The sequence below is a fragment of the Paenirhodobacter enshiensis genome (assembly GCF_000740785.1).
Classification (GTDB): Bacteria; Pseudomonadota; Alphaproteobacteria; order Rhodobacterales; family Rhodobacteraceae; genus Rhodobacter; species Rhodobacter enshiensis.
In genome coordinates, this window is sequence record NZ_JFZB01000014.1 from 57,672 (window position 1) to 113,532 (window position 55,861).

The 55,861-nt window shown below is 68.1% G+C and carries 53 protein-coding genes and 1 riboswitch (2 of these 54 only partly in view); of the genes, 18 read left to right on the top strand and 35 right to left on the bottom strand.

All coding sequences use genetic code 11. The features are described from left to right. A protein-coding gene (pyrH, locus tag CG50_RS08980) for a UMP kinase (protein WP_036637314.1) crosses the window boundary here: on the bottom strand, window positions 1–255 show its 5' end (the start). Its footprint begins 477 nt before the window's first position; the window shows 255 of its 732 coding nt (coding positions 1–255); the start codon lies at window positions 253–255; the stop codon falls past the left edge of the window. Window positions 256–345: 90 nt separating this feature from the next. Here pyrH and miaA point away from each other — a divergent pair, with 90 nt between their 5' ends. Next, window positions 346–1,236: a tRNA (adenosine(37)-N6)-dimethylallyltransferase MiaA gene (gene miaA / locus CG50_RS08985; RefSeq protein WP_036637316.1), complete on the top strand. Its 891-nt coding sequence runs from the start codon at window positions 346–348 to the stop codon at window positions 1,234–1,236. Between the two features lie 194 nt (window positions 1,237–1,430). Next, window positions 1,431–2,192, top strand: a complete 762-nt coding sequence (locus CG50_RS08990) for a helix-turn-helix domain-containing protein (RefSeq protein WP_245615655.1) — start codon at window positions 1,431–1,433, stop codon at window positions 2,190–2,192. A 9-nt stretch (window positions 2,193–2,201) separates the two neighbouring features. Here CG50_RS08990 and CG50_RS08995 read toward each other — a convergent pair whose 3' ends face one another. From CG50_RS08995 to CG50_RS09035, 9 genes are all read right to left on the bottom strand, one after another. After that, on the bottom strand, window positions 2,202–2,570 hold the full coding sequence (locus tag CG50_RS08995; protein ID WP_051909778.1) for a DUF779 domain-containing protein: 369 nt from the start codon (window positions 2,568–2,570) through the stop codon (window positions 2,202–2,204). A 209-nt stretch (window positions 2,571–2,779) separates the two neighbouring features. Further along, a complete protein-coding gene (adh, locus tag CG50_RS09000) occupies window positions 2,780–4,309 on the bottom strand; it encodes an aldehyde dehydrogenase (RefSeq protein WP_051909780.1) in 1,530 nt (509 codons plus the stop codon). A gap of 335 nt (window positions 4,310–4,644) precedes the next feature. After that, window positions 4,645–6,036, bottom strand: a complete 1,392-nt coding sequence (locus CG50_RS09005) for an NAD-dependent succinate-semialdehyde dehydrogenase (protein WP_036637318.1) — start codon at window positions 6,034–6,036, stop codon at window positions 4,645–4,647. Window positions 6,037–6,442: 406 nt separating this feature from the next. Further along, the gene (gene ssuD, locus CG50_RS09010) at window positions 6,443–7,612 is read right to left on the bottom strand and encodes an FMNH2-dependent alkanesulfonate monooxygenase (protein ID WP_036637320.1); all 1,170 of its coding nucleotides are present in this window, start codon (window positions 7,610–7,612) and stop codon (window positions 6,443–6,445) included. 69 nt (window positions 7,613–7,681) lie between these two features. After that, complete coding sequence (locus CG50_RS09015; protein ID WP_036637322.1) at window positions 7,682–8,437, bottom strand: ATP-binding cassette domain-containing protein; 756 nt, start codon at window positions 8,435–8,437, stop codon at window positions 7,682–7,684. After that, complete coding sequence (locus tag CG50_RS09020) at window positions 8,437–9,297, bottom strand: ABC transporter permease subunit (protein ID WP_081880360.1); 861 nt, start codon at window positions 9,295–9,297, stop codon at window positions 8,437–8,439. Before CG50_RS09020 ends, CG50_RS09015 begins: the two co-directional genes overlap by 1 nt. A gap of 11 nt (window positions 9,298–9,308) precedes the next feature. After that, window positions 9,309–10,274: an aliphatic sulfonate ABC transporter substrate-binding protein gene (locus CG50_RS09025; protein WP_036637324.1), complete on the bottom strand. Its 966-nt coding sequence runs from the start codon at window positions 10,272–10,274 to the stop codon at window positions 9,309–9,311. A gap of 250 nt (window positions 10,275–10,524) precedes the next feature. Continuing rightward, the gene (locus CG50_RS09030; protein ID WP_051909781.1) at window positions 10,525–11,253 is read right to left on the bottom strand and encodes a response regulator transcription factor; all 729 of its coding nucleotides are present in this window, start codon (window positions 11,251–11,253) and stop codon (window positions 10,525–10,527) included. Further along, the gene (locus CG50_RS09035; RefSeq protein WP_051909783.1) at window positions 11,250–12,827 is read right to left on the bottom strand and encodes a DUF4118 domain-containing protein; all 1,578 of its coding nucleotides are present in this window, start codon (window positions 12,825–12,827) and stop codon (window positions 11,250–11,252) included. Before CG50_RS09035 ends, CG50_RS09030 begins: the two co-directional genes overlap by 4 nt. A gap of 146 nt (window positions 12,828–12,973) precedes the next feature. Between CG50_RS09035 and CG50_RS09040 the strand changes: the two genes are divergently transcribed. Together CG50_RS09040 and tatA are read left to right on the top strand one after the other, a co-directional pair. Further along, on the top strand, window positions 12,974–14,902 hold the full coding sequence (locus CG50_RS09040; RefSeq protein ID WP_081880361.1) for a potassium transporter Kup: 1,929 nt from the start codon (window positions 12,974–12,976) through the stop codon (window positions 14,900–14,902). A 33-nt stretch (window positions 14,903–14,935) separates the two neighbouring features. Beyond that, window positions 14,936–15,151 (top strand): twin-arginine translocase TatA/TatE family subunit, encoded by a 216-nt coding sequence (tatA, locus tag CG50_RS09045; protein WP_036637326.1) that lies wholly within the window; start codon window positions 14,936–14,938, stop codon window positions 15,149–15,151. Window positions 15,152–15,274: 123 nt separating this feature from the next. Here the strand turns inward: tatA and CG50_RS09050 are convergent, their stop codons facing one another. Then, a complete protein-coding gene (locus CG50_RS09050) occupies window positions 15,275–16,198 on the bottom strand; it encodes a restriction endonuclease (protein ID WP_036637328.1) in 924 nt (307 codons plus the stop codon). Window positions 16,199–16,554: 356 nt separating this feature from the next. Between CG50_RS09050 and CG50_RS09055 the strand changes: the two genes are divergently transcribed. Together CG50_RS09055 and CG50_RS09060 are read left to right on the top strand one after the other, a co-directional pair. Next, window positions 16,555–17,823, top strand: coding sequence for an SfnB family sulfur acquisition oxidoreductase (locus CG50_RS09055; RefSeq protein ID WP_036637330.1), 1,269 nt, complete (start codon window positions 16,555–16,557; stop codon window positions 17,821–17,823). Window positions 17,824–17,997: 174 nt separating this feature from the next. Further along, a complete protein-coding gene (locus CG50_RS09060) occupies window positions 17,998–19,413 on the top strand; it encodes an LLM class flavin-dependent oxidoreductase (RefSeq protein ID WP_036637332.1) in 1,416 nt (471 codons plus the stop codon). Window positions 19,414–19,482: 69 nt separating this feature from the next. On the opposite strand, the gene CG50_RS09065 is transcribed toward CG50_RS09060, so the two are convergent. Then, a complete protein-coding gene (locus CG50_RS09065; protein WP_051909785.1) occupies window positions 19,483–20,883 on the bottom strand; it encodes an FAD/NAD(P)-binding protein in 1,401 nt (466 codons plus the stop codon). A gap of 76 nt (window positions 20,884–20,959) precedes the next feature. Then, window positions 20,960–21,184, bottom strand: a complete 225-nt coding sequence (locus CG50_RS09070; RefSeq protein WP_036637334.1) for a hypothetical protein — start codon at window positions 21,182–21,184, stop codon at window positions 20,960–20,962. Between the two features lie 334 nt (window positions 21,185–21,518). Here CG50_RS09070 and CG50_RS09075 point away from each other — a divergent pair, with 334 nt between their 5' ends. Then, a complete protein-coding gene (locus tag CG50_RS09075; protein WP_275452231.1) occupies window positions 21,519–22,010 on the top strand; it encodes an Lrp/AsnC family transcriptional regulator in 492 nt (163 codons plus the stop codon). A gap of 130 nt (window positions 22,011–22,140) precedes the next feature. Beyond that, window positions 22,141–22,827, top strand: a complete 687-nt coding sequence (locus CG50_RS09080) for an RBBP9/YdeN family alpha/beta hydrolase (protein WP_245615657.1) — start codon at window positions 22,141–22,143, stop codon at window positions 22,825–22,827. A 111-nt stretch (window positions 22,828–22,938) separates the two neighbouring features. Here the strand turns inward: CG50_RS09080 and CG50_RS09085 are convergent, their stop codons facing one another. The 8 genes from CG50_RS09085 to uraH form a co-directional block, all read right to left on the bottom strand. Beyond that, window positions 22,939–24,183: an acyl-CoA dehydrogenase family protein gene (locus CG50_RS09085; protein WP_036637336.1), complete on the bottom strand. Its 1,245-nt coding sequence runs from the start codon at window positions 24,181–24,183 to the stop codon at window positions 22,939–22,941. Between the two features lie 115 nt (window positions 24,184–24,298). Beyond that, on the bottom strand, window positions 24,299–25,768 hold the full coding sequence (locus CG50_RS09090; RefSeq protein WP_036637338.1) for an FAD/NAD(P)-binding protein: 1,470 nt from the start codon (window positions 25,766–25,768) through the stop codon (window positions 24,299–24,301). Next, window positions 25,765–26,430: a 3,4-dihydroxy-2-butanone-4-phosphate synthase gene (gene ribB, locus CG50_RS09095; protein WP_051909789.1), complete on the bottom strand. Its 666-nt coding sequence runs from the start codon at window positions 26,428–26,430 to the stop codon at window positions 25,765–25,767. Before ribB ends, CG50_RS09090 begins: the two co-directional genes overlap by 4 nt. 91 nt (window positions 26,431–26,521) lie before the next feature. Next, window positions 26,522–28,027 carry an LLM class flavin-dependent oxidoreductase gene (locus tag CG50_RS09100; RefSeq protein WP_051909791.1) on the bottom strand — a complete coding sequence of 502 codons (1,506 nt, stop codon included), beginning with the start codon at window positions 28,025–28,027 and terminating at the stop codon, window positions 26,522–26,524. 14 nt (window positions 28,028–28,041) lie between these two features. Next, window positions 28,042–28,599, bottom strand: a complete 558-nt coding sequence (locus CG50_RS09105) for an NAD(P)H-dependent oxidoreductase (protein ID WP_036637340.1) — start codon at window positions 28,597–28,599, stop codon at window positions 28,042–28,044. A gap of 956 nt (window positions 28,600–29,555) precedes the next feature. Further along, complete coding sequence (clpX, locus tag CG50_RS09110; protein WP_036637342.1) at window positions 29,556–30,821, bottom strand: ATP-dependent Clp protease ATP-binding subunit ClpX; 1,266 nt, start codon at window positions 30,819–30,821, stop codon at window positions 29,556–29,558. Between the two features lie 144 nt (window positions 30,822–30,965). Then, window positions 30,966–31,595 carry an ATP-dependent Clp endopeptidase proteolytic subunit ClpP gene (gene clpP / locus CG50_RS09115; RefSeq protein WP_036637344.1) on the bottom strand — a complete coding sequence of 210 codons (630 nt, stop codon included), beginning with the start codon at window positions 31,593–31,595 and terminating at the stop codon, window positions 30,966–30,968. Between the two features lie 101 nt (window positions 31,596–31,696). Beyond that, window positions 31,697–32,053, bottom strand: coding sequence for a hydroxyisourate hydrolase (gene uraH / locus CG50_RS09120; RefSeq protein WP_036637346.1), 357 nt, complete (start codon window positions 32,051–32,053; stop codon window positions 31,697–31,699). A 130-nt stretch (window positions 32,054–32,183) separates the two neighbouring features. On the opposite strand from uraH, the gene puuE reads away from it, so the two are divergent. The 3 genes from puuE to CG50_RS09135 all read left to right on the top strand — a co-directional run bounded on the left by puuE (window position 32,184) and on the right by CG50_RS09135 (window position 35,098). Then, the gene (gene puuE / locus CG50_RS09125) at window positions 32,184–33,599 is read left to right on the top strand and encodes an allantoinase PuuE (RefSeq protein ID WP_036637348.1); all 1,416 of its coding nucleotides are present in this window, start codon (window positions 32,184–32,186) and stop codon (window positions 33,597–33,599) included. Beyond that, complete coding sequence (locus CG50_RS09130; RefSeq protein WP_036637350.1) at window positions 33,596–34,429, top strand: bifunctional allantoicase/(S)-ureidoglycine aminohydrolase; 834 nt, start codon at window positions 33,596–33,598, stop codon at window positions 34,427–34,429. The genes puuE and CG50_RS09130 overlap by 4 nt, the downstream gene beginning before the upstream one ends. A gap of 180 nt (window positions 34,430–34,609) precedes the next feature. Further along, window positions 34,610–35,098, top strand: a complete 489-nt coding sequence (locus CG50_RS09135; protein ID WP_036637351.1) for an ureidoglycolate lyase — start codon at window positions 34,610–34,612, stop codon at window positions 35,096–35,098. Between the two features lie 17 nt (window positions 35,099–35,115). Here the strand turns inward: CG50_RS09135 and CG50_RS09140 are convergent, their stop codons facing one another. After that, a complete protein-coding gene (locus CG50_RS09140) occupies window positions 35,116–35,628 on the bottom strand; it encodes a hypothetical protein (protein WP_036637353.1) in 513 nt (170 codons plus the stop codon). A 237-nt stretch (window positions 35,629–35,865) separates the two neighbouring features. Between CG50_RS09140 and hemB the strand changes: the two genes are divergently transcribed. Together hemB and CG50_RS09150 are read left to right on the top strand one after the other, a co-directional pair. After that, on the top strand, window positions 35,866–36,870 hold the full coding sequence (gene hemB / locus CG50_RS09145; RefSeq protein WP_036637355.1) for a porphobilinogen synthase: 1,005 nt from the start codon (window positions 35,866–35,868) through the stop codon (window positions 36,868–36,870). Window positions 36,871–37,039: 169 nt separating this feature from the next. Further along, window positions 37,040–37,597, top strand: coding sequence for a lipid-binding SYLF domain-containing protein (locus CG50_RS09150; RefSeq protein WP_036637357.1), 558 nt, complete (start codon window positions 37,040–37,042; stop codon window positions 37,595–37,597). 136 nt (window positions 37,598–37,733) lie between these two features. Here the strand turns inward: CG50_RS09150 and CG50_RS09155 are convergent, their stop codons facing one another. The 7 genes from CG50_RS09155 to miaB all read right to left on the bottom strand — a co-directional run bounded on the left by CG50_RS09155 (window position 37,734) and on the right by miaB (window position 45,526). After that, window positions 37,734–38,366 (bottom strand): lytic transglycosylase domain-containing protein, encoded by a 633-nt coding sequence (locus CG50_RS09155; RefSeq protein WP_152559477.1) that lies wholly within the window; start codon window positions 38,364–38,366, stop codon window positions 37,734–37,736. Window positions 38,367–38,552: 186 nt separating this feature from the next. Beyond that, window positions 38,553–39,719, bottom strand: coding sequence for a methionine adenosyltransferase (gene metK / locus CG50_RS09160; RefSeq protein WP_036637359.1), 1,167 nt, complete (start codon window positions 39,717–39,719; stop codon window positions 38,553–38,555). A gap of 8 nt (window positions 39,720–39,727) precedes the next feature. Beyond that, window positions 39,728–39,777: riboswitch (SAM-SAH riboswitch) on the bottom strand. Window positions 39,778–39,786: 9 nt separating this feature from the next. Continuing rightward, window positions 39,787–41,325: an apolipoprotein N-acyltransferase gene (gene lnt, locus CG50_RS09165; protein ID WP_051909793.1), complete on the bottom strand. Its 1,539-nt coding sequence runs from the start codon at window positions 41,323–41,325 to the stop codon at window positions 39,787–39,789. Between the two features lie 67 nt (window positions 41,326–41,392). Next, on the bottom strand, window positions 41,393–42,301 hold the full coding sequence (locus CG50_RS09170) for a hemolysin family protein (RefSeq protein ID WP_036637361.1): 909 nt from the start codon (window positions 42,299–42,301) through the stop codon (window positions 41,393–41,395). A gap of 36 nt (window positions 42,302–42,337) precedes the next feature. After that, window positions 42,338–42,844, bottom strand: coding sequence for an rRNA maturation RNase YbeY (ybeY, locus tag CG50_RS09175; RefSeq protein ID WP_036637499.1), 507 nt, complete (start codon window positions 42,842–42,844; stop codon window positions 42,338–42,340). After that, window positions 42,828–43,844, bottom strand: coding sequence for a PhoH family protein (locus CG50_RS09180; RefSeq protein WP_036637362.1), 1,017 nt, complete (start codon window positions 43,842–43,844; stop codon window positions 42,828–42,830). The genes ybeY and CG50_RS09180 overlap by 17 nt, the downstream gene beginning before the upstream one ends. Window positions 43,845–44,203: 359 nt before the next feature. After that, window positions 44,204–45,526, bottom strand: coding sequence for a tRNA (N6-isopentenyl adenosine(37)-C2)-methylthiotransferase MiaB (gene miaB, locus CG50_RS09185; RefSeq protein ID WP_036637363.1), 1,323 nt, complete (start codon window positions 45,524–45,526; stop codon window positions 44,204–44,206). A gap of 163 nt (window positions 45,527–45,689) precedes the next feature. On the opposite strand from miaB, the gene CG50_RS09190 reads away from it, so the two are divergent. After that, window positions 45,690–46,562 (top strand): glycosyltransferase family 2 protein, encoded by an 873-nt coding sequence (locus CG50_RS09190; protein ID WP_036637365.1) that lies wholly within the window; start codon window positions 45,690–45,692, stop codon window positions 46,560–46,562. Between the two features lie 109 nt (window positions 46,563–46,671). On the opposite strand, the gene CG50_RS09195 is transcribed toward CG50_RS09190, so the two are convergent. Further along, entirely contained in the window at window positions 46,672–47,292 is a 621-nt protein-coding gene (locus CG50_RS09195) for a GNAT family N-acetyltransferase (RefSeq protein ID WP_161785400.1), read from the bottom strand. Between the two features lie 131 nt (window positions 47,293–47,423). Between CG50_RS09195 and CG50_RS09200 the strand changes: the two genes are divergently transcribed. Together CG50_RS09200 and CG50_RS09205 are read left to right on the top strand one after the other, a co-directional pair. Further along, window positions 47,424–48,167: an AzlC family ABC transporter permease gene (locus CG50_RS09200; RefSeq protein ID WP_036637367.1), complete on the top strand. Its 744-nt coding sequence runs from the start codon at window positions 47,424–47,426 to the stop codon at window positions 48,165–48,167. Continuing rightward, window positions 48,164–48,502 (top strand): AzlD domain-containing protein, encoded by a 339-nt coding sequence (locus CG50_RS09205; RefSeq protein ID WP_036637369.1) that lies wholly within the window; start codon window positions 48,164–48,166, stop codon window positions 48,500–48,502. The genes CG50_RS09200 and CG50_RS09205 overlap by 4 nt, the downstream gene beginning before the upstream one ends. 86 nt (window positions 48,503–48,588) lie before the next feature. On the opposite strand, the gene CG50_RS09210 is transcribed toward CG50_RS09205, so the two are convergent. From CG50_RS09210 to CG50_RS09220, 3 genes are all read right to left on the bottom strand, one after another. Next, window positions 48,589–49,221, bottom strand: a complete 633-nt coding sequence (locus tag CG50_RS09210) for a hypothetical protein (protein WP_051909796.1) — start codon at window positions 49,219–49,221, stop codon at window positions 48,589–48,591. 154 nt (window positions 49,222–49,375) lie between these two features. After that, window positions 49,376–50,338, bottom strand: a complete 963-nt coding sequence (locus CG50_RS09215; protein ID WP_245615658.1) for an MBL fold metallo-hydrolase — start codon at window positions 50,336–50,338, stop codon at window positions 49,376–49,378. A 95-nt stretch (window positions 50,339–50,433) separates the two neighbouring features. Next, on the bottom strand, window positions 50,434–52,122 hold the full coding sequence (locus CG50_RS09220) for an acyl-CoA dehydrogenase (RefSeq protein WP_036637373.1): 1,689 nt from the start codon (window positions 52,120–52,122) through the stop codon (window positions 50,434–50,436). 173 nt (window positions 52,123–52,295) lie between these two features. On the opposite strand from CG50_RS09220, the gene CG50_RS09225 reads away from it, so the two are divergent. Further along, entirely contained in the window at window positions 52,296–53,300 is a 1,005-nt protein-coding gene (locus CG50_RS09225; RefSeq protein WP_051909798.1) for an L-threonylcarbamoyladenylate synthase, read from the top strand. Window positions 53,301–53,327: 27 nt separating this feature from the next. On the opposite strand, the gene CG50_RS09230 is transcribed toward CG50_RS09225, so the two are convergent. Continuing rightward, window positions 53,328–53,921, bottom strand: coding sequence for a YqgE/AlgH family protein (locus CG50_RS09230; protein ID WP_036637375.1), 594 nt, complete (start codon window positions 53,919–53,921; stop codon window positions 53,328–53,330). Window positions 53,922–54,117: 196 nt separating this feature from the next. Between CG50_RS09230 and CG50_RS09235 the strand changes: the two genes are divergently transcribed. Next, on the top strand, window positions 54,118–55,020 hold the full coding sequence (locus CG50_RS09235) for a protein-disulfide reductase DsbD domain-containing protein (protein ID WP_051909801.1): 903 nt from the start codon (window positions 54,118–54,120) through the stop codon (window positions 55,018–55,020). A 101-nt stretch (window positions 55,021–55,121) separates the two neighbouring features. On the opposite strand, the gene CG50_RS09240 is transcribed toward CG50_RS09235, so the two are convergent. Continuing rightward, a protein-coding gene (locus CG50_RS09240) for a uracil-DNA glycosylase (RefSeq protein ID WP_036637377.1) crosses the window boundary here: on the bottom strand, window positions 55,122–55,861 show its 3' portion. Its footprint extends 88 nt past the window's final position; only the last 740 of its 828 coding nucleotides appear in the window; its start codon lies off the right edge, out of view — the gene reads right to left on this strand; it ends in the stop codon at window positions 55,122–55,124.

Consider the following 55,861-nt stretch of genomic DNA (forward strand, 5'->3'; position numbering starts at 1 on the left):
CGCCAGCATTCCCATGTAATCGGCGGTGGTGCGCTCCATCCCCTGAGCGGCGCCGGCGAGGCCGCGGAAGATGTTGCCGCCTCCGATCACCATGCAAATCTCGACGCCGAGTTCATGGACCGACTTCACCTCGCGGGCGATGCGCGCGACGGTCGGCGGATGCAGCCCGTAGCCCTGATCGCCCATCAGTGCCTCGCCCGAGATCTTCAGAAGCACACGTTTGTATTTCACAGTCGGCTCGGCCACTGCAGTCATCCCGGGATTCCCATTTGCGGTTGTCATTTCGGCGACAAATGTCGCAAATGGCCGCCGGAATCAACCTCGGCCTTGCACCGGATGGGCGGCATGGACAACTTTGCGCGGATATCCCCCGACCGCCCGGTGCTGATCGCGGGCGCGACCGCCTCGGGCAAGTCGGCGCTGGCGCTGGAAATCGCGCGCGCGCAAGGCGGCGTGGTGGTGAATGCCGATGCCTTGCAGGTCTGGTCGTGCTGGCGGCTGCTGTCGGCCCGCCCCACCCCCGAGGACGAAGCCGCCGCGCCGCATCTGCTTTACGGGCACCGCGCACCGGGCGAGGAATACTCCGTCGGGCACTGGCTGCGCGAGGCGGGCGAGATCCTGAGCGCGTGGAAATCAGGCACCGGCGAGCGGCCGATCTTCGTCGGGGGCACCGGGCTTTACTTCACCGCGCTGACTGCGGGACTGGCCGAGATCCCGCCGACCCCGGCCGGGGTCCGCGCCGAGGCGGACGCCCGGATGCAGGCCGAAGGCCCGGCGGCGCTGCTGGCCGAGATCGACGCCGCGACGCGGGCCCGCATCGACATCCGGAACCCGGTCCGGATCCAGCGCGCCTGGGAGGTGATGCGCGCCACCGGGCGCGGCCTCGCAAGCTGGCAGGACGCGACGCCCGCGCCGCTTCTGGCCCTGAGCGAGGCCGAGGCGCTGGTCCTCGACGCCGACCGCGACTGGCTGGCCAGCCGCATCGACCGCCGGTTCCGGATCATGATGGAGCAAGGCGCGCTCGACGAGGTGCGCGCCGTGGCGCCTTTCTGGCAGCCCGCCGCCCCCTGGGCGAAAGCCATCGGCGCGCCCGAGCTGATGGCGTATCTGCAAGGCGACATCGGTCTTGAATGCGCCATCGCCCGCGCGCAGGCCGCCTCGCGCCAATATGCCAAACGCCAGCGCACCTGGTTTCGCGCCCGGATGCGCGACTGGAACCACCTGCCCCGGCCCTGAGGCCCCGGCAATCCCGACTCCTTTGCGCGCATTCCGCCCACGCAAATTCCGATTGGAAGCCGCGCCCGGCCCTTCTATCTTCGGGCGAGCATTCTTTTCGCTCCCCTCCTGTTCATGGCCCCGTCGTGCCCCCAGCCTGCGCCCACTCTGCCCCGATCCAGCCCGACGCTCCGGCGCCTCGGGAACAGCGCGTCGTGCCGATCGCCCGGCTGGCCCAGGGCGGGCGCTGGCGGGTCGAGGCGCTGCGCGCCCTGCCAGAAGCCTGCCTGTTGTGGTTCACCCGCGGACAGGGCCGGGTGACGCTGGACGGGGTAACCCGCGGCTACGGGCCGCACAACGCGATCTTCGTGCCCGCAGGCGTCATCCACGGCTTCGAGATCGCCCCGCAAACAATTGGCTTTGCGGTATTTTTCGGATTCAACTTACCCGACCCCCTGCCCGGAAAGGCGCTGCACCTGCGGGTGCGTGACGCCGCCCCCCAGGTCGAGCTGTCGGCACTGATCGAGGCCGCCTCGCGCGAGCTGGACGGCGGACGGCCCGGTGCCGCACGCGCGGCGCGGTTTCAGCTCGGACTGATCGGTGTGTGGCTGGAACGTCAGGCCGCGGTGCAGCCGAACGAGGTCGAGGCGAACGATGCCGCACGGCGGCTGGTTGCGCGCTACTCGGCGCTTCTCGAACGCGATTTCCGCACCGGCCAGGGGGTCGGCGACTACGCGGCAAAACTCGGGGTGACGGCGACGCATCTGACGCGTTCGTGCCGGGCCACCTCGGGGCGTGCCGCGCTGGAGATGCTGCACGACCGCCGCCTCTACGAGGCCCGCCGGCTGCTGAGCGAAACCGCCACCCCGGTGCAGGAGATCGCGGCCGGGCTCGGGTTCAGCTCTGCCGCCTATTTCACCCGCGCCTTCCATGCCGCAACCGGGAAAACCCCGTCGGATTTCCGCCGCGCAGGCTGAAACCGGAGATCAGGGTTTCAGACACACCGCGGAGCGGGCGACGAAATGCGCCTCACGCCCGTTGTCGAGGCTGAACACCCCGCCGCCCCGCCCGGGCACCGCATCGAGGGTCAGCCCGCCCTGCCACAGCGGCGCAAGCCCCGCCGGAAGATAGACCGCCGCACCGTCGACCGCACCGATGCGCAGATCGTCCGGTGCCAACAGAAACTCTCCTTCCGGGTAGCACATCGGCGCCGTCCCGTCGCAGCATCCGCCCGACAGGATCAGCAGCACCGGCCCGTGGTCCGCCACGATCGCGGCCAGCAAGGCGCGCGCGGCATCCGTCGCCTCCAGCGCCGGGACGGCTTCGGGGACCGCTGTCGTGTCACTCTCGCTCATGATCCGCCTTTCCGGCGCCGGGGATGAAAAGCCCATGCGCCATACGCCGAAAACGGGCGGCGCGGGGGGCGCGCCGCCCGTCCGGGCCGGACCTCGGGATCGGGGGAGGATCAGCGTTCGCGCCGCGAACGATGCGCCCGTCGATCCTGCCCGTCCGATCCGGCACCCCGGGCGAAGCCCCGCCCCGGTGCCGTCCGTTCGCGCCCGCCTCAGAAGAAGCCGAGCTTGTTCGGGTTGTAGCTGACCAGCATGTTCTTGGTCTGCTGATAGTGGTCGAGCATCATCTTGTGGGTCTCGCGACCGATGCCCGACTGCTTGTAGCCGCCGAAGGCCGCATGGGCCGGATAGGCGTGGTAGTTGTTCACCCACACACGCCCGGCCTGGATGCCGCGCCCGAAGCGGTAGCAGGTGTTCGCATCGCGCGACCACACGCCGGCGCCGAGGCCGAACAGCGTGTCATTGGCGATCTCGAGCGCGTCTTCCTGGGTCTTGAAGGTGGTCACCGACACGACCGGCCCGAAGATTTCCTCCTGGAACACCCGCATCTTGTTGTGACCGCGCAGGATCGTCGGCTGAATGTAGTAGCCGCCCGCCAGATCGCCCGAGAGCGCGGCCGCCGACCCGCCGGTGAGCACCTCGGCTCCCTCCGCCCGGCCGATGTCGAAATAGCTGAGGATCTTGTTCTTCTGCTCTTCCGAGGCCTGCGCGCCGATCATCGTCGCCGCATCGCGCGGGTCGCCCTGCACGATGGCCTTGGTGCGCGCGATCGCCTTCTCCATGAACTTGTCATAGATGTCTTCCTGGATCAGGGCGCGCGACGGGCAGGTGCAGACTTCGCCCTGGTTCAGCGCGAACATCACGAAGCCCTCGATCGCCTTGTCGAAGAAGGCGTCATCCTCGCGCGCGACATCCGAGAAGAAGATGTTGGGCGACTTGCCGCCGAGTTCGAGCGTCACCGGGATCAGGTTCTGCGAGGCGTATTGCATGATCAGGCGGCCCGTCGTCGTCTCGCCGGTGAAGGCGATCTTGGCGATCCGCTTCGAGCTGGCGAGCGGCTTGCCCGCCTCGAGGCCGAAACCGTTGACGATGTTGAGCACACCGGGCGGCAGCAGATCGGCGATCAGCTCGGCGAAGACGAGGATGGTGGCCGGGGTCTGCTCGGCCGGTTTGAGCACCACGCAGTTGCCCGCCGCAAGCGCCGGAGCGAGCTTCCATGCCGCCATCAGCAGCGGGAAGTTCCACGGGATAATCTGGCCGACGACGCCGAGGGGCTCGTGGAAGTGATAGGCGACGGTATCGGCGTCGATTTCCGACATCGTGCCTTCCTGCGCCCGCAGCACGCCCGCGAAATAGCGGAAGTGGTCGATGGCGAGCGGCACGTCGGCGGCGCGGGTCTCGCGGATCGGCTTGCCGTTGTCCCAGGTCTCGCAGGTGGCGAGAAGCTCGGCATTCGCCTCCATCCGGTCGGCGATGCGCAGCAGCGCGCCCGCGCGCTCGGCCGGGGACATCTTGTGGCCCCACAGCTCTTTCGCGGCATGGGCGGCGTCGAGCGCGTCATTCACGTCGCTCTCGTCCGAGCGGGCGCATTCGCAGATCTTCGCGCCGGTGAGCGGCGTGATGTTGTCGAAATAGCGCCCTGCGTTCGGCGCCTTGAAGGTGCCGTTGATGAAGTTGTCGTAGCGCGCCCTGAAAGGCGATACCATCACGCCCTGAAACTGGGCAGACATATCCGTGGCCATGGGTCTTTCTCCTCCTCTGGGGCGGGCCCTCCCCGGCCCGCGACTGAGGAAAGAATGCCTGCTTCGGATCCCTCCGGCAACGCTTCTGCAGCCCGCCGTCCCGGAACTGAGACAGTCCCTCGCGAAAAAACGCATATCCGGTATGCAATGATGGAAGTGCAGCGCGGGTGGGCCAGACAAGGCCAGGCGAATTTTCCACAAGTGATTGTTTATTAATGAAATTGAGAAAGAGCCTGCATCCCGCGCCGCACTCTGGCCAGGCATGGGACATGAAACGGCCGGCCCCGTTTCGGGGCCGGCCATGGCTTGCGTGCTGTTTCTGTGCCTGGAAGGGCTCAGAAATGGGCGTCGATCTTCACCACGTCGATCAGCTTGTGGTTGACGAATTCCTTCAGCCCGAGGCCGAGAAGCTCGCGCCCGTAGCCCGAGCGCTTGATCCCGCCGAAGGGCAGATCCGCCTCGACCTTGGTCGGGTGGTTGACGAAGACCATGCCCGTAGCGATCTGGCTGGCGACTTCGAAACCGCGCTTCTCGTCCTTGGTGAAGACCGAGCCGCCCAGCCCGAAGGGCGTGTCATTGGCGATGCGGATCGCGTCGGCCTCGTCCCGGGCACGGAAGATCATCGACACCGGGCCGAAGAATTCCCAAAGCCGGGCGGGGTTGTCGCCGTCCATGCCGGTCAGGATCGTCGGCTGCACGAAGGCGCCCTTGTTCGGCACGGCGGGACCGACTTCCTCGGCCTTCGCACCGTGCGCGATGGCGGCGGCGATCTGCACCTTCAGATCGTCGGCGGCCTTCTGCGACGACAGCGGCGCGAGCGTGGTGGCCGGGTCCATCGGATCGCCCGCGACCAGCTTCGCCACGCCCTTCTTGTAGCCCTCCATGAACTTGTCATAGACCTCGTCGACCACGATCATGCGCTTCGACGAGACGCAGACCTGACCGCCGTTCCAGTGACGGCCGAACACCGCCCAGTCGATGGTCTTGTCGAGATCGGCATCCTTCAGCACGACGAAAGCATCGGCACCGCCGAGTTCCATCGTCGATTTCTTCAGCGCCTTGCCCGCCTCGGCCGCGACGACGGCACCCGCCGCTTCGGAGCCGGTCAGCGCCACGCCATGCACGCGCGGGTCGTTGATGATCATGTTGATCTGATCGCGCGTCGCGTAGAGGTTGGTGAAGCCCCCCGCCAGCAGACCGGCTTCGGCCATCAGCTTCTCGAAGCGCGCGGCCGCCTGCGGCACGTTCGAGGCATGTTTCAGGATCAGCACGTTGCCGGCCGAGAGCTGCGGCGCAAGGATCCGCGCGATCTGATAATAGGGGAAGTTCCACGGCTCGATCGCCAGCAGGATGCCGAGCGGCTCGTGCACCAGCACCGCCTCGCCTTCCTCGGGATCGAGGACCGGCAGCTTCTCGGGGGCGAGCAGCTTCTCGGCATTGCGGACGTAATATTCGAAGATCTTCGCCGACAGCTCGACCTCGGCCTTGGCCTCGGCGAACAGCTTGCCCATTTCAAGGGTCAGGATCCGCGCATGTTCATCGGCATCGCGACGCAGCAGGTCAGCGGCCTTTTGCAGCACCGCCGCACGATGCGCGAACGAGGTCTTGCGCCATTCATGGAACGCCGCATCCGCCCGGTCGAGCGCACTCGCCACTTCGGCATCGGTAGCCTCGGGGAAAGTCGCGACGGTTTCGCCGGTGTAGGGATTGATCGTTGCGTAGGACATGTTGTTCCTCCTTTGCGTCGACCGGAGCGATTGCGCCGGTCACCCTGAGCGAAGCATCCTCGGATCGCGATCCTCTCGGGCTTCGTCACATTAGAAGATAAGCACAATCCCCCGCGAATCCAGCAGCCAGAATGAAATCGGCCTGTGCGCTGGTGCACCGCGACAAGCTGTTGACACGCACAATGCACGAGATCGTGGCGCATCAAATGTATCCGAATAAAACATATTTGAATCAATATCATGACATGGACATCGTCGGCCCGGAACAACCGGAGAAAAGGCCCGTTCCGGCCCCGAAACCGGCCGCTCCGGGCAGCGAGGTCACCTGTGCGAGAGCAGCTGTATTCCGCTGTGCACAGATCCTCGTGCGCCGGCAAGGACCCGGCGCACGGAAGGGGCGACGGGCTCAGGAGGCCGAAACGCCGCGCACGTTGCCGACATGGCCCCCGCCGCCGAACAGATAGCTTTCGCCGAAGGTCGGGCGCAGCCGGGTTTCAGGCGCGGCGATGCCGAGTTCGGGGAACAGCAATTCGGCGACGCGATAGGCTTCCTCGAGATGCGGGAAGCCCGACCCAACCACCGTGTCGATGCCGAGCGCCTGATACTCGCGCAGCCGCGCCGCCACCGTCGCGGGCGAGCCGACCAGCGCCGTCCCCGCCCCCGAGCGCACCAGCCCGACCCCGGCCCAGAGGTTGGGCGACACTTCCAGCCGGTCGCGCCGGCCCTGATGCAGCGCCTGCATCCGCGCCTGACCGACCGAATCCGACTGACCGCTCTGCGCCGCCTGCGCCGCGGCGATGGTCTCGTCGGAGAGATGCGAGATCAGCTCGTCCGCCGCTTTCCAGGCCTCGGCATCGGTTTCGCGCACGATGAAATGCAGCCGGATGCCGAAGCGCACCTTGCGGCCGCGCGCGGCGGTGGCGGCGCGCACCCGGGCGATCTTCTCGGCGACCTGCGCGGGCGGCTCGCCCCAGGTCAGATAGCTCTCGGCGATGTCGGCGGCGAAGTCGATGCCGGCCTCGGAGGAGCCGCCGAAATACAGCGGCGGGCGCGGCTGCTGCACCGGCGGCAACCCGAGGCGGGCATCGATCGCCTTGATGTATTTGCCGTCGAGCGAGGCCTCGCCGGTTTCCATCAGCTTGTTGAACACCTGGAAGAACTCGGCCGCGTGATCGTAGCGGGCATCGTGGGGCAGGAAGATGCCGTCGCCCGCCAGCTCCTGGCTCGATCCGCCGACCACGATGTTGAGCAGGAGCCGCCCCCCCGACACCCGGTCGAGCGTCGAGGCGAGCCGCGCGTAATAGGCGGGCGAGGCGGTGCCCGGCCGGATCGCCACGAGGAAGCGCAGCCGCTCCGTCACCGCGGCGAGATTGCCGGCGAGCACGAAGGATTCCTCGCACGCCGCCCCGGTCGGGATCAGCACGCCCGAATAGCCCAGCCGGTCGGCCGCGACCGCGACCTGACGGAAATAGGCCGGATCGGCCGGCCGGCCGAGGCGTTCGGTGCCAAGATAGCGGCCATCGCCCGAGGACGGGATGAACCACAGGAAATCGAGCGGATCGCTGGTGTTTGTCATGATATGTCCCTGACTGTCGTGGCGCGCCCCCGGGGCGTTCCCGGGGGCCGCGAATTGGGTCTTCGGGGCTCAGCCGTCGCGGCCGAGCAGCCGGTCGAGGATCGTCTGTTCGAGCGCCGCCGCCTCGGCGGAGCCGTGCCGGCGCGGACGCGGCAGGTCGATCGCGAGGTCGAGCGCGATGCGCCCCTCCTCGAGCACCACCACCCGGTCGGCGAGAACCACCGCCTCGGCCACGTCATGGGTCACCAGAACCGCGGTGAACCCCTTCTCGCGCCAGATCCGTTCAAGAAGACGCTGCATCTCGATCCGGGTCAGCGCATCAAGCGCGCCGAGCGGCTCGTCGAGGGCGAGGATGCCGGGCTGACCGACGAGCGCCCGGGCCAGCGCCACGCGCTGACGCTGGCCGCCCGAAAGCACCGCCGGCCAGTCGCCGGCGCGGTCGGACAGGCCGACCTCGGCCAGATAGGCGCGGGCGCGGGCGCGTGCCTCGGGTCCGGTCGCGATGCCGGTCAGACCGACGGCGACATTGTCCTCGACCCGCTCCCAGGGCAGCAGGCGCGGCTCCTGGAACATGATGCGGGTGCCGGGGGCCTGTCCCGCGCCGTCGCCGGACCGGCCGATCTCGATGCGCCCGGCATCGGGCCGGTCGAGCCCGGCGAGCAGGCGCAGCAGCGTGGACTTGCCGCAGCCCGACTTGCCGACGATGGCGAGGAACTGGCCCTGAGGCACGCTCAGATCGACGCCGTCGAGCACGCGTTTCGCACCGAAGCTGCGCCGGACGCCGTGCAGCGTGAAGGCGGGGGCGGATGAGCTGTCGAACGCCATCAGCGGGCCCTCCGTCCGGTGGCGGCGGGGCGCTGGAAGGCGGGATGCCAGCTCAGCGTTGCGCTTTCGAGACCGCGCGCCAGACTGTCGGCCAGCTTGCCGAGCGCGGCGTAGATCAGGATCGACAGCACCACGACATCGAGCTGCATGAACTCGCGCGCCTGCATCGCCATGTAACCGAGGCCGGATTTCGCCGCGATGGTCTCGGCCACGATCAGCGTCAGCCACATGATGCCCAGCCCGTAGCGCAGCCCGGTGAAGATCGCCGGCAAGGCGCCCGGCAAGATCACCCGCACGAACAGCGCGCGCGGCCCCATGCCGTAGATCCGCCCCATCTCGACCAGTTGCGGATCGGTGCCCTGAATGCCGAGCAGCGTGTTGACGTAGATCGGGAAGAACACCCCGAGGGCGACCAGGAAGATCTTCGCCTCCTCGCCGATGCCGAACCACAGGATCACCAGCGGGATCAGCGCCAGATGCGGGATGTTGCGCAGCATCTGCAGGCTGGTGTCGGTCAGCGCCCGGCTGCGCGCCGAAAGCCCGTTCGCCAGCCCGAAGGCGAAACCCGCCCCGCCACCGATGGCGAAACCCGCAAGAGCCCGCCCGCTGCTGGCCGCGATGTGGCGGGCAAGCTCGCCCGACAACGCAAGCTCCCATCCCGCGGCCAGAACCGCCGAGGGCGCGGGCAGCACATTCGCCGAGATCGCCCCCGCGCGCGCGAGCCCTTCCCACGCCAGCAGCGTCACCGCCGGCAGCGCCCAGCCCAGAAGGCCGCGCCCCGCCCCGGGCGAGAGCCGCAGGCGCGGCCGCTCCGCCGGGACGGCGACGGCCGCTTCGGGCTCCGTCGAAACCACGGTCATCTCGCGCCCCCTCAGCTCTGGAAGCCGGGCCAGACGGCCTCGGCGACGGCGATCTGACGCGGGATCAGACCGAGGCGGAAGAACCGGTCCGCGGTGGCCTGCTGACCGGCGACGATCTCGGGCGACAGCGGGAAGATCCCGAAATCCAGCCGCTCCGCCACCAGCTTCTCGGCGTCGAGCGGCACGCCCGTCACCTCATGCAGCGCCTGAGCCACCTCGCCGCGATGCGCCGCCGCCCAGTCCGCGGCTTCGCGCAGCGCCGCGAGGGTCTTTTGCACCGCCTCGGCATTCTCCACCGGGAAATCGCGATGGGCGAGGAAATAGGTGTTCACCTTCAGCACATCCGCGGTCCGCGCCAGGATGACCGGCTTGTAGCGCAGCTCGGCGATGGCGAAGAACGGATCCCACACTGCCCAGGCGTCGACCTTGTCGGCCGCGAAGGCCGCGCCGGCATCGGCAGGCGACAGATAGACCGGCTCGATGTCGGCATAGCTCAGCCCGTTCGCCTCGAGCGCTGCGACCACCAGATTGTGCGCGCTGCTGCCCTTGGTCACCGCGACGCGGCGGCCCTTCAGATCGGCGACCTTCGCGATCCCCGATCCCGGCTTGGCGAAGATCGCCTCGCCCTGCCCGTTCGACGGCAGCGCCGCGACATAGGAGATCGCCGCCCCCGCCGCCTGCCCGAAGATCGGCGGCGCATCCCCGGTCCAGCCGAGGTGAATCGCGCCGGTGTTCAGCGCCTCGACCAGCGGCGGGCCGGCCGGAAACTCCACCCATTCGACCGAGATACCGAGCGGGCGCAGCGCAGTCTCGACCGTGCCGAGGCGCTGCGCGACGACCGGCAGACCGGCCTTCTGGAACCCGACCTTGAGGGTTTTCACCGGGGCAGCGCGCAGCGGCAGCGTTCCCGCCCCCGCAACGCATCCCATCGCGACAAGGCTCGTCACGGCGAAGCGGCGTCTGGAAATCTGGGTCATGGAAACCTCGGAAACTGTGTCTGTTGCGAGGCCGATTGGACACCTCATAACTATCACGAGTCAACAGGTCGTTATTGTCGTGTTTTTAACGAAGACGCTCCAGGTCTTCTGATATTTTTATTTATTTACAATATATTACATAAATCTCACCCGGACGATGGAGGATCGTCTTCTCTCCGAACCGGAATTCAGACCGGGCCGTTCTCTGCCTGCCGAGGGGGCGGAGAACGCGGTTCTCCGTCCCCGGCACTCAGCTGTCCTTCCAGCGATAGCCGATGCCGAGTTCGGTGTGGATATGGTCTGCCGTGGCGCCGGCTGCGGCAAGCTTCTGACGCAGCTGACCGATGAACACCCGCAGATAGGTGACGTCGCCCGCATGGGCCGGCCCCCAGACCTGCGCCAGCAACTGGCCATGCGTCATCACCCGGTCGGAGTTCTGCACCAGGACCACCAGAAGTTCATATTCCTTGGGCGTCAGATGCAGCGCAGTACCACCGTATTCGACCGTGCGCAGCGCAACCGAAATCCGCAGCGCGCCGCGCACGATCGCGCCCGGCAAGGTCCCCTCCGCCGCAGCGGGTTCGGCGCGATGACGCAGGCTCGCCCGGATCCGCGCCAGAAGCTCGCCGATGCCGAAGGGCTTGGTGACGAAATCGCTCGCCCCGAGGTCGAGCGCCATGATCTTCTCCATCTCGCTGTCGCGCGCCGACAGCACGATGACCGGCACATCGCCGTCGCGGTGCAGCGCCTCGAGAACCGCCTTGCCGTCCATGTCGGGCAACCCGAGGTCGAGGATCACCAGATCGGGCGCCTGAGCGGCACATTGCGCCAGCGCCTCGGCACCGGAACCGGCATGAAGCGGCTCATAGCCCGCCGCCTCGAAGGCATGGGTGAGAAAGCGGCGGATCTGCGGTTCGTCGTCGACAATCAGGATTCTGGCGCGGGAGGATTGCGCAGGCGTGGATTGGGCAGTCGTCATGAGGCGGTCTTCGTCTTCGGCGCGGAAGGATCGGTCCCCGCGGGCAGCGGCAGGACCAGACTGATCGCGGCGCGCCCGGCCGCAGCCTCGATCCGGCCGCCGAGCGTGCGTGCGATGCCCTTGGCGATCGGCAGGCCGAGGCCGCTGCCCTCGCCCGGACGCAACAGATCGGGCGTCGCGAGCCAGGCGCGGATCTCGGCCGAGAGCCCCGGCCCCTCGTCAGACACGGTGATTTCCACCGCGCCCGGACGCAGCCCGGCGGCGATGGAGACCGCGCCCGGGGTGTAGCGCAACGCATTCTCGGTCAGGCCGAACACCGCCTGCTCGATCAGGCTGGCATCGGCCTCGACCAGCGGCAGATCGGCGATATCCGCGCTGAGCGTCCGGCCCGGAAAGGCCCGCCGCGCCCGGGCCACGGCCGCGCGCGCGCAGTCGGCCGGCGCCACGCGGTGAAGCGTGACGGTGCCGCCATTCATCAGCCGGGTGATCTGCAACAGCCGCTCGACATAGGTCTTCAGCCGCTCAGCCTCTTCCTCGGCGGCGGCCAGCAGATCGAGCTGGGCATCGGCCGAGAGGTTGCGGCGGAACTCGCGCAGCGTGGAGAGCGAGCCGAGGATCGTCGCGATGGGGGTGCGCAGATCGTGCGACAGCGAGGCGAGCAGCGTCGAGCGCAGCATCTGGCGCTCGCCCGCGATGCGCTCGGCCTCGGCCTTGCGCGCGAGCGCCAGACGTTCGAGCGCAGTCCCCGCCTGATGCAGGATATCGCGCACCGCCTGCTCGCGGTCGGGCGTGTCACGGCGCGCCGCGGCCAGCGGACGATGCCCTATCGTCAGCGCCGCGCCCCGGCCGGGGCCGGGGCCGAAAGGCAGAAATGTCAGCCCCGACCCGTTCCGGTCATCGCTGCTGGCGAATTCGGTCGTCCCGCGCGTGAGCGCCTGATCGGCGGCCTGAAGCTCCATCGCGCCGGGGCGGAACGCGGCCGGCACGGCCACGACGACTGCCGTTCCCTCCGGCCCGGACCGCGTGCGCCCCGTCCTTTCCGGCACGGCACGCAAGATCACCGCCGGACCGAGCGTCAGCCGCGCCACATGCGCCGCCGCGCGGGCGAGCACCGTCGCCTCGTCCGTCGCAGAGCTGAGATCGAAGGTCGCAGCCGACAGCACCTCGAGAACGTCGGCGCGCCCCTCGGCAGCCTCGACCTGTTCGCGCATCCGCCCCGCCATCAGCCCGCTCAGCCCGGCACAGACCAGCATCACCGCAAGCATCAGCAGATCCTGCGGGCGCGAGGTGAAAAAGCTGTGCCGCGGCTCGATGAAGAAGAAGCTGAACAGGAAAAACGCGCCAAGCGCACTGAGAACGCCGGTCCAGAACCCGAAAGCCGCGGCATTGACCAGCACCGAGGTCAGCAGGATCAGAGGGATCACCGCCGGCCCGATCTGCCCGCCGGCCGATCCCGCGATCAGCGTCGCCATCCCCAGCACCAGCACCGCCGCCACCAGCTGGCCGATGCCCGGCCAGGGCATCGGAAAGCGCGCACGCGGCGGCAGATGATAGGGCGAGCGAACCGTTTCCATGCCCTGAGGAAAGCAGTTTTCGCCCGAATGTCCATGATCTTTATGCCGTCCTGATGCGGACGGCGCAGTTCCGTATCGCTTCTTTATGCGACCCTCGCCAGATTGGCGCGACGGGCATCCGCGCCCGGGTCAGACACAGGCAATTCATGAGCGACGCACATACGGTCCCCGACGGGGACGTCACGCACGATCCGGATGCCGGCCCGGCTGCGGTGCACCGCAGTCGGACGCTGGCCCTGACGCTCGGGGCGGTGGGGGTGGTCTATGGCGACATCGGCACCTCGCCGCTTTATGCGCTGCGCGAGGCGGTGGCGGCCGCGGGCGCGAGTTCCGGCCGGGTGCCGGCAGAGACCGTTCTGGGCGTGCTGTCGCTGATCCTGTGGACGCTCGTGGTCATCGTGTCGGTGAAATACGTCACCATCCTGCTGCGCGCCGACAACGATGGCGAGGGCGGCACTCTGTCTCTGCTGGCGCTCGCGCAGCGCGCCGTCGGCCGGCCGAGCGCGGCGGTGCTGATCCTCGGCATCCTCGGGGCGGCGCTGTTTTACGGCGATGCGCTGATCACGCCGGCGATCTCGGTGCTGTCGGCGATCGAGGGGCTGGTTCTGGTGATGCCGGGATCGGAACGCTTCGTGGTGCCCGCGGCCATCGGCATCATCGCCGGGCTGTTCGCGATCCAGCGTCAGGGCACCGATGCGGTCGCGCGCTTCTTCGGCCCGGTGATGCTGGTGTGGTTCGCGGTGCTGGCGCTGGCGGGGGTGTGGCGCATTCTGGACGCACCTGCGGTGCTTGCCGCGCTGAACCCGTGGTATGCCGCAGCCTTCATGGTGGGGCATCCGGCGGTCGCGCTGGTGGTGCTCGGGGCGGTGTTCCTCGCCGTCACCGGAGCCGAGGCACTTTATGCCGACATGGGCCATTTCGGGCGCCGGCCGATCCGGCTCGGCTGGTTCGCGGTGGCGTTCCCGGCGCTGGTGCTGAACTACATGGGGCAAGGCGCGCTGCTGCTGGTGCATCCCGAAACCCTGTCGAACCCGTTCTACCTGATGTTCCCCGACTGGGCGCTGAGCCCGCTGGTCATCCTGGCGACGCTCGCCACGATCATCGCCAGTCAGGCGGTCATCACCGGCACCTTCTCGCTGACCCAGCAGGCAGTGCAGCTGCAGCTTTTGCCGCGCATGAACATCCGCCACACCTCCGAGGCGCATCCGGGCCAGATCTATCTGCCTTCGGTCAACGCGCTGCTGCTGATCGGTGTGCTGAGTCTGGTGATCATGTTCGGCTCCTCCTCGGCGCTGGCGGCGGCCTATGGCATCTCGGTCACCGGAACGATGGTGATCACCGCGGTGCTGACGATGGTGGTGGCGCACCGGCACTGGGGATGGTCGGTCCCGGCCTCGGTCGCGCTGATGATTCCGTTCCTGCTGATCGACCTGGTGTTTCTGGGCGCCAATCTGGTCAAGATCGCGGATGGCGGGTTCGTGCCGATCGGTATCGCGGCCGCGATGCTGGTGGTGATGTGGAGCTGGCGGCGCGGCACCGGGCTGATGCTGGCGCGCGACAGCGAAAGCGCACTGCCACTGGCCACGCTGCTTGGCCAGATCAACGAAAAATCCGTCGCATCGGTGCCCGGAACGGCCGTTTTCCTGACCGCGGACCCGGCGATGGCGCCCGTGGCGCTTTTGCACAGCCTCAAGCATTTCAAAGCCTTGCACGAGCAAAACATGATCCTGACGGTGCGCACCGCCAATGTGCCCCATGTCCCCGAAGCCGCCCGCGTGTCCATCGCCGAGATCGCGCCGCGGTTCCGCCAGATCCTGCTCAGCTATGGCTATGCCGAGGATCCGGATGTGCCGCAGGCGCTGATGCTGTGCCGCCGCAAGGGGCTGAAGTTCGACATCATGGCGACCTCGTTCATCCTGTCGCGGCGCCGCTTGCGGTTGTCGAGCCGCAGCCTTATGCCTCGCTGGCAGGCGCGCGTGTTCATCTACCTGTCACGCAATTCGGCCAGCGCCTCGGATTACTTCCGCATTCCCGCGGGCCGGGTCGTCGAGCTTGGCACACAGATGAACGTCTGACATTCCCCCTCATCCCCTGACACGGAGTTCCCCATGTTGTCGAATGCTCTCACCCTGCCGCATCTGCTGATCATCGGCGTCGTCGTCCTCGTGCTGTTCGGCCGGGGCAAGGTGTCGTCGCTGATGGGCGAGGTCGGCAAGGGCATCACCGCCTTCAAGAAGGGCGTCGCCGAAGCCGACCAGCCCGAGACGCCCGCAGCCCTCAGCGAACCGCAGCGCAAAGACGAAGAGCGCAAGGACAGAGCCTGAGACAGAGCCCGCCCCGAACGCCGGCATCCGCACGACTGACGGCAGGCCGAGCTTTGGCCCGGCCTGCCGATGGCTCCGGCTCGCATGTCGCCGGTCTGCCGCCCCGATCGTCCGGAGCGCAGCCTATGACGCGGTTTCGTCGAAATAGCTCTCGTCGATCTGCCGGATGTGCAGCACATCCTTGTCGCGGCAGCCGATGTTGTAACCGATCATCAGCCGGGCCAGATGCTCGCCGTCGATCAGCACGATCCGCGCCCCCAGATCGGCCGCGGTCCGCGTCGCCGCATCGGTGAAAAACGAGGTGGTCACGAAGATCCCCTTCTTCGCCCGATGCAGGTCAAGCGCGCCGTAAAAGTCGCGGATCTCTCCCGACCCCACGGCAGAGCCCGCCGCATAGCGCTTGGCCTGAAGATAGATCTGATCGACCCCGAGAGGATCCTGGTCGATCACCCCGTCAACACCATTGTCGCCGCTGCGCCCAAGCGCGCGCCCCGCCTCCTCGGAACTGCCGCCATAGCCCATGGCGAGGAAGAGATCGACGATCAGCGTCTCGAAGAACCCCGGCGAGGCAGAGCGCACGGCCTCGAGAAGAGAGGCGGCAAGCGCCTCTTCCAGCCGGCGATGCGCGGCAAGGAGCGTCTCGTCCGGGGTCAGGGTCTCCTGCTGCGCCTCCTCTGCATCGGGGCCGGGGGCGGCCGGATCCCGGTGGCCCCGGGCCCGGAACGCCTGAAACTCGTCGAACTGCGCAAGGTAGCGCGCGTTCAGCACGACCTGCGGATCGTCAAGAACCGCCCGGCCGCGATCGGTCAGCGCATACCAGCCGCGCCGCAGATTGCTGACCAGCCCCGCCTGTTTCAGATAAGAGCGCGCCCAGTGCACCCGGTTGGCGATCGTGGTCTGCCGCCCGCTCGGCAGCATCTGGCGACGTTCCTGCGCACTCAGCCCGAGGGTGTCGGAAATCTCCTCGACCACATCCGAGACCTTGCGCGGCTCTCTTTCCGCACAGGCCAGAACCGGCCGCATCAGAGACTGGTAATCGGGGATCATTGTCTTTGCCTCGGTCGTGACGGGATGCGGCGAGCATAGGGCAGCATCGCGCGCACCGGAACCGCAATCCGCCCGGAGCCCGCCGCCGCATCGCCGCGTCACGACCACGCAGGACGTCCGCCGATTCGTCGCAGCCACCGCCCCCCGAAGCGCAGAACAAACATCCCGCCGGTCCGCCCGCCCGGGGAACGAAGCCGCTGCCGGCGGGGGGCAAAAGACCATGCCCGCTTCCTTGCCCGGCGCCCCCCCGACCGGCAAACTTCACCCCACAGGGCCTCCGCCGAAACACCCGCTTTTCAACGGGTTGCAATGGAGGATCGGCCTCAGACCCAGAAAACGGACAGAAAGGAAACCCGATGGGATCGCTGACAGAGGTCGGGATCGACCACAGATTGCATCCGCGCGTGAACTCGGCCGATCCGGTGGCGCCGCGCCCGCGCCCCACCGCGCCGCCGCATCTCTTGCGCGACGAGGCCGACGCCATCGCCACCGCGACCGCGCTCGCCGCCGAGCTGGCCCGCGGCGCCCAGCTTCGCGACCGCGAGGGGCTGTTGCCGCTCGACGAGCTCGACCGCTATTCGCAAAGCGGATTGTGGTCGATTCTGGTGCCGAAGGCATATGGCGGGCCGGGGCTGTCACACGCCACGCTCGCCCGGGCCATCGCGATTGTCGCGAGCGGCGATCCGGCGGTGGCGCAGATCTCGCAAAACCACATCGCCATCGTCGATCTGATCGACCTCGACGGCACCGAGGCGCAGAAGAAGATGGTCTTCGGCTGGTCGCTGGCCGGGCTGCGCTTCGGCAATGCGTTTTCCGAATTCGGCACCAAATCGGTCGGCGAATTCCGCACCCGCGTCACCTTCGAGGGCGACGAGGCCGTGGTGAGCGGCGAGAAATTCTATACCACCGGCGCCCTGCTCGCCCATATCGTGCCCATCGTCGCCGTCGGTCCCGAGGGGGTCTATCTGGTCTTCGCCGACCGCGAGACCCCCGGACTGAGCGTCACCAACGACTGGTCTGGCTTCGGTCAGCGCACCACGGCCTCGGGCTCGGTGCGGCTCGACGCGGTCCGGGTCCCGCGCGAGCGCGCGGTGCTGTTGCGCGACACCTCGGTGCATCCGTCGGTTCAGGGCCCGGTCTCGCAGATCATCCAGGCCGCCATCGACGCCGGCATCGCCCGCGCCGCCATCGACGAGACCATCCGTTTCGTGCGGACGCAAAGCCGGCCCTGGATCGACAGCGGCAAGGAAACCGCGGGCGAAGACCCCTACACGATCCAGGCGATCGGCGATCTGAAGATCCGCCTGCACGCCGCCGAGGCGCTGCTGGACATCGCCGGCCGCGCCATCGACCGCGGTTATGCCGAGGCCTCGCTCGACAGCGTGACCGAGGCGACGATCCGCACCGCCGAGGCGAAGGTGCTCACCACCCAGATCGCGATCGAGGCCACCAACCGGCTGTTCGAGCTGGCGGGAACGCGCTCGGTTCTGGCGGCGAACGGGCTCGACCGGCATTGGCGCAACGCGCGGGTGCATACGCTGCACGATCCGGTGCGCTGGAAGTTCTTCCATGTCGGCAACTGGTATCTGAACGGCACCCATCCGCCGCGTCATCCGTGGAACTGAGAGGCCCGCGAAGCTGAGGCGGGCCGCGATCCGGGACGGGCGCCCTCCCCCGCCCGTTCCAGGGCTGCGACCCGCCGGAAACCGGCCCGATTCACCTTCCGCGCCCGCCTGCCTCCGGCCGTCCGGCCGGGGTGCGGGGCGCTGCGCCACCCCTGTGCGAAAGACGACAAAACCATGAGCAAGCAGATCCGCTTCAACGCTTTCGAGATGAACTGCATCGGGCATCAGTCTCCCGGGCTGTGGCGCCACCCGCGCGACCGCTCGGGAGAATACAAGGATCTCGAATACTGGACCGATCTGGCGAAGCTGCTGGAAACCGGATTCTTCGACGCGATCTTCCTCGCCGACGTGATCGGCTATTACGATGTCTACAAGGGCAGCCTTGACGCAGCGCTGCGCCAAGGCGTGCAGATCCCGGTGAACGATCCGTTGCAGCTCGCCAATCCGATCGCTCAGGCGACGCGGCATCTGGGCATCGGCATCACCGCCTCGACCTCGTTCGAGCACCCCTATACCTTCGCGCGCCGGCTGAGCACGGCCGACCACCACACCAGGGGGCGGATCGGCTGGAACATCGTCACCTCCTACCTCGAAAGCGGGGCGAAGAACGTCGGTCAGGGCGGGCTGCGCAGTCACGACAACCGCTATGACGTCGCCGCCGAATATCTCGAAGTGCTCTACAAGCTGCTCGAAGGCAGCTGGGAAGACGGCGCCGTGCTGCGCGAGCGCGAGCGCGGCCTGTTCGCCGATCCGGTGAAGATCCACGAGATCGGCCACAAGGGACGCTATTTCGACGTGCCGGGCTATCACTTGTGCGAGCCCTCGCCGCAGCGCACCCCGGTGCTGTTTCAGGCCGGCGCCTCGGGGGCGGGCAAGGCCTTCGCCGCCGGACATGCCGAATGCGTGTTCATCTCGACGCCGCTGAAATCGGCGACCAAAGCCTATGTGAAAGAGATCCGCGAGCGCGCCGCCGCTGCCGGGCGCGATCCGGACAAGATCCTGATCTACGCGATGGCCACCATCATCACCGACGAGACCGACGCCAAAGCCCGGGCGAAATACGAGGAATATCAGCGCTATGCCTCTTGTGACGGGGCGCTGGTGCTGATGTCGGGCTGGACCGGGATCGACTTCGGGTCCTATGCGCCGACAGACACGGTGAAGAAGGTGCGCACCAATGCCATCGTCTCGGCGGTCGAGCATCTTTCCGAAGGCGACAAGGTATGGACCATCGAGGAACTGGCGAAATGGGGCGGCATCGGCGGCATGGGGCCGCTGTTCGTGGGCTCGGGCGAGACGATCGCCGACCTGCTCCAGGACTGGACCGAGGACACCGGGATCGACGGGTTCAATCTGGCCTATGCGCTGGCGCATGAGACCTTCGCCGATGTCATCGGCCATGTCGTGCCGGAGCTGCAAAAGCGCGGCGTCTACGTGACCGGCTACCGCGAGGGCACGTTGCGCGAGAAGCTGTTCGGCGACGGGCCGCGCCTGCCTGACAGCCATCCCGCGCATCGCTATCGCGACATCGAACGAGTGAAGCGCGAAGCTGCGGCGCAGGCGGGCGAACCGGCTGGCGCACCGGACTGAGGGCCGGACTGAGGGCCTGACTGAGGGCCGGGTTGGCGACCTGACTGAGGACCGGACTGCGAGCGGTCCTCAGCGTCGGGTCTGCAGTGTCTGCGCCGCGCCCAGTGCGGCGACCCTGAGCGCGAGCTCGGCGGCCTGCACACGGATATCGGGGATTGCGGTGATCTCCCAGAAAGTGGCGCGCGACACCGGACCGAGGGCGAAGATCCGCCGGCTTTCCCGCCCGTCCGCCCCGATCAGCGCGCATTGCGCACTGACATCGAGCCCGATCCGCAGCGGATCGACCCGTGCCGCACCTTCGGCCAGCAATCCTGCGATCAGCGGGCTCGCATGGCGCTCCGGATCGTTGCGAATGCCGCGACAGTCGACGATCCGTGCCACGTCGAGGGTCTCCTCCACGCCGGTGCCATGCCCCCGGATCGCCGCGCGAATGCCCTGCGGACCGCCCGGTCGGGCGCTCAGGAAGGCCGCCCGGCGGATCTGCAACCGCCCCGAGGCGAGCGCCGCCGCGATGCGTTCGGCCGAGGCCGGGGGGAGGCGGTGACGGTGCACCTCCCACCACGATGCACCGTGACGCAGGAAGCGCGCCCGCTGCCCGACCGACAGAGATTGCCAGATCAGGCCGATCCAGGGACGGATACCGTCGAGCGCGCCGCGCCAGCTGCCCCCCGCGGCCTCGGCCTGGCGCGCCCGCCCCCGCAGCCAGCCGAGCATCCGGCTGAGCGGCGCCCCGAGCGGCAGATCCTCGCGCGCGGTGGGCAGCGCAGTGCCCTGCGCATGGCAGCGCGGCAGCAACCCGCGCCGCGAGATCGCCACGATCGGCCCGCGATGCCCCGCCCGTTCGAGCGACAGCACCCGGTCCACCATCGACAGCCCCGTCCCGACGATCAGCACGGTCTCGCCGGGGCCGGGCGGATCGGTCTCGTCCCAGGCCCGCGCCACCAGCCCCGAAGGGTCGGGGCGGGTCTGGACATGGCCGGTCGCGAGCACTGCACAGGAGCCCGTCAGCACCTGCCCGCCCGCCAGCGTCACCTTGACCCCACCGGGACGCTCGTGCAGCGCGATGCACTCCGCCGTCACGCACGACAGCCGCCCCGAGGCCGCATAGGGCCGCAGCAGCCCCGCCAGATACCGCCCATAACTCGCCCGGCTGACGAAACTGTCGCCGCCGAACCCCTCGCCCTGCGGCCCGGCCCGCAGCCAGCGCAGAAAATGCTCCTCGTCCCCGGGATCGGCGCTCATCTGCCGGACCCGGGTGTTGAGCAGATGGTCCGGCTCCTGCGTCGAATAGGCGATCCCGCAACCGAGCCGATGCCGCCCCTCGATCACCGTCACCCGGAGATCGCTTCGCCGGCCGAGCAGGCTGGCCGCGAACAGCACGCCGCTCGCGCCCCCTCCGATCACCAGCACATCGCGCCAGTCCGCACTCCGGGTGAAGGCGGCAACAGGAATCGTCGTTTCGTGGATCATGCTCAACTCCTCACAGTGATGGCGGCAGCACAGGCCGCGGCGGGGATGGGGGCCTGTGGCGGCGAAGCGGAGGCGTTCACTCCGCCCGCGGGCCGAGCGGATCCACCCGCGCCTCCCACAGGCTCCGGTCGCGACCGCGCAGCAGGGCGGCGGCGGCGGCCCCGGGGTCTGCGGTGAACACCGCAAGCGCCAGCCCGTCGCGCTGCGGCGTGCGGCCGGTGCGCCGGTCGATCAGACGCACGACGCAGGTCGCCGCGGCGGGGGTGACGGAGCGCGGCCCGGTCGCCGGGGTGATCGTCATCTCGCTCTCCCTGAACAGTCCGGACAGAGTGTCCGCCACAATACACGATAATCACGACACGATTACTGTATTATTTCAACGGAATTTCCTCACTTTTTATCGCGGCATCGCGGAATCATATTCTCTGACAGGCCGGACGCTGCCGGGAAGACATTCCCTCCCCCGCAGCCGAAGCAGGCAAACCATGCCGGTCGGGGCGAGTTGGCCGGAATAATCACGACTTTACCAATGTGCAATATAGACTAATTTTGCCATACTCAGCCAAGACAGGTTTCATCAAGCGAGTCTTGCCGTGCCCAGCATTCCACCGACCAATCGCCCGCCAGCGGGCATCGTGCCCCTGGCCCCGGGGCCGACCGACCTCGATCTGATCGACCGCAAGATCGTGGCCGAGCTGATGCGCGACGCCACCCTGCCCATCGCGCGCATCGCCGACCGGGTCGGGCTGTCGCAGACCCCCTGCTGGAAACGGATCCAGAAGCTCGATGCGACCGGCGTTCTGACCGGGCGCGTAGCGCTGGCCGATCCGCTGCGCCTTGGCTTCGGCATCACGGTCTTCGTCGGCATCGAGGCCCCCGACCATTCGCCGCAATGGCGCAACGACTTTGCCGCAGCCATCGAGAAGATCCCGGAGGTGATGGAGACCTATCGCATGGCCGGCGACATCGACTATCTGCTGCGCGTCTCGGTGGGCAGCATGGAGGCCTTCGATCAGTTCTACCGCCAGCTCACCGACATGGTGCCAATCAAGAACGTCACCTCGACCTTCGCGATGGAGCGAATCAAGTATACGACCGCCTATCCGATCGACACCACCCACCGCTGAGCAGCACCAGACCTTTCCCTTGCCCGCCGGTGCCGCGAAAGCGGCTTCTCCGGCGCGGGGTGTCTTTGGAACCAAAATCACGACTGATGTTGTAGATTATACGGACACTCAGGCAGACACGGAGGCACAGATGACCCTGCCCAAGACTCTGATCGTGCACGGCCTTGACGGTTCGCCCGCGCCGCACTGGCAGCACTGGTGGGCCGCGACCGAGGCGGGTGCCCTCGCGGTGGATCTGCCTGCGCCGGCCTGCCCCGATCCTCTCGCCTGGGAGACCGAACTGATCGGCATGATCTTGCGCCATCCAGACAGCATCCTCGTGGGCCATTCGCTTGGCGCGGTGCTGATCGCGCAGCTGCTTGGCTCGGTCCCGGATCTGCGGGTGCGCGCGGCCCTGCTCGTCGCCCCGGCCGAAGTATCGCTGTCGGGCCGGATCTCGGCCTTTGCGCCGCTGCCGGAACGACGCCTGCCGGTGCCTGCGGTGCTGGTCGCCAGCCGCAACGATCCCTGGATGCGCTTCGGCCGCGCCCGCGATCTGGCGAAAAGCTGGGGCAGTCGCTTCGTCGATCAGGGGATTGCCGGGCATATCAATGCCGCGGCCGGCTATGGCCCCTGGCCGCGCGGCAAGGAGCTGCGCAATGCGCTGGCCGCCGAAACCCTTGCCCCCGACACCCACGTCCCCGGCTTTCCCGGACCGGAACCGAAAGGGCAAAGCACCGCCCGTCCGTCGCTGCGCGACGCCGCCGGTCTGACCTATGGCAGCCCGTCCCGACATGACCGGCCCCGGAACGACCGGTCCTGGGCCCGGCTGGCGTGACGGCGGACCGACCGGTCCGCCCCGCCCGAAAGCAACCGGCCCGGACGTCGTGTCCGGGCCGGTTTTTCATGCCGCACGGGAAAGGCGGGGCACGCAGGCCCCGCCCCGGGGTCAGCCCGCGATCCGGCCGATCTGCCAGACATAGACCGGATCGGTGCCGTTGACCGCATTGTCACCGAGAATCCGCTCCTTGTAGATCAGCGGGTTATGGCTCGCCGCGGTGCGCGCATTGCGCCAGTGCCGGTCGAGCGCCAGCCCCGTCGCCGAGGCCGAGGCGCTGAGCGCGTTGAACAGATCGCTCGTCGTGCGCAACGCCAGATCGGCCGCGACGATCTGCGCCTCGGCCGAGGCGATTTCGGCCGCGACATTCGCCGCATCGTCGGCCGCCCGGTCATCGCCTTGCGAGGTCTCGTAAGCGGTCTGGGCGGCGCGCGCCGCCTCGAGCGTCGCCGCCCGGGCCGCGAAGGCAAAGGCCCGCGCCCGCCCGACGACCTGAAGCACCTGCGGATCCTCGCGCACCACCGTGCCCGACCCGTGCGAGAAACCGCGGCTGCGCCGGCGCACCTGCTCGCTGACATCGCGCACCGCCGCCCCGGCCGCCCCCGCCAGCACCGCATCGAGCACCAGCTGATAGAACGCGGTCTGATACCGGAACCGGCGGGCGAAGGGCAGCACGGCATCGGGCCCGACATAAGCGCCGGTATAGACGGTGGTGCCGGTGCCGGTCAGGCGCTGACCGAAGCCGGTCCAGTCGTCGCGCCGCTCGATCCCCGGCTGGTCGGTCGCGACGATGGCGATCACCGGCTCGCCGGTATCGGTGCGCGTCGCATAGGTGTCGATCCAGTCGGCGAAGATGGTGCCGGTCGAATAGAATTTCTCGCCGTCGATGCGAAAGCCGTCGGCGGTCGGAGCGACGCGGGTGATCGTCTCGCCGATCCGGACCGAACCGACCTCGGTCCAGCCGTTGCCGGCGATCTCGCCCGCGCCGAACCGCGCGAGCCACCGCGCCCCCTCCGCGCGCGGTGCGACCAGCCGGTCCTCGACCAGCGCGAAATGCCCGCGCAGCGCCTGCGCGATGTTGGTGTCGGCCTGCGCCAAGTCGATCAGCAGGTCGAACAACTGCACCAGCGATGCCCCCGAGCCGCCGAATTCGACCGGAACCCGCAGCGCGGTGAACCCCGACGCCTTCAGCCAGCCGATTTCCTCGAACGGCAGGATGCGCTCGCGCTCGCGGCGCAGCGCGCCTTCGGCGATACGGTCGAACACCGGGCGGAACCGGGCCTTCAGCGCGGCGGTTTCGGGCGGCGTTCCGGGGGCCGCCGTCGCATTCGCCGGGCGGGTGTCGTGCAAGGTCATGAGGATCTCCTTTTCCGGCCCGGCAACGGGCGCGGGCGTGACATGGGAAACAGGGCGCCTCCGCGCCCGGGATGGAACAGGACGCCTTCGCGCCCAAGATCTCGGTCAGGGCGATTCAGGCGCCCTGCCCGGCGGGCGAAAGCCGGTCGGCCAGCGCCACCGCCAGACGCGCGGCGACCAGCTCGGCGTGGCGCGTCACCTCGGGGATACCCATCAGCTCGCCGACACCGCCGCGCGCCAGCGGACCGGCGACGAACAGCCCCGGCACCGCCCCGCCGTCGCGGCCGAGCGCCCGGCACCCGTCGGCGACATCGAGGCCGAGCCGCAGCGGATCGGCGCGGATCAGCCGCGCCTCCGCCGCCGAGGCGAGCACCGGCATCCGGTGCAGCGCCTCGCCATGCGCGGGCCCGGTGGTCACGACGACCGCATCGAAAATCCGTTCGTGCAGCGCTGCGCCCTCAGGCACGCGCCAGCCGATCCGCAGCCCCGCCGCTTCCTCATGCGCCGAAACCAGCCGGCCGCGGACGATCTCAAGCCCGCCCGCAGCAAGGCGGCGCTCGATCGCGGCCTCGGGCTGCGGCGCGATGCGGAAGCGATGCACATCCCACCACACCCGCAGATGGCGCAGCACGCGCGCGCGCTCGGCCAGCGGCAGCGCCGCCCAGATCGCCGGCGCGTCGCGGCGCACGGCATCGAGCGTCGCCTGCCAGGGCAACCCCGCCGCCGCGTCGCGCGCCACGGCCCGGCGGATGCGCGCCAGAAGCGGCGTCGCACTGCGCGCGGGATCGGTGGCGAAATCCGCGAGCGACGCCGCATGAGCGAACACATGCCCGCGCGAGCGCAGCCCATGCCGCGACAGCGCGGTGATCCGGCCGCGATAGCCCTGCCGGTCGAGGCTGGCGATCACATCGGCCGAGGTCAGCCCGGTGCCCACGATCAGGATCTGCCCCGCGGTCCGGGCCAGCCCGCTCAGCCGGTCGCCGCCGAGGGTGCTGTCGGCGATCAGCCGGGCCGACCCCGCGACCGGCGCCAGGGCCGCGGGCAGACCGGGCGGCGGATGGCTGAGCGCCAGCACCACCAGATCCGCCACGAGAACGGTGCCCTCGTCGCAGCCGATCTCGAACCGGCGACCGCGGTTCAAGTGCACGGGATCCGGGCCGGCAACGCCGAGACGGATGGCCCGGGCGCGCAGATGCTCGATCCGGCCGCTCGCGAGGGCGGGGCCGAGCGTATCGGCCACGTAATCCCCGACCGTGCGGCGCCGGACGAACAGCTCTCCGCCCGGCAGACGGGCCTCGGGATCGGTGTCGAGGCTCGCCGGATGCGCCCGCAGCCAGCTTTGCAGCCCCTGCGGATCGGCGCTGTCCATCGTCATGCGCGCGGCGGGCACGTTGATGCGGTGGCTCGGGTCCCGGGTCGAATAGGCAAGCCCCTGACCGAGACCGGCGCGCGGCTCGATCACCACGATGCGCACCGGCTGCCCGCCGATCGCGCGCAACAGATGAAACGCCGTGCTCGCCCCGGTGAAACCGCCGCCGAGGATCGCCACCACCGGCGGGGCGGCGGATGGGGGCGCGGTCCTCATGCCGGAACCCCGGCCGGCAGGGCCGCCTGCCCGGCTGCCTCGCGCGCACTGCGCCAGGCGATCAGATCGGCGACCGCCAGCCGCGGGATATCGTGACGGCGCGCGAACCGCGCCAGATCGGCGCCGCGCATCATCGTGCCGTCGTCATTGACCAGCTCGGCCAGAACGCCCACGCCGGGCAGACCGGCCAGCCGCGCCAGATCCCAGGCCGCCTCGGTATGGCCCGGACGTTCGTGCACGCCGCCCGAACGGGCGCGCAGCGGGAACAGATGCCCCGGCCGGCGCAGCCGCGCGGGATCGGGGGCCCCGGCCAGCGTTCGCAGCGTCAGCAGACGGTCCGCCGCCGAGACCCCGGTGCCGCAGGCCGCCGCGTCGCAGCTGACGGTATAGGCGGTGCCGTTCGGATCCTGATTGCCCGCCACCATCGGCGGCAGCCCGAACGCCGCGCAGCGCCCGGGATCGAGCGCGGCGCACACGATCCCCGTGGTGTGGCGCACCATGAACGCCAGCTCGGCGAGCCCCAGGGTGGCGGCCGCGCCGATCAGATCGGCCTCGTTCTCGCGCCCGGCGTCGTCGGTCACCATGACCAGCCCGCCCGCGGCGATGCGGGCCAGAGCCTGACGAACCTGCGCATCGAGCGCGCGAAAACGGATATCGGTCATCTTCTGTCTTCCTTCTGTCGCGGGGAGGTGGTCTTGCGCGGCCCGCGTGCCGCAAGGTGTCCGGCCCAATGACCGGACCTGTGACCGGCGGTCATTCGGCGGCCTTTCCGGCCGCATCGCTGACCCGGCCGATGCCCTCGAAAACCGAGGGGCGCGAGGCGTCGGCGATGCTTTCGCGGCCGATGTAATGGCACCGCCATTCCGCCGCGGGATGGCTGTCGCGCACCAGACCGCCGGCATCGCCGAGCAGCTTCTCGCGCAGCGTGCCCGGCGCGTAACCGCCTTGCGCCCGGCCGCGCCGGCGCAGTTCCGGCACCACGAAGTCGATGAAATCGGTGGTCGAAGCCGGGGTGATCGCATAGGCGAGGTTGAACCCGTCGATGCCGCCCTCGTCGACCCAGCGTTCCAGCGCATCGGCCACCGTCTGCGGTCCGCCCACCAGCACCGGCCCGAGACCGCCGATAGACCGCTTGCGGATCACGTCGCGCACCGTCCAGGCCTCGCCATCGGCAGCGAGGGATTCGAGCGTGGTGCGCAGGCTGTCGTTCTCGACCGCGGTCAGCGGCTGATCGGGATCGAGCGTCGAGAAATCGAGCCCGGTCCAGCCGCCGTAAAGCGCGAGCGCGCCCTCGGCGCTGGCATAATCGAGGTATTCCTCATACTTGCGCTGCGCGGCTTCGTCGGTCGGGCCGGTGATGACGGTGAGCAGCGCGAAGATCTTCAGGCTGTCGGCTTCACGCCCGGCCGCGGCGACCTCGGCGCGGATCGCGTCAGTCAGCTTCTTCGCGGTCTCGGGGCTGGTGGCGAGAACGAACATCGCCTCGGCGTGGCGGGCGGCGAACTGGCGACCGCGCGCGCTCGCCCCGGCCTGGAAGATCACCGGGGTGCGTTGCGGCGAGGGCTCGCACAGATGAAAGCCCGGCACCTTGAAATAGGTGCCCTCGTGGCGGATCGGATGCACCTTCGCGGCATCGGTGAAGATGCCCTTCTCCTTGTCGCGCAGCACCGCGCCCTGTTCCCAGCTGCCTTCCCACAGCTTGTAGACGACTTCCATGTATTCCTCGGCGAGGTCGTAGCGCGCATCGTGGCCAATCTGCCGGTCGAGGCCGATGTTGCGCGCCGCGCTGTCGAGATAGGACGACACCACGTTCCACGCGACACGCCCCTTCGTCAGATGATCGAGCGTCGAAAGCCGGCGCGCCAGAAGATAGGGATGCTCGAACGTCACCGCGGCGGTGATGCCGAAGCCCAGATCGCGCGTCACCGCCGCCATCGCCGAGATCGCGCCGAACGGATCGTTCACCGGCACCTGCGCCGCGTCATGCAGCGCCGCCTCGGCCGAGCCGCGATAGACGTCATAGACCCCCACCACATCGGCGATGAACAGGCTGTCGAAGGCGCCGCGTTCCAGCTCGATCGCCAGATTGGTCCAGTAGTCGAGATCGTTGTAGCGCGCCGCCTGACTGGACGGGTGGCGCCAGGTGCCCGCCGCCTGATGGCCGACGCAGGTCATGTCGAAAGCGTTGAGAATGATGCGTTTCTTCGCCGGTGCGGCAGAGGGGGCGGTGGCGACGGCGGAAGTATCGGACGTGGTCATGACGGGCTCCGGTCTCAGACGGCCGCGCGCAGCGGCACGGCGACGGTTCGGGGAAGATGGGCGACGAACTGGCCGACCGCGCGGTCGAGCCGGTCGAGCAGCGGCGCGGCCGCCGGCACCCCTTCGGCGAAATCGGCCGCCGAGGCATAGACCCCCGTCGGCAGGGTGACAGATTCGAAGAAGCCGAACAGCGGCCGCAGCTGATGCTCGATCACCAGCGCATGACGCTCGCCGCCGCCGCAGGCTGCCAGCAGGACCGGCTTTCCGGCCAGCGCCTCTGGCTCGATCAGGTCGAGGAAATGCTTGAAAAGCCCGGTATATCCGCCCTTGAACACCGGGGTCGCGACGATCAGCGCATCGGCGGCGAGGAAGGCGTTGCGGTGACGCTCGAACGCGGCCTCGCCGTCCTGACGCGCCGCCCCGAACCCCGGACCGAGATCGGCGATGTCGAACACATGGGCACTGCCACCAAAGCGGGCCGTGGCACGTGAAGCTGCGGTCTCGACCAGCCGGCGGGTGCGGGACGGCCGGCTCCAGGAACCGGCGAAGGCAACGAAACGGGGACCGGACATGGGCACTCCAAAAGACGATTCAATCCATGGATATTTGATAGGATCGAGACGCCTTCGCGGCCATTCCAAACTCGGACGGTGCGAGAGGTGAAAACCATCGTCCGGCCGGGACAGCAGAGAACGGGGTTTCGTGCGCCGGAAAACCAGGGGCCGGAAAACCAGGGGCCGGAAAACCGGACAGCGGGGAAAGACACGAACCGGCAAGCGATTGCGGGCGGTTCTCCCACTGGTCCGACCGTCTGCGGCGCGCAGACCGGCACGGCGGGCAGACGTGACCATTCATGACCGCAGGCCGGTCTTTCCGCGCCACTGACCGGGCCGCCGCCCGCCCCGTCCGGATGCGATGGGCTGCGGAACCTGGCCTCGGGACGGGCGGTCCCGCTCCGGGCTCGGGCGCGGCTGCCGGGGCAACCCGGGATGCGCGGCATGGCTGCCAGAGGTGGCGGTCGGCCTCGGGCAGGGCCCGCTTGTCGGTCGTTCGGCGTTGACGCTGCCTTGCGGGCGGCAAAGGCAACTCGATCCGGCGCGTGCACTGGCTCCGGCGCCGAAACTGCTCCTGCCCGACACGCCGACAGGTGGCCTCACGGCGAGTGCGAAAGCCGCCATGACGGCCAAAGTGCACGCCCTGCGCGACGATCCCGGGCTGGCGAACCGGGCGGTCATTCCAGATATCCGAGCGAAACACGCGCGCCCGCACCGCCTCCGGGTCGGCGCCCGATATCCGCGCGCCGGACGCGCCCCGGACCGTCAGGCGGTTTTCGCATCGCGAGACACACCGCGACAAACGACCCGGCCCGACGCGAGAACCGGCCGAAAGCGTCCGGACCTGACTGACCGACCGCACGGAAGACCGCAGAAATGAAAAGGCCGGCATGAAAAAGGAGGGGCAAAGCCCCTCCCCGATACCCGTCCGGGCCAGTTTTTTTTCCTTCGCGCGCGAGGACCCGGGATCCGGATCAGCTGGCGCTCTTCGGTTCCTTCTTGGCGCTTTCCGAATAGATCAGCAGCGGCTTCGCACCGGCGTCGACCGCATCCTCGTTCACCATGACCTCCTGCACGCCTTCCATGCCCGGCAGTTCGAACATGGTGTCGAGCAGGATGTCTTCCATGATCGACCGCAGCCCGCGTGCGCCGGTCTTGCGCTTGATCGCGCGCTTGGCGATGGCGATCAGCGCATCGGGGGTGAAGCTCAGCTTCACGCTCTCAATGTCGAACAGGCGTTGATACTGCTTGACCAGAGCGTTCTTCGGCTCCGTCAGGATCGAGACCAGCGCGGCCTCGTCGAGATCCTCAAGCGTCGCGATCACCGGCAGACGGCCGACGAATTCCGGGATCAGGCCGAATTTCAGCAGATCCTCGGGCTCCAGCTCCTGGAACAGCTCGCCGGCGCTGCGCGATTCCGGGTCTTTCACATCGGCACCGAAGCCGATCGAGGTGCCCTTGCCGCGCTGCGCGATGATCCGGTCGAGACCGGCGAAGGCGCCGCCGCAGATGAACAGGATGTTCGTCGTGTCGACCTGCAGGAATTCCTGCTGCGGATGCTTGCGCCCGCCCTGCGGCGGCACGGAGGCGACGGTGCCCTCCATGATCTTCAGCAAAGCCTGCTGCACCCCCTCGCCCGAGACGTCGCGGGTGATCGAGGGGTTGTCCGACTTGCGGGTGATCTTGTCGACCTCGTCGATGTAGACGATGCCGCGCTGCGCCCGCTCGACGTTGTATTCGCTGGCCTGCAGCAGCTTCAGGATGATGTTCTCGACATCCTCGCCGACATAGCCCGCTTCGGTCAGCGTGGTGGCGTCGGCCATGGTGAAGGGCACATCCAGAATGCGCGCCAGCGTCTGCGCCAGCAGCGTCTTGCCGGTGCCCGTGGGCCCGATCAGCAGGATGTTCGACTTCGCCAGCTCGACATCGGTCTTCGAGCTGTTGTTGAGCCGCTTGTAATGGTTGTGCACCGCGACGGCGAGGACGCGCTTCGCCTTCTGCTGGCCGATCACGTAGTCGTCCAGCACCTTCGCGATCTCGCGCGGGGTGGGCACGCCGTCGGTGGTCTTCAGCCCGCTGGACTTGGTTTCCTCGCGGATGATGTCCATGCACAGTTCGACACATTCGTCGCAGATGAACACGGTGGGACCCGCGATCAGCTTGCGCACTTCGTGCTGGCTCTTGCCGCAGAACGAGCAATACAGCGTGTTCTTGCTGTCCGAGCCGGAGTTGTTCGCCATCGTCTTCCTCTGCATTGGCCCGGGACCGGGTCCTTGGTCGGGCTGTCCCGGAAACTCTAGGACAGCGCCAGTGTCACCACAACGCCAAATTTCCCCCACCCTTAAAGGCGGCCCCCGGAAGGGCCGCCGCGCGGGAAAAGCGGCTTACTTCGCTTCCTCGGGCGCACTCCGGCTTTCGAGGATCTGGTCGATCAGGCCCCAGGACTTGGCTTCCTCGGCCGACATGAAGTTGTCGCGTTCAAGCGCGCCGACCACGGTTTCGTAATCGTTGCCGGTGTGGCGCACGTAGATCTCGTTCAGGCGCTGCTTCAGGCGCTCGGTCTCGCGGGCGTGGATCAGGATGTCGGTGGCCTGCCCCTGGAACCCGCCCGAGGGCTGGTGAACCATGATGCGCGAGTTCGGCAGCGAGAAACGCTGCCCCGCCGCACCCGCCGTCAGCAGAAGCGAACCCATCGAGGCCGCCTGCCCGATCACCAGCGTCGAGACCTTCGGCCGGATATACTGCATCGTGTCGTAGATCGACAGGCCAGCCGTCACCACGCCGCCCGGCGAGTTGATGTACATGCTGATTTCCTTCGACGGGTTCTCCGCCTCGAGAAACAGCAGCTGCGCGCAGATCAGCGTCGCCATGTTGTCCTCGACGGGACCCGCGAGGAAGATGATCCGCTCCTTGAGCAGGCGCGAGTAGATGTCATAGGCGCGCTCGCCGCGCGAGGTCTGCTCGACGACCATCGGCACGAGCGTGTTGGTGAAGGTTTCGATCGGGTCTTTCATGGTCGCCTTTCCCAGAACTGTCTGTAAGCGTTAAACGCTGATCGTTATCGGAGTCTTAGTTGCGCGCCCCGCCCCCTGCAAGGGCGGGCGGACGAAAGGTCTCAGCTGCCGCGATAGGTCGAGTAGCCGTAAGGCGAGATGAGCAGCGGCACATGGTAATGCGAAGAGGCGTCCGAGATGCCGAAACGCACCGGCACCTCGTCGAGGAACATGGGCTCCGCCCCCGCCTGCCCGGTGGCGCGAAAATAGGCACCGACCGAGAACACCAGCTCATACCGTCCCGGCGCGAATCCGGCCGCAGGCAGAATCGGCGTATCGGTCCGGCCGTCGGCATTGGTCACCGCCCGGGCAATCCGCTCGGCACCGGTTTCGCCCAGCCGGAACAGCGCGATCTGCACACCCTCGGCGGGCTGTCCCCGCGCCGTATCGAGCACATGTGTGGTAAGAAATCCGCTCATGACCCCTCCGCTTTCGGCCCGACTATGGCCCGCCCCCCGTCCGCCCACAAGCGCAACCCGTCTTGAACTCGGCGCTCTTTCGTCCTTTGATCGCGCCAACCCCACAGATGGTTCCTCGGAAGGCATTGTCATGATCCGTTATCCCCGCGACCTGCGCGGCTATGGCCAGAACAAACCCGATGCGGCCTGGCCGGGCGGCGCGAAGCTGGCCGTTTCGCTGGTCATCAACTTCGAAGAAGGCGGCGAGAACTGCATCCTGCACGGCGATGCCGCGTCCGAAGCCTTCCTCAGCGACGTCAACGGCGCCTCGATGTGGCCCGGCCAGCGTCACTGGAACATGGAATCGATCTATGAATACGGCGCCCGCGCCGGGTTCTGGCGGCTGCATCGGCTGTTCACCGATATGGCGATCCCGATCACCGTCTATGGCGTCGCGACCGCGCTGGCCCGCGCGCCCGAGCAGCTTGCCGCGATGCAGGCCGCCGGCTGGGAGATCGCCTCGCACGGCTACAAATGGGTCGAGCACAAGGACATGCCCGAGGCCGAGGAACGCGAGATGATCCGCAAGGCCATCGCGCTGCATACCGAGGTCGTGGGCGAGGCGCCGAAGGGCTGGTATACCGGGCGCTGCTCGGCCAATACCGTGCGCCTGACCGCCGAGACCGGCCAGTTCGACTGGATCGCCGACACCTATGACGACGATCTGCCCTACTGGCTCGAAGTGGGCGAGCGCGATCAGCTGGTGATTCCCTATACGCTCGAAGCGAATGACATGCGTTTCGCCACCTCGCCCGGCTACATCGAGGGCGAGATGTTCTTCCAATACCTCAAGGACAGCTTCGACACGCTCTATCGCGAGGGCGTCGAGGGCGAGGCGAAGATGTTCACCATCGGGCTGCACAACCGGCTGATCGGCCGGCCGGGCAAGGTGGCGGGGCTCAGGCGCTTCCTCGATTACGCCCGGGCGAAGGGCGGCGTGTGGTTCGCCACCCGCGGCGAGATCGCGGCGCACTGGCGCACGCATCACCCCCACACCCGGACCGAACGCCCCTCGCAGATGTCGAAGGAACGCTTCGTCGAGGCCTATGGCGCGATCTACGAGCACAGCCCCTGGATCGCGGAACGCGCGTGGGAGCTGGAACTCGGCCCGGCGCACGATTGCCTCGAAGGCGTGGCCTCGGTGCTCGCGCGGATGTTCCGCTCGGCCTCGGCCGACGAGCGTCTCGCGGTGCTCAAGGCGCATCCCGATCTTGCCGGCAAGATCGCGCAGGCGCGCCTTCTGAGCGCCGACAGCAGCGCCGAGCAGGCCTCGGCCGGGCTCGATGCCCTCACCGCCGAGGAACGCGCCACCTTCGAGGCGCTGAACGCCGATTACACCCGCAAGTTCGGCTTCCCCTTCATCATCGCGGTGCGCGACCATGCGAAGGGCTCGATCCTCGAAGCCTTCTATCGTCGCCTCGCCAACGATCCCGACACCGAGCGCGCCGAGGCCGCCCGCCAGGTCGAACGCATCGCCTATCTCCGTCTCAAGGACCTGTTCGCATGACCTCCTACGCCGGCCCCCGCGACGGGCTGCCCGACCAGAGCGAATATCACACCGGCCGCGCGGTCTTCACCGAATCCTATGCGGTGATCCCGGCGGCGGTGATGACCGACATCGTGACCAGCTCGCTTCCCGGCTGGGACAAGACCCGCGTCTGGGTGATCGCCCGTCCGCTCTCGGGCTTCGCCGAGACCTTCGCCGAATACGTGATGGAGATCGCGCCGGGCGGCGGCTCGGACAGCCCCGAACCCGAGGCGGAGGCCGAGGGCGTGCTCTTCGTCACCCGCGGCACGCTCAGCCTGACGCTGCCCGACGGCTCGGTTCATGACATGTCCGAGGGCGGTTATGCCTATCTGCCGCCCGGCTGCGCCTGGAGCCTGCGTGCGACGGGCAGCGCGCCCGCGCGGCTGATCTGGGTGCGCAAGCTCTATCAGCGCGTCCCCGGAATCATTCCGGCCGAAGCCTTCGTGACCAACGAACAGGACCACGCCCCCGCCCCGATGCCCGGCACCGACGGGCGTTGGGCCACGACCCGTTTCGTCAGCTCGGACGACATGCGCCACGATATGCAGGTGAACATCGTCACCCTCGAACCCGGCGCGGTGATCCCGTTCGAGGAAACCCATGTGATGGAGCACGGCCTTTACGTGCTCGAAGGCAAGGGCGTCTACAAGCTCAACCGCGACTGGGTCGAGGTCGGCCCGGGCGATTTCATGTGGCTGCGCGCCTTCTGCCCGCAGGCCTGCTACGCCGGCGGACCGACGCGGTTTCGCTACCTGCTCTACAAGGACATGAACCGTCACGTGCCGCTGCGCGGGATGCTCGGCCGCTGAACCATCCGGAAACGACGATTTCGCACCCTGCCCGGGGTGCGAAATCCGCGTCCGGCCCCCCCGCCCGGCCCGGGACCGAACCCCCGCTTTCCCATTCGTTTTTCCACAAATATCCCGGGGGAGTCTCCTGCAAGGAGACGGGGGCAGAGCCCCCTGACCCCGCCGGGCCGGAGACCGAAGATGCAGATCTCGACCGAACCCCTGACACCCGAGGCCTTCGCCCCGTTCGGCGACGTGCTCGCCGCCACGGGCGCGCCTGACCGGATCATCAACGCCGGAATGTGCGGCCGCTTCCATGACCGCGCGCGCCTCGACTTCGGCCCCGAAGGCCGGGCGGGCGTGTCGATCTTCAAGGCGATCCCACGCGCGCTGCCCTATGTCTTCGATCTGCTCGAACGCCACCCCGAGGGCAGCCAGTGTTTCGTGCCGATGACGGCGGATCCGTTTCTGGTGATCGTCGCCCCGGATGCGGGCGGCAAACCCGGTCAGCCGCGCGCCTTCCTCACCGACGGGGCGCAGGCGATCAACTTCCACCGCGGCACCTGGCACGGGGTGCTGACACCGCTTGCCGAACCCGGTCTGTTCGCTGTCGTGGACCGCATCGGCACCACGGCGAACCTCGAGGAGGTCACCCTCGATCCACCGGTGACGGTGATCGCGGGGCAGTAGGTCCGGCGTGCGCCGGATCAGTTGACGAAGGTCACGGTATGCGCGCCGCCCCAGAACGCGCTGAGCGTGATCGACACCATCCCGAGGATCTGCACCCCCCGCCGGTGGCGCAGCAAAACGCGGATCACCCCGGCCGGATCGGCCTGCCCCGGAAGCATCGGTGCCAGCCGGTGAACGGTGCGCAGCGACAACATCGCCACCCCCAGCATCGGCCCCAGGATCAGCGCCAGCGCCTGACAGAATTCATAGCCATACCCGAAGCCGAGCACCGCGATGCAGCCGAACATCCCGAAGGCCGCCGCGACGAACCCCGCCCCGTCCGAGGCAAAGCCCTGCACCCGCCGCACCCCGATGCCGACCAGCGTGATCACATCGGCCCGCGCCGCCGCGTCGCGTCGCGCCCGGCCGATCAGATCGAACGGCACCCCGAGCGGCCGGTGCGAAACCATCGACCACATCACCGCAAGAAACATCCAGTACCACAGGCTCGCAAACGAGCGCATGTCCATAAACCGCAAGACCTCGTCCATCGGCGCATCCCCTGAGTCCCGCTCCGGACCCTAGCGTTTCGCCCGCCGGGGGCAAGGCCAACCCCGCATCGCGCGACACACTCCGCCGCCGGCAGCCGGCGACCGCCCATGTCGTCGCCCATGCAACCGCAACGCGAATCGCGCCGGATCGCGCAACCGTTTCCGCCGCTGCGTCACTGCGGGGTTGAGCCCGGCCGCGATCCGTGGCACCGATGCCCTCATCAGGAGGTAGCAGCCATGCAACCCATCATTCCGCCCTTCCCCGTCGCCCGCCTGCGCCGGACGCGCGCGACGCCTGCCCTGCGCGCTCTGGTGCAGGAAAATCACCTGTCGGTGAAGGATCTGATCTGGCCGATCTTCGTGACCGACGTTCCCGGCGCCGATGTCGAGGTTGCCTCGATGCCCGGCGTCACGCGCTACACCGTCGAAGGCGCCGTGCGCGCCGCCGAGATGGCCGCGGGCCTCGGCATTCCGGCCGTATGCCTCTTCCCTTACACCGACCCCGCAGGCCGGACCGAGGATTGCGCCGAGGCCTGGAGCCCGGACAACATCGCCAACCGCGCGATCCGCGCGATCAAGGCCGCCGTCCCCGAGATCGCGGTGATGACCGATATCGCGCTCGACCCCTACAATGCCAACGGTCATGACGGGCTGGTGGTGAACGGCGAGATCGTCAATGACGAAACCGTCGAATGTCTCGTCCGCATGGGCCTCGCCCAGGCCGAGGCCGGGGCCGACATTCTGGGCCCCTCCGACATGATGGACGGGCGCATCGCGGCACTGCGCGACGTGCTGGAGACGAACGGCCACAAGAACGTCACCATCATGAGCTACTCGGCCAAATATGCCTCGACGCTCTATGGACCGTTCCGCGATGCGGTGGGCGCCTCGGGCAAGCTGGTGGGCGACAAGAAGACCTATCAGATGGACCCGGCCAATGCCGACGAGGCGCTGCGTCTGGTCGCGCGCGACCTCAGCGAGGGCGCCGACATGGTGATGGTGAAGCCGGGGATGCTGTACCTCGACGTCTGCCGGCAGGTGAAGGACACCTTCGGCGTGCCGACCTATGCCTATCAGGTGTCGGGCGAATACGCGATGCTCGCGGGCGCGATGAACAACGGCTGGATCAAGCGCGAGGAAACCATCCTCGAAAGTCTGCTGTGTTTCCGCCGGGCCGGCTGCGACGGCGTGCTGACCTATTTCGCCCCCGAGGCCGCGCGGCTGATTCACGCCGGCGCATGAGCGACGTCTGCGCGGGCAGTTGCCCTGCCCGCGCGGTTTTCTGCCGGGACGCGCGGGCGATCACGCGTCCGGCAAGTGACAGGGCACGGGCCGTATCCTATAGTCTCGGGCAACAGGGCCGGAACAAGGCCCAGCCACAACGACAGCCCCAGAGGATCGGAGCGAGCAGATGACACAGTTCACCAGACGGAACCTTCTTGTGCTTGGCGGCGCCGGGATCGGTCTCGCGGCCTGCAGCAACGGCATCGGTTCGAACGGTGCGGCCGAGATCGACGCCCGCGTCGATTCGACCCGCGACTACCTGATGTCGACCTATCCGAGCACGAAAGACCTCGAGAGCAAGGCCGCCGGCGTTCTCTACATGCCGCTGATGACCGAGGCGAGCTTTGGCGTAGGCGGCTCTTACGGACGCGGCGCGCTGCGCATCCACAACGCGACGGTCGATTACTACTCGGCGGCCTCCGCCTCGCTCGGGTTCCAGATCGGCGCGCAGCAATATGCCCATGCCCTGTTCTTCATGACACAGGATGCGCTGGCCGATTTCCGTTCGGCTTCGGGCTGGGCGATGCGGGCCGATGCGCGCTATGCGCTGCCCGACCGGGGCGGCTCGCTCGGGACGGACACCACGACCTCGCTCTCGCCGGTGATCGCGCTGGTGTTCGGCCAGTCCGGGCTGATCGCCGGGGCCTCGCTCGCCGGAACGAAATACACCCGAATTATTCCCTGATCCCGGGCCACGATCCCGGGGACACCCCGCACCGACACGGCGTGGCGTGTGGCCCCGAGAAGACCCGGATAGAAAAGAGGCGCGAGGAGGACAGCCCCCTCGCGCCTTTCGCATTGTTCCGTCCGGATCCGCCCGCTCAGCCGCCGAACACCGCCTGAACGTAATTTCGGGTTTCGGCGAAGGGCGGGATATCGCCATGCTGATCGACGGCGCCCGGCCCCGCGTTATAGGCCGCAAGCGCCAGCCGCCAGTTGCCGAACCGGTCATACATCATCCGCAGATAACGCGCCCCGCCTTCGAGGTTTTCCTCCGGATCCATCGGATTGACGCCCAGAAGCGCCGCGGTTTCCGGCATCAGCTGCGCCAGCCCCCGCGCCCCCTTGGGCGAGATCGCGACCGGGTTCCAGCCGCTTTCCGCCTGAACCAGACGCAGGAACAGATCTTCGGGAACGTTATGGCGCGCGGCGGCTGCCTTGGCACTGCGCAGATACTGGCCCCTGTAATTGCCGCTGTAGCGCGGCGTCACCCCCGCGAGACCAAGCCCCGCGGCATCGCCCGCCTCGACCCGCCCACCGGGTGCCGGGGCGTATTGCGCCGACAGGCGGCTGTCCATCAGCGCGGTCTGACTGCGGAACAGGCTCTCACGGGAACGCACGGAGGTCTGCGGTTTCGATGACAGCACCAGCCCCTCGGCCCGGGCGGCCCCCGGGGCATGAGCGGTCATCACAACCGCAAGGCTCAGGGCCGCAGCCCCGGAAATCATGCGCATTCGATCTGTCCCCACCCTTGGCCGCGGTTGCGGCCCCGATCCCGGTTATCCCGGTCCCGATCGCGGCGAACTATAGCCCGGACGCATGACCCGGCAAAGCCCCGGCCACGCACCGGCGGCCGCGATGGGCAAAGCCTTGCCGATCCGGCCCCGATGAGGGAGATGCCGGACCGGCAGGGCGGCGCGTCACAGCGCCTTTTTCAGCACATCGGCGAGGTCGGTCTTCTCCCAGGAGAAACCGCCGTCGGCCTCGGGCGCGCGGCCGAAATGGCCATAGGCCGAGGTCCGCGCATAGATCGGCCGGTTCAGATCCAGCGTCGTGCGGATACCGCGCGGCGTCAGATCCATGCTCCTGGCGACCGCGGCCTCGATCTGCTCGTCCGGCACCTCGCCGGTGCCGTAGGTGTCGACATAGATCGACAGCGGGCGCGCCACGCCGATGGCATAAGAGACCTGGATCAGGCAGCGCTTCGCCAGCCCCGCCGCGACCACGTTCTTCGCCAGATAGCGCGCCGCATAGGCGGCCGAGCGGTCGACCTTGGTCGGATCCTTGCCGGAGAACGCACCGCCTCCATGCGGCGCGGCCCCGCCATAGGTGTCGACGATGATCTTGCGCCCGGTCAGCCCCGCGTCGCCATCCGGCCCGCCGATCACGAAAGTGCCGGTCGGGTTGACCCACCATTCGGTCTTGTCGGTGATCCAGCCCTCGGGCAGGGTCTCGCGGATATAGGGCTCGACGATGGCGCGGATGTCGTCCGAGGTCTGGCTTTCATGGACATGCTGCGTCGAGAGCACGATCGAAGTCACGCCGACCGGGCGGCCGTTCTCGTAGCGCACCGAAAGCTGCGATTTCGCATCCGGGCCGAGCGTCGGCTGCTCGCCCGATTTGCGCACCTCGGCAAGGCGGCGCAGCACGGCATGAGCGTAAAGGATCGGCGCCGGCATCAGCTCGGGCGTCTCGTCGGTCGCATAGCCGAACATGATGCCCTGATCGCCCGCCCCGTCCTTGTCGACGCCCTGACTGATATGGGCCGACTGCGGGTGCAGGTAATTCTCGAAATCGAAGGTCTTCCAGTGGAAGTGTTCCTGCTCGTAGCCGATATCGCGCACGCAGTCGCGCGCGATGGTCTCGGCCTTGTGCAGGAAATCGTCGAGCACGGCACGGTCGCTCAGCCCGACTTCGCCGCCGACCACGACCTTGTTGGTGGTGGCGAAGGTCTCGCACGCGACGCGCGCGTTCGGCTCCTGCGAGATGAAGGCGTCAAGGATGGCATCCGAAATGCGGTCACAGACCTTGTCGGGGTGCCCCTCCGAAACGGATTCAGAGGTGAAGACGTAATTCTGTCTGGACATCGGGGATATGCTCCATTCGTTCTACCCCCGTCCCGCCAGGAAGCCGTTGGGACGGTTCCGGCCAGTGCTAGACCTGACGGAAAGACCGGTCAACGCCATAGTGGCGAGGCCATGAAAGAATTATGAACGCCAGAACGACAATCGCCGCGATGGGCGGAAGATCGCCCCAGCGGGCATAGAAGGTCTCGGGCAGCGCGGGCGGCAGGGCCGCGTCGATCACGCCCTGCTGGTTCATCCCGAGTTCCGCCGTCACCTCGCCGCGCGCGTCGATCATCACGCTGACGCCGGTGTTGGCGGCGCGCGCGACCGGCAGACCGAATTCGATGGCGCGCAGCCGGCTCAGCGCCATGTGCTGCCACGGCCCCGAGAGATTGCCGAACCAGGCGTCGTTCGTCGCCTGCATGATCCAGTCGGGGCGCTCGGGCACGCGGCGGATATCTTGCGGGAACACCGCCTCGTAGCAGATCAGCGGCTCGACCTTGCCGAGGCGGCCGAGGTCGAGAATCGTCTCGCCGGCGCCCGGGGTGTAGCCGTTGCCGGTGCGCGCCGCGAAGGCCGAGATGCCGAAGCGCGACAGCTCATCCCCCCAGGGGATATATTCGCCGAACGGCACGAGGTGTGACTTGTCATAAAGATCCTCGACCCGGGCATCGGGGCCGAGCACGACGAGGCTGTTGTAATAGCGCTCGCCCTCCGAACGCTGGATGCCGAGCGCGACCGGAACGCCGCCCGCTGCCTCGGCGATCATGTTCAGCCCGTCGCCCGGATTGTCGAGCAGGAACGGCACCGCGGTTTCCGGCCAGATCACCAGATCGGGACGCGGCTTGCCCGCGGCCGGCGGCTCGGCAGTCAGATCGAGATGGCGGTAGAAGAACGGCAGCGCGTAACGCGGATCCCATTTCAGCGCCTGGGTGGCGTTGGGCTGCACCAGACGCAGGTTGATCGCGGGATCGCGCGGCGGCACTTTCGCATCGAGGCGCAGCGAGCCGCCCCACCACGCCAGTCCGATGGCAACGGCACCGACGGCCACACCCTGCACCGCCCGTCCCGGCCGCAGCCAGGGCAGCGCCGCGACCAGCAGCGTGCACAGGCTCAGCCCGATCGCCCCGATCCAGGCCGCGCCCTGCGCGACCGGCGTGCCGATCCAGATATGCCCGAACAGAATCCACGGAAACCCGGTGAAAATATAGCTGCGCAGCGCATCGGACGCCGCGAGCCCGACCGCCGCGCCAAGCGCGCGCCGCCCCGTCGTGTGCCCGAGCTTCGCGCCGAGCCCGGCACCGAGCGCCCAGAACGCCCCCATCCCCGCACCCATCAGGATCAGCGCGAAAGGCGCCATCCAGCCGTAGACCTTTGCCTCGACCATGAAGGGTTCGGTGATCCAGAACATGCCGGCCGCGACATAGCCGATGCCCGCCGCGAAGGCGGTCCAGCCGGCCCAGCCCGTCGCCAGCATCCGCAACAGCACGCTCAGCGCGACCATCGCCACCGGCCAGAGGCTGAACGGCACCTGACCGAGCGCCACCCCCGCGCCCAGCCCTGCCGCAACCGCGAGTCGCCCCCAACGGGGCCGCGCCGGCGGGCGCAGGAAAGCAGGCAAAGGCATTCGCAGCCGGTCCTTCATCGTCGCGGGCGCCCGCGCGGCGGGGCGCCCTCAGGTCGTCAGGGTCAGATCACTCGGCCGCGACACCGGGCATACGGACACGAAGCCGCTTGATCCGGCGCGGATCGGCGTCGATCACTTCATACTCGACCCCGTTCGGAGCGGAAATCACTTCTCCGCGCGAAGGCACCCGGCCGATCTGCATGAACACCAGACCGCCCATCGAGTCGATCTCCTGCTCATCCTCTGGATCGGCGAGGGTCATTCCGATGGCCGTCTCGAACTCGCGCAGGGGCGCGCGGGCCTGAACCACCCACTGGCCGGGCTTTTCCTGTTTCCAGTAGCCGCTTTCGGCCTCGTCATGCTCATCCTCGATCTCGCCGATGACCTGTTCGATCAGATCCTCGAGAGTCACCAGACCGTCGACCCCGCCGTATTCGTCGATCACCAGCGCCATGTGGATGCGCTGCACCTGCATCTTCTGCAAAAGCACCCCGATCGGCATCGACGGCGGCACATACAACAGCGGCCGCAACAGCTTGCGCACCGAGAACCGCCCCCCCGTCGCCCCGAACCCGTATTCGAGCGCGAGGTCCTTGAGGTGAACCAGCCCAAGCGGTGTGTCGAGCGTGCCCTTGAAGACCGGCAGGCGCGAATAGCCTTCCTTGCGGAAGACCTCGACCAGTTCGTCGCGGGTGATGGTCGAAGGAACGGCAACGATCTCCACCTTGGGGATCGCGACGTCGCCGACGCGAAGCCGGCGCAGGTTGCCGATGCCCGGATGGGCCGGCGAAACGACCGTGGCCGCATCGGTATTGGCGGCCGCGTCGATGTCCGTTTCAGGGGCCGAGGCGCCGAACGCCCCGAGGATACGCCCGAAGATCCCGCGCGAGTGCGGTTCGGGGTTGCTACTGTCGCCGGCGTCGGTATCCGACGCGGGCACGGTGGCGGAGCTGGCTCCGTCAGCGACTTGTCCCATTTGTCCTTTCCAGGTCACACGGCGCGAATGGCCGCATCATCCCTCATATGGGTCCGAAATGCCCATCCGGTCAAGGATGCGCACTTCAATCGATTCCATCAAGGTGGCATCGCCCTCGCGGATGTGATCGTAGCCGAGCAGATGCAGCGTGCCGTGAACCAACAGATGGGTCACGTGCTCCGCCATCGGCTTGTGCTGTTCCTCGGCCTCGCGCAGGCAGGTATCGTAGCTGATCGCGATATCGCCGAGGCTCTCGCGCTCATCGGGCAGGAAGGGTTCGGGCGCCTCGGGGGCCGCCCCCTCGTCCTCGGCCGCCAGATCCTGCGATGGCCAGCTGAGAACGTTGGTCGCCTTGTCCTTGGCGCGGAACTCGGCGTTCAGCACCTGGATGCGGGCGTCGTCGCAGCCCATCAGGCTGACTTCGAAGGTCTCGGGCGACAGGCCCTGATCGGCGAGAACCGCCGCCACGGCACGCTCGGCCAGCGCGGGCAGGATGTCCTGCCAGCGCTGGTCCTCGATCAATATGTCAACCAGCGGCTCCATCGACGCGGTCATAGGCCTCAATGATCCGCGCGACAAGGGGGTGGCGCACCACGTCGGCCGCGGTGAAGTAGTTGAACGAGATCCCCTTCACGCCGTCGAGAATGCGCTCCGCATCCTGCAGCCCCGAGGGCACGCCGCGCGGCAGGTCGATCTGGCTGCGGTCGCCAGTGATGACCATGCGCGAGCCCTCGCCCAGACGGGTCAGGAACATCTTCATCTGCATGGTGGTGGCATTCTGCGCCTCGTCGAGGACGACGAAGGCATTCGACAGCGTGCGGCCGCGCATGAAGGCGAGCGGCGCGATCTCGATGCGCTTCTCCTCCATCAGCTTCTGCATCTGCTTGGCCGGCAGGAAATCGTTCAGCGCGTCGTAAAGCGGCTGCATGTAGGGATCGACCTTCTCCTTCATGTCGCCGGGAAGGAAGCCGAGCCGCTCGCCCGCCTCGACCGCGGGACGCGACAGGATGATCTTGTCGACATGGCCGCCGATCAGCATGGTCACACCCACCGCGACGGCGAGATAGGTCTTGCCGGTACCCGCCGGGCCGATGCCGAAAGCAAGCTCGTTCTCGAACAGCGCCTTCACATAGGCCTTCTGCGCCTCGGTGCGCGGCTCGACCTGCTTCTTGCGGGTGCGGATCTCGTATTTTCCGGCCGCGAACATCTCGAGCTGCTCGTCGACACTGACACCCGCATTGCCGAGATCGGCCATTCGCACCGCCGCCTCGATTTCCGCCATGCCCATGGCCTTGCCCTGTTCGAGGCGCGTGTAAAGCTGGTTCAACACCGCCTGCGCCTGAATCTGCGCCTCTGCCGTGCCGACAATGGCAAGCTGATTGCCGCGGTGCAGGATATGCACCGACAGCTTGTGCTCGATCTGGGCGAGATTGCGGTCGTATTCGCCGCACAGCGCGATCAGATACCGGTTGTCGGGAAACTCCAGAAGCGTCTCGTAGCTGTCCTGGGAACGAGGCGGGGGGGTAATCGCGCTGAAGCCCAATAACGTCTCCCTTGGCTAGGTTTCACACAGATATTGTGCGCCTGCCCTGTCGCCCCCGCAAGCACTGGTTCCGGTCACGGGCCGCGCAGGGCAAGATTTCATCACTCTGCCATAAACTGCCCTGCCGAATGCTTAACGGGGCGTCAATGCTCAAATAGTAGGCATATGTCGCAGTTCAAGCCGTGCACCGACGGGATTCGCGTCTTCTTCGGACGGGGGCTCTGCCCCCGCGGCCTGCGGCCTTCCCCCCGGGATATTTATGGAAAGCCGAAAGGCAAAGCGCGCGCCTGTCTTTCGGCTTTCTCCAAATATCCCGGGGGAGTCTCCGGAGGAGACGGGGGCAGAGCCCCCTCGCCCGCTCAGACGAGTGCACCCGCCAGAGAATTCGGCGCGCTCGCGGCGATGCGCACCCGCGCGATGCGGCCGCGCATATCCTCAGGCGCCTCGACATGAACGGCCTGCAGATAATCGGACTTTCCGACCCACTGTCCCGGCAGGCGGCCGGGCTTCTCGAACAGCACGCCGACCTCGCGCCCGACCATGCTTTCCTGTGCGGCGCGCTGCTGGCGGGTGATGAGGTCCTGGATCTCATGGAGCCGGCGGTCCGCAGTCTCGGCATCGACCTGATCGCGGCCGGCGGCGGGCGTTCCCGGACGCGGCGAATACTTGAACGAATAGGCCATGCCATAGCCCACCGCCCCGATCAGCGCGAGAGTGTCGCGGTGATCCTGTTCGGTCTCGCCCGGGAAGCCCGCGATGAAATCCGACGACAGCATGATGTCCGGGCGCGCGGCACGGATGCGTTCGATCAGTCGCAGATAGAACTCGGCCGTATGGTGGCGGTTCATCAGCTTCAGGATCCGGTCGGACCCCGATTGCACCGGAAGATGCAGGTAAGGCATCAGCTTCGGCTCCTCGGCATGGGCGGCGATCAGGTCGTCGGACATGTCGTTCGGATGCGAGGTGGTGTAGCGGATCCGGTCCAGCCCGTCGATCTCGGCCAAGGCGCGCGACAGCCGGCCGAGGCCCCAGGTCTCGCCGTCCTGCGCCTGACCGTGATAGCCGTTGACGTTCTGCCCGAGGAGGGTGATCTCGCGCACGCCCTTCGACACCAGCTTGCGCGCCTCGGCGAGAATACGGTCTACCGGACGGCTCATCTCCGCGCCGCGGGTATAGGGCACGACGCAGAAAGCGCAGAACTTGTCGCAGCCCTCCTGCACCGTCAGGAACGCCGTGGGACGGGACGGGGCGGGACGTTCGGGCAGCAGGGTGAAGCGGTCCTCGACCGGGAATTCGGTCTCGACCGGATGCTCGCCCCGATCTGCCGCGCGCACCATACCAGGCAGGTGGTGATAGCTTTGCGAGCCCACCACCAGATCGACGAGCGGCATCCGGCGCATGATCTCCTCGCCCTCGGCCTGCGCGACGCAGCCCGCCACGCCGATCTTCAGATCGGGCTTCGCCTCCTTGAGCGGACGCAGCCGGCCGAGATCGGAATAAACCTTCTCGGCGGCCTTCTCGCGGATGTGGCAGGTGTTGAGCAGGACCAGGTCCGCCTCGGCCGGATCCTCGGTCAGCACATAGCCTTCGGGGGCCATGGCCTCGGCCATACGCTCGCTGTCGTAGACGTTCATCTGGCAGCCGTAGGTCTTGATGTGCAGCTTCTTCGGCGCTTGCGTCATGGCGGGCGTCCCCTTACGAATTCAGGCCCGCCTGATACGTCAAAACCCCGCACCTGCGCAACCGGCACGCTTCGACCGTTGCATTCGGGCGCCGGTTCCGGGATGGTCGGGCACAGCTCGCACGCGGACAAGGCGGCGCGGGCACAGGCGCACGGAACGGCAGATGAAATACGATTCGCTCGGAACCTTCCTCGAAACCGGCACGGCTGCCCTCGCGAAGGGCCCGGTCGGGATCATCCTGGTCGAGGACGCCGTCGAAGTCGACAGCACCATCCGCCACCATCTGGACCTCGGCTTTCGCAGCCTGATCGTCTTTGCCCAGGACGAAATTCCCATCGCCGCGGATCTGGAACCGCGGATCCACCGGGTCAACCGCACCATGCACCGCCGGCGCGCCAAGGTCTCGACGATCAATCCCCTGATCGCGGCCGCGCCCCCGGGCACCTGGATGTTCTACTGCTACAATGCGGAATACCTGTTCTTTCCGTTCAGCGAGACGCGCAGCATCGGCGAACTGCTGGCCTTCCACACCGAAGAGCGCCGCGCCGCAATGCTGACCTATGTCATCGACCTCTACGCCGCCGATCTCGGGCAACATCCGAACGGCGTCGACATCGGGACGGCACTTCTCGATCGCAGCGGCTATTACGCGCTCAACCGCACCGACCGGGCCGATCCTGACCGCATCATGGACCGGCAACTCGACTTCTTCGGGGGCCTGCGCTGGCGCTATGAGGAATTCGTGCCCCCGACGCATCGCAAGATCGACCGGATCGCGCTGTTCCGTTCCGCGCCGGGGCTGGAACTGCGCCCGGATCACACCTTCAGCGACGAGGAATACAACACCTATTCCTGCCCCTGGCATCACAACCTGACCGCGGCGCTGATGTCGTTTCGCGTGGCCAAGGGGCTGAAATACAATCCTGCCTCGACCTTCGACATCCACGATTTCCGCTGGTATCACTCGGTCCCGTTCAGCTGGAAAAGCCAGCAGCTGATGGACCTCGGCCTGATCGAACCCGGGCAGTGGTTCTGAGACCTGCGGTTGCGGGAACGGCCCTCCTCCGGCCCGGCCGGCGATGCTCCTCAGGGACCGCTCCCGCCCCCGAAACGACGCGACGCCCGGGCCTTTCCCTTCCTGACGCTCAGCCGAGTGCCAGCTCCATCCGGGTGCGGGTGTGGACGTGAAACAGGGCCGCGCTCAGCGCGCTGCGGGTTTCGCCCGCGACCTCGAAGCCGAGGCGTTCATAGAGGCGGCGCGCGCGCGGATTTCCGGCCGCGACCTCAAGGCGCAGGCGGGTATAGCCCTGACGGCGCGCCTCGCCGGCAAGGGCACCGATCAGCGCCGCCCCCACACCCTGCCCGCGCGCCTCCGTATCGACCGCCAGTCCGTCGATGGCCAGCGTGTCGGCGGGCAACTCGTCCGCCACGACGCTGAAGGCCAGCCGCCGCCAGCTGCCGCCGAAGCGGCCATAGACCGCGCGCAGATCCGACGCCGTGCCGCCGACGAACGCCCCGCCCGCACCGCGCACTCCGATCACGCCGAGCAGCCGGCCGTCGCGCGTCGCGCTGAGCGCATGGGCCGGCGAAAGCACCCTCTCGATGAAGCGGATCGCGCGCGCCTCCGGCCCCATCACCGGGCCGAGCTTGCCGCCGAACGCCAGCCAGTAAAGCCGCGCCGCCTCGGCTGCGCTGCCGGCTGGCAGGCCGCGCGCGATCTGCAATGACGATGCCACCTCCGCCGCCTGACTGCCCCACGCTGACATGACCGACGTTTCTCCTCTCGCGTCCCCGCCGCGCAAAGTCCCGAACGCGCGCGCCCTCATACCGCCCCTTGCGCCTGAACGCTGCGCCGCTACAACTGGCTCATCCCGCCGCCACGAGCAAGTCCCCGATCATGTCCCGTCCCGTCCCGCTGCCCCCCGGTCCCGCCTTCTGGCGTGGCGGGTTCGATGCCCTGCCTTTCTTGCTGGTGTTTCTGCCGTTCGGGATACTGTTCGGTCTGGCGGGGACGGTGCTCGGGCTCAGTTTCGCGCAGGTGATGGGGTTCTCGGCCTTCGTCGTTGCGGGGGCGGCGCAGTTCACCGCGGTGCAGTTGATGGACGCCCATGCGCCGACGATCATGGTGCTGGTGACCTCGGTCGCGGTGAACCTGCGCATGGCGATGTATTCGGCCGCCCTCGCGCCGCATCTGGGCGGCGCCACCCCCTGGCAAAAGGCGTTGATGGCCTATTCGATGACCGATCAGAGCTTCGTTCTGGCCGATGCGCTGAACGAGAGCGCGCCGCGCGCGCCGCTCACGACGAAGCTCGCCTATTACGCCGGAACCGCGAGCTTGCTGGTGCCGGCCTGGCTCGGGGCGACGCTGCTCGGCGCATTGTTCGGCCCGGCCCTGCCGAAGGGGCTGGCGCTCGATTTCGCGGTGCCGGTGACATTTCTGGCGATGATCGGACCGTCGCTGCGCTCGGTGCCGCATCTGGTGGCGACGGCGGTGTCCTGCATCGCGGCGCTGGCGCTCGTGGGGCTGCCGGCGGGCACGGGCGTGCTGCTGGCCGCGGTGCTGGCGATGATCGCCGGCGCGCGGACCGAAGACTGGCTGGCGCATCGCGCCGCGCGCGCGACAAGCGAGGGGCCGAAATGACCCAGACCGTATATTCCGAAGCGCAGGTCTGGACGATCATCCTGGTGCTGGCGATCGGCACCTTCGTGTTGCGCTATTCGTTCCTCGGGCTCAGCGGCAAGCGCGCGCTGCCGGCCTGGGCGCTGAAATACCTGCGCTATACCTCGGTCGGGGTGCTGCCGGCGATGGTGGCGCCGCTGGTGGTCTGGCCGGCAGCGACCGGAGGTGCCCCCGATCCCGCGCGACTGATCGCGGCAGCGGCGACGCTTCTGGCGGGGCTGGTCACGCGCTCGGTGATCTGGGCGATCCTCGCAGGGTTCGCGACGCTTTACGCGATGCTGTGGCTGCTTGGCTGAGCCTGCGGCGTTCCGGCGCAAGAATGACGAACGGGCGGCCCTGCACAGGGCCGCCCGTCTTTCATTCCGCAAAACTTCAGATCCGATCAGCGGTCGGATTCGCGGATCTCGACCGTCTTGGGCTTCGTCGCGTCGATGGTGGGAATGCCGGTCTTGATGTCGGCATCGGTGGTGTAATGATCCTGGCTCACCACCCCCGGCAGCCGGCCGAAAGCATCCGACAGACTGACAGGGAAGAACGTGCGCGGCAGCGATTCGAAGCCCGGCACCTGATGCAGCACCCCCGAAACCGAGCGCGCGCAGAACATCTTCGGCGAGGGGCCGTTCGCCTCGGCCGCGGCGATCAGCGCATCGGCCTGCGCCAGCGTCACCGGCAATTTCTGCTCGCGCACGAACCACACGTCGCGGGCGTGATATTCGACATAGAACCGGTGCATCCGGTCGGTAATGCCGTAATCGACATCGTTGCGTTCGGGCACGCCCGGATAATACCAGCTGCCCGCCGGATCGAAGATCACCCTCTGCGAGCCGTCGATCATCAATGCCGAATGACCGCCTTCGCCGGTGTTCGCCTCGATCACCGTGATCAGCGTCACCGAAGGCGGATTGCCGCTGCGGTAAATCGCCTTGTTGACCTCGGCGTCAGGCGCCCAGACGGATTGCGCGCCGCAGGCCGCCAGCAGCAGCGGAACCACCAGACACAGCAACAGGCGGCCCATCTGCCGCCCTATCTGCCGCATTGCAAAACGCATCGTCGCCCCTCGTTTCGGCGTCATCCGCGCCGGTTATACGGGAGCGCACAAAACACGAGAACGCCGGCAGAGGCAACGCCCCTTGTGAGCCCGCCTTCCCATCCCATCGCCCGGCCGGGGATCAAACTGCGCTCCACCGCCACAGCCCGTCCGCGCCGGTGTCGCGCCGCGCCTGACCGAGCCGGGCAAGGTGGTTCAGATGCGCCACCGCCTCGCTGAGCGCGAGGGTGAACAACTCATCCGTGATCGGCCGGCGATAGAGCGCGGGAAAACACTCCGGCACGGTGCGCACCCCCGCGCCAAGCAGCCCCCGCAGCCGGTCGAGGCCGCTGCGCCGGCGCGCGATCATCTGCTCCAGCCGCAGCGGCAGCCCGCGATACACCAGCCCGTGGCCCGGCAGCACCAGATGGCGCTCCTCGGCCAGCGCCGCCATCGCGTGCAGACTGTCGAGCCATTCGCCGATCGGATCCGCCTCGGGTTCCGAAGCCAGAACGCCGATATTCGCCGAGATTGAGGGCAGCATCTGATCGCCGCCGATCACCAGATCGTCATCGAGCGAGAACAGCACCGCATGTTCGGGCGCATGGCCATGGCCGGTGGCCACATGCCAGCGCCGGCCTCCCGCGACGATCTCGTCGCCCGCTGCGATGCGGCGATAGCTCGGCGGCAGCGGGCCGACATGGCGCCACAGACTTTCGGCCGAATGCGCGGCCAGGCGCGCCAGCTGATCTTCGGCCATCCCGGCGCGGCGCCAGAACACCTCCGTCTCGGGGCAGATGCCGTCGCGCGCGTCAAGATGAAGCATCCGCGCATTCAGCCAGGCAGAGCGGGTCGTCCACAACTCTGCCCCCGCAGCGGCGAAGCGCGCGACCTGGCCGACATGATCGGGGTGATGATGGGTCGCAATGACCCGGGTGACGGGCTTGCCTGCCATCCGCGGTGTGGCCAGTGCCCGCCCCAGTGCCGCATGTGCCCCCGGCGTATCGAGCCCGGTATCGACCAGCGTCCAGCCCGCGCCATCGTCGAGCGCCCAGACATTGACGTGATCGGTCACCATCTCCAGCGGCAGCCGGATCCACAGCACCCCCGGCGCGACCTCGCGCGGGGTGCCGTCATCGGGCGGGGCGGGCCACGGAAACCGCAGCCCGCCCCGTTCGCTCAGGGATGTGCCCTGCCCGCTCAGATCGCCAGATCCTCGACCGAGAGCGCATAGAGATCGGCGGCGCCGACCTCGGCCTCGGTCATCGAGGCATAGGCCTGCGGCAGCAGACGCTTGATGTAGACCTGAGCGAGCTTCGCATAGGCGCTGCCCTCGCCCGCGGCGACGGCGGCACGCAGATGGAAATGCGCCCCCAGAACCCGCGCGAAGGCCATCAGCGTCGGCACGGCACCGGCGAAACGGTCCTGCGTGTCCTGCTTGAGCAGCATCTCGACATGGGCCCGCAGCGTCGAAGCGGCCTTCTCGACATCCGTCGCCAGATCGGCGAAGCCGGTCGCGGCCTTGGCGTCGACCATCACCTCATCGAGCAGCGCGAAAGCTGCCGCGCCCTGATCCATCATCTTGCGGCCCACGAGATCCATCGCCTGGATGCCGTTGGTGCCTTCGTAGATCGCGGTGACGCGGACATCGCGGTAGAACTGGGCGGCGCCCGTCTCCTCGATGAAGCCCATGCCGCCGTGGACCTGGATACCCTGATCCGAGACCCACATGCCGGTCTGGGTGCCGTAAGCCTTGGCGATCGGGGTCAGCAGCGCAGCGCGCGCCGCCTGAGCGGCATCGTTCGCAGCATGGCCGAGGTCGATGGCGACGGCGCAGGCCATGGCGATCGAACGGGCGGCGAAGGTCTCGGCGCGCATCTCGGCCAGCATCCGGCGCACGTCGGCGTGCTCGATGATCGGCTTGAACTGCACCCGGTCCTGAGCGTATTCGAGCGCCTTCTGATAGGCGGCCTCGGCAATGCCGACGCCCTCGACGCCGACGTTCAGGCGGGCGTTGTTCATCATGGTGAACATCGCGGCCATGCCCTTGTGCGGACCGCCGACGAGCCAACCCTTGGCGCCCTCGAAGCTCATCACGCAGGTGGGCGAGCCGTGCAGACCCATCTTGTGCTCGAGCGACACCACCTTGAGCGTGTTCGCCACGCCCGGGTTGCCGTTCTCATCGGGGATGAACTTCGGCACCATGAACAGCGAGATGCCCTTCGTGCCCGGCACGCCGTCGGGCAGCCGCGCCAGCACCAGATGGCACACGTTCGACACCAGATCGTTGTCACCCCAGGAGATGAAGATCTTCTGCCCGGTAATCGAATAGGTGCCATCGCCGTTCGGCTCGGCCTTGGTGCGCAGCGCGCCGACGTCCGAACCGGCCTGCGGCTCGGTCAGGTTCATCGTGCCCGACCACTCGCCCGAGGCGAGCTTCGGAATATACAGCGCCTTCAGCTCGTCCGAGGCGTGATGCTCCAGCGCGTCGATCTGGCCCTGGGTCAGCAGCGGATGCAGATGCAGCGCGATATTGGCGCCCGCCATCAGATCGTTGACCGCAATCGCCAGCGTCAGCGGCAGGCCCATGCCGCCATGCTCGGCCGGACCGGCGACCGAAACCCAGCCGCCCTCGGCGATCTGGTTGAAGGCTTCCTTGAAGCCCGGCGACGCGCGCACCACGCCGTTTTCCAGCTTCGCCGGATGCAGATCGCCGTTGCGGTTGATCGGCGCCAGAACGCCGTCACACAGCTTGCCGGCTTCGGTCAGGATCGCCTCGACGGTATCCGACGTCGCTTCCGAGAACTTTTCGGTCGCTGCCACGGGTGCGAGCGGCACCACCTTGTCCAGAATGAAACGAAGTTCCGCCACTGGCGAACGATAGGGCATTGCTTGCTCCTCCATAGTGTCTCGACGCTTGAGAAATCGCGTCAAGGCGCATAAGACCTTTGGCTGGTCATTGACGGCGGCACAGTATACGCGCGCGCGCCGCCTTCAACCGCAACGCAGCGTCACGGCCCGCCGCAGCCTTACCCGCGCCGGCCTGGCATCGGGGGAGCACCATGGACGTTCTGGACGAGACTACCGAAATCCTCGGGACAGAGCCCGCGGGCATCGCCCGCGCCTGCGAGCTTCTGCACGCCGGCAAGGTCGTCGCCTTCCCGACCGAGACCGTCTATGGCCTCGGCGGCGATGCGCGCTCGGACAGCGCGGTCGCCGCGATCTATGCCGCCAAGGGCCGGCCGCGGTTCAACCCGCTGATCGCCCATCTGCCGGATCTGGAAACCGCCGAGACGATCGCCGTGTTCTCCGACCGGGCACGCGATCTGGCACGCCGGTTCTGGCCGGGGCCGCTGACGCTGGTGCTGCCGCTGCGGCCGGGCTCGGGGATCTCGGATCTGGTGTCGGCGGGGCTCGATACCATCGCGATCCGGGTGCCGGCCCATCCGGTGGCCCGCGCGATCCTGAAGGCATTCGGCGGGCCGGTCGCGGCGCCCTCGGCCAATCCCTCGGGCAAGGTCAGTCCGACCACGGCGTGCCACGTCGTCGAGGGTCTGGCCGGGCGCATCGCCGCCATCGTCGACGGCGGTCCGTGCGCCGTGGGACTGGAATCGACCATCGTGCAACTCGATCCGCCGATGCTGCTGCGCCCGGGCGGACTGGCGGTCGAGGCGGTCGAGGCCGCGCTTGGCCTTTCCCTGCCGACCGGAGGCGATGCGGCGAAGCCGAATGCCCCCGGACAGCTGAAATCGCATTATGCGCCGGGCGCAGCGGTGCGGCTCAACGCGACGGAACGCGCGCCGGGCGAGGTCTGGATCGGCTTCGGCCCGGACTGCGCCGGGGCGGATCTGAACCTGTCACTCACCGGCGATACGACCGAAGCCGCGGCACGGCTGTTCGGTGCGCTGCGCGCCGCCGACCGGATCGCCGGGGAAAAGGGCGCGCGCGCGATTGCCGTGGCACCTGTGCCCGATGCAGGGCTCGGCCGGGCGATCAACGACCGGCTGATCCGCGCCGCCGCGCCGCGCCCGGAGGACCCGGCCCATCCCTGCCCGGCCCATCCCTGAACGAAACGCTCAGGCCTGAGGAAAACGTCAGGCCCGCCCGGCCGTCGCCGACAGGCTGCGCGGGTCTATGCCCATCGTCGCAAGCGCGCGCTGCCACTTGGTCGCGTAATCGGGATCGAGTGCGAGGGTATCGTCCGCCTCCGCCACCAGCCAGCCGTTCGCGGCGATCTCGCCCTCCAGCTGCCCCGGCCCCCACCCGGCATAACCGAGCGCGAACTGCGCCAGCCGCGGACCCTCGCCCGCGGCGATATCCTCAAGGATATCGCGTGTCGCCGTCATCGCCACCTGTTCCGAGATCTGCATCATCCCGCCCGCCCCGGCATCGCGGCGTGCGGAGGGCCAGTCGCGCGAATGCAGCACGAAGCCGCGTCCGGTCTCGACCGGACCGCCGAACAGGATGGGCGCGCTGCCCGCGCTCGCGCGTTCGCCCCGGTCCGAGGCTGTCATGTGAATCCCGATCTGCCCCATCAGCTCGCCGAGTGCGGGTTGCGGCAGCGGCTTGTTGACGATGAGGCCCATCGCCCCCTCGGGCGAATGGGCGCAGACCAAAACCACCGCATGTTCGAACCGCGGATCGGGCATTCCGGGCATGGCGATCAGCAGCTTTCCGGTCAACTCCACGGATTTCCCTCCTGCTGGCGCGAAATGCGCCTGACTCTCAAGGTGGTTGCAAACCCGGTGCCAATCAAGGCCTCCATACGCGCCAGACGCCCCCCCCGCAGGCCGCGGGACCCGCCGCGACCGGTGCCGCCCCGTCACCCGCCATTCGACGTAAATGTGAGTTGGCCCACCCCGTCCCGAGGCGCTAGGACAGGCCATGCTTCGCCCGATTGCCGCCCTTGTCGCCCCGCTCCTGGTTCTGGTTTCCGGATTCGGAGCCGGGCAGGCCCAGATTTCCACCCCGCCCGATGCCGGCGCGCCACTGCCGCCGGGCCTCGTCTCGGCCGAGATCGCGCCGGGATGGCAAGACGCGAACGGACGCCGCACGGCAGCGCTGAAGCTGGTGCTCGATCCCGGCTGGAAGACCTATTGGCGGGTGCCCGGAGAGGCCGGCGTGCCCCCGTCCCTTGATTTTTCGGAATCCGAAAATCTCAAGAATATCGAAGTGATATGGCCCGTTCCTCAGGCATTTGACCAGAACGGGATGCGCTCTGTCGGATATCTCGGGGGAATGGTGCTGCCTCTCAGGATCACGCCGGCCGATCCGACGCGGCCGGTGGTGCTGCATCTCGGTCTCGGCATCGGGATCTGTCACGACATCTGCGTGCCGGCGGATCTGGTGCTGAGCCGCACGCTCGACGGACCCGGCGCGGCCGATGCCACGATCTCGCAAGCGCTCGACGCCGTGCCGCATCGCGTCGACAGCGCCATCGCGCACTGCCGCATCGAGCCGATCGCCGACGGGATGCGCGTTACCGCCCGCATCGTTCTGCCCGGGGCGGGCCGGAAAACCGGCGCCGGGCTGGCCCCGTCCTCCGGTTCCGCCCCGCCGGACACAGCCCGCGAAACCGCCACGCTGTTCGAGCTGCGCTCGCAGCCGATGTGGACGTCGGATCCGGTCGAGACCCGCGACGGCGCCGTGCTCGAGGCGAGCGCGGATTTCGTCCCCGCCACCCCGAAGCCCTTCGATCTGGACCCCGGGGACCTGCGGATCACCGTTCTCGGTCCCGGACCGGAGCCCTCCCGGGCCATCGAGATCGACGGCTGCCCGGCGCCCTGAACGGCACCGTCGCCGGGGGCTCTGCCCCCGCTGCGGCACGCCGCAGCTCCCCCGGGATATTTGGGGAAAGCCGAAAGGCAGGACAGGATCGGTCTGCGCGCTCAGCCGGGCAGCGTGTCGAGGCGGGCGCGCAGCGACAGCAGATCCGCCCAGGCCTCGCGCTTCGCCTGCGGCTGGCGCAGCAGATAGGCGGGATGCGTCATCGGCAGCGCCGGGCGGCCGAAGGCCTCGGCCCAGGTGCCGCGCAGACGCAGGATGCCGCGCCGGCCGAGCGCCGCGGCGCAGGCCGCATTGCCCATCAGCACGATCACATCCGGATCGGCCAGCGCCACGTGACGCGACAGGAACGGCAGCATCATCGCGATCTCGGCCGGTTCCGGATCGCGGTTGCCCGGCGGGCGCCAGGGCAGGACATTGGTGATGTAGAGCGCCGACGCGGGATCGGGCGAGCTGCGGCTGAGCCCGATCGCCGCGAACATCCGGTCGAGCAGATGGCCCGCGCGGCCGACGAAGGGCAGGCCCTGCTGATCCTCGTCGCGCCCGGGCGCCTCGCCCACGATCATCACCCGCGCCTTCGGATTGCCGTCGGCGAAGACGGTGTTGCGCGCGCCCTTCTTCAGCTCGCAGCCATCGAAACCGGCGATGGCGGCGCGCAGCGCGTCGAGGTCATGGGCGCGGGCGGCCTCGGCGCGCGCGCTTTCGACCGGATCGGGCCCCTCGACCGGCAAGGGCGCCCGCGGGGCCGCGGGAGCCATGGGTGCCCTGCCCTCGGCCACCGGCACGGCCGGGGCCTTCGGCGCAAGCGATTCGGCAAGCGCGTAGCAATCGACCGGCGTATCGG

What these genes read in the sequence shown, in the direction of transcription:
- CG50_RS09170 (WP_036637361.1), bottom strand. Translation starts at nt 42,301, where the DNA reads ATGGGACAAGTCGCTGACGGAGCCAGCTCCGCCACCGTGCCCGCGTCG.
- CG50_RS09210 (WP_051909796.1), bottom strand. Translation starts at nt 49,221, where the DNA reads ATGGGCCGCCTGTTGCTGTGTCTGGTGGTTCCGCTGCTGCTGGCGGCC.
- CG50_RS09155 (WP_152559477.1), bottom strand. Translation starts at nt 38,366, where the DNA reads ATGCGCATGATTTCCGGGGCTGCGGCCCTGAGCCTTGCGGTTGTGATG.
- ribB (WP_051909789.1), bottom strand. Translation starts at nt 26,430, where the DNA reads ATGACCGATATCCGTTTTCGCGCGCTCGATGCGCAGGTTCGTCAGGCT.
- CG50_RS09100 (WP_051909791.1), bottom strand. Translation starts at nt 28,027, where the DNA reads ATGACCACGTCCGATACTTCCGCCGTCGCCACCGCCCCCTCTGCCGCA.
- CG50_RS09200 (WP_036637367.1), top strand. Translation starts at nt 47,424, where the DNA reads ATGTCCCGTCCCGTCCCGCTGCCCCCCGGTCCCGCCTTCTGGCGTGGC.
- CG50_RS09135 (WP_036637351.1), top strand. Translation starts at nt 34,610, where the DNA reads ATGCAGATCTCGACCGAACCCCTGACACCCGAGGCCTTCGCCCCGTTC.
- CG50_RS09235 (WP_051909801.1), top strand. Translation starts at nt 54,118, where the DNA reads ATGCTTCGCCCGATTGCCGCCCTTGTCGCCCCGCTCCTGGTTCTGGTT.
- CG50_RS08995 (WP_051909778.1), bottom strand. Translation starts at nt 2,570, where the DNA reads ATGAGCGAGAGTGACACGACAGCGGTCCCCGAAGCCGTCCCGGCGCTG.
- CG50_RS09190 (WP_036637365.1), top strand. Translation starts at nt 45,690, where the DNA reads ATGAAATACGATTCGCTCGGAACCTTCCTCGAAACCGGCACGGCTGCC.
- clpX (WP_036637342.1), bottom strand. Translation starts at nt 30,821, where the DNA reads ATGGCGAACAACTCCGGCTCGGACAGCAAGAACACGCTGTATTGCTCG.
- CG50_RS09055 (WP_036637330.1), top strand. Translation starts at nt 16,555, where the DNA reads ATGGGATCGCTGACAGAGGTCGGGATCGACCACAGATTGCATCCGCGC.
- hemB (WP_036637355.1), top strand. Translation starts at nt 35,866, where the DNA reads ATGCAACCCATCATTCCGCCCTTCCCCGTCGCCCGCCTGCGCCGGACG.
- CG50_RS09090 (WP_036637338.1), bottom strand. Translation starts at nt 25,768, where the DNA reads ATGAGGACCGCGCCCCCATCCGCCGCCCCGCCGGTGGTGGCGATCCTC.
- metK (WP_036637359.1), bottom strand. Translation starts at nt 39,719, where the DNA reads ATGTCCAGACAGAATTACGTCTTCACCTCTGAATCCGTTTCGGAGGGG.
- lnt (WP_051909793.1), bottom strand. Translation starts at nt 41,325, where the DNA reads ATGCCTTTGCCTGCTTTCCTGCGCCCGCCGGCGCGGCCCCGTTGGGGG.
- miaA (WP_036637316.1), top strand. Translation starts at nt 346, where the DNA reads ATGGACAACTTTGCGCGGATATCCCCCGACCGCCCGGTGCTGATCGCG.
- uraH (WP_036637346.1), bottom strand. Translation starts at nt 32,053, where the DNA reads ATGAGCGGATTTCTTACCACACATGTGCTCGATACGGCGCGGGGACAG.
- CG50_RS09065 (WP_051909785.1), bottom strand. Translation starts at nt 20,883, where the DNA reads ATGATCCACGAAACGACGATTCCTGTTGCCGCCTTCACCCGGAGTGCG.
- CG50_RS09105 (WP_036637340.1), bottom strand. Translation starts at nt 28,599, where the DNA reads ATGTCCGGTCCCCGTTTCGTTGCCTTCGCCGGTTCCTGGAGCCGGCCG.
- CG50_RS09225 (WP_051909798.1), top strand. Translation starts at nt 52,296, where the DNA reads ATGGACGTTCTGGACGAGACTACCGAAATCCTCGGGACAGAGCCCGCG.
- adh (WP_051909780.1), bottom strand. Translation starts at nt 4,309, where the DNA reads ATGGCCACGGATATGTCTGCCCAGTTTCAGGGCGTGATGGTATCGCCT.
- CG50_RS09195 (WP_161785400.1), bottom strand. Translation starts at nt 47,292, where the DNA reads ATGTCAGCGTGGGGCAGTCAGGCGGCGGAGGTGGCATCGTCATTGCAG.
- miaB (WP_036637363.1), bottom strand. Translation starts at nt 45,526, where the DNA reads ATGACGCAAGCGCCGAAGAAGCTGCACATCAAGACCTACGGCTGCCAG.
- CG50_RS09030 (WP_051909781.1), bottom strand. Translation starts at nt 11,253, where the DNA reads ATGACGACTGCCCAATCCACGCCTGCGCAATCCTCCCGCGCCAGAATC.
- CG50_RS09080 (WP_245615657.1), top strand. Translation starts at nt 22,141, where the DNA reads ATGACCCTGCCCAAGACTCTGATCGTGCACGGCCTTGACGGTTCGCCC.
- CG50_RS09020 (WP_081880360.1), bottom strand. Translation starts at nt 9,297, where the DNA reads ATGACCGTGGTTTCGACGGAGCCCGAAGCGGCCGTCGCCGTCCCGGCG.
- CG50_RS09050 (WP_036637328.1), bottom strand. Translation starts at nt 16,198, where the DNA reads ATGATCCCCGATTACCAGTCTCTGATGCGGCCGGTTCTGGCCTGTGCG.
- CG50_RS09205 (WP_036637369.1), top strand. Translation starts at nt 48,164, where the DNA reads ATGACCCAGACCGTATATTCCGAAGCGCAGGTCTGGACGATCATCCTG.
- CG50_RS09085 (WP_036637336.1), bottom strand. Translation starts at nt 24,183, where the DNA reads ATGACCTTGCACGACACCCGCCCGGCGAATGCGACGGCGGCCCCCGGA.
- tatA (WP_036637326.1), top strand. Translation starts at nt 14,936, where the DNA reads ATGTTGTCGAATGCTCTCACCCTGCCGCATCTGCTGATCATCGGCGTC.
- CG50_RS09070 (WP_036637334.1), bottom strand. Translation starts at nt 21,184, where the DNA reads ATGACGATCACCCCGGCGACCGGGCCGCGCTCCGTCACCCCCGCCGCG.
- puuE (WP_036637348.1), top strand. Translation starts at nt 32,184, where the DNA reads ATGATCCGTTATCCCCGCGACCTGCGCGGCTATGGCCAGAACAAACCC.
- CG50_RS09140 (WP_036637353.1), bottom strand. Translation starts at nt 35,628, where the DNA reads ATGGACGAGGTCTTGCGGTTTATGGACATGCGCTCGTTTGCGAGCCTG.
- CG50_RS09150 (WP_036637357.1), top strand. Translation starts at nt 37,040, where the DNA reads ATGACACAGTTCACCAGACGGAACCTTCTTGTGCTTGGCGGCGCCGGG.
- CG50_RS09015 (WP_036637322.1), bottom strand. Translation starts at nt 8,437, where the DNA reads ATGGCGTTCGACAGCTCATCCGCCCCCGCCTTCACGCTGCACGGCGTC.
- CG50_RS09025 (WP_036637324.1), bottom strand. Translation starts at nt 10,274, where the DNA reads ATGACCCAGATTTCCAGACGCCGCTTCGCCGTGACGAGCCTTGTCGCG.
- ssuD (WP_036637320.1), bottom strand. Translation starts at nt 7,612, where the DNA reads ATGACAAACACCAGCGATCCGCTCGATTTCCTGTGGTTCATCCCGTCC.
- CG50_RS09130 (WP_036637350.1), top strand. Translation starts at nt 33,596, where the DNA reads ATGACCTCCTACGCCGGCCCCCGCGACGGGCTGCCCGACCAGAGCGAA.
- CG50_RS09040 (WP_081880361.1), top strand. Translation starts at nt 12,974, where the DNA reads ATGAGCGACGCACATACGGTCCCCGACGGGGACGTCACGCACGATCCG.
- CG50_RS09005 (WP_036637318.1), bottom strand. Translation starts at nt 6,036, where the DNA reads ATGTCCTACGCAACGATCAATCCCTACACCGGCGAAACCGTCGCGACT.
- ybeY (WP_036637499.1), bottom strand. Translation starts at nt 42,844, where the DNA reads ATGGAGCCGCTGGTTGACATATTGATCGAGGACCAGCGCTGGCAGGAC.
- CG50_RS09220 (WP_036637373.1), bottom strand. Translation starts at nt 52,122, where the DNA reads ATGCCCTATCGTTCGCCAGTGGCGGAACTTCGTTTCATTCTGGACAAG.
- CG50_RS09060 (WP_036637332.1), top strand. Translation starts at nt 17,998, where the DNA reads ATGAGCAAGCAGATCCGCTTCAACGCTTTCGAGATGAACTGCATCGGG.
- clpP (WP_036637344.1), bottom strand. Translation starts at nt 31,595, where the DNA reads ATGAAAGACCCGATCGAAACCTTCACCAACACGCTCGTGCCGATGGTC.
- CG50_RS09035 (WP_051909783.1), bottom strand. Translation starts at nt 12,827, where the DNA reads ATGGAAACGGTTCGCTCGCCCTATCATCTGCCGCCGCGTGCGCGCTTT.